This window comes from Erythrobacter aureus, assembly GCF_003355455.1.
Lineage (GTDB): Bacteria > Pseudomonadota > Alphaproteobacteria > Sphingomonadales > Sphingomonadaceae > Qipengyuania > Qipengyuania aurea.
Window position 1 is genome coordinate 388,581 of the sequence record NZ_CP031357.1, and the last position, 55,717, is coordinate 444,297.

Below are 55,717 nucleotides of genomic sequence, written 5' to 3' on the forward strand. Positions count from 1 at the left end.
GCTCGACCTGTTCCTCGACAAGGCGCTGATGAACGACGACCGGGTGACGACGCCCAATCCCAATCCCGAAGCGGGCTATTATTACCGTTCGGATCACTTCGCCTTCGCCAAACGCGGCGTACCGATGCTCTATCTCGATGGCGGCGAGGACCTCGTCGAAGGCGGCGCGGAAGCGGGCGCCGCAGTGGCGGCCGACTATCGCGAAAACCGCTATCACGGACCCAAGGACGAATACGATCCGAACTGGGATTGGTCGGGTGTGATGAGCGATCTTGCGCTGTTCTATCGCATTGGCCGCATGCTGGCGGATTCGACCAGCTGGCCGAACTGGAACGAGGGCGACGAGTTCAAGGGTACGCGCGACGAGGACTGCGCCACCGAGGGCGCTGGCTGCGCACCTGCCTGATCCGCGAGCCGGAGAGCCGATCCATGCCCTTCAAGATGCCGCCCGAATGGGCGCCGCAGGACTGGTTATGGATCGGCTTTCCGCACGATGCCGAGGAATGGCCGGGCGTGCTCCCGCGCGCGCAGGAGCAGATTGCGGCTTTCGCCAACGCCGTGGCCGAAAGTGGGCAGCAGGTCCGCCTGCTGGTGCGCGATGCCGCTAACGAGGCCCGCGCACGCCAGCTTGTGACCGGCAGCGTGAAGCTGGAGCGCCGCGCCTATGGCGATGTCTGGCTGCGCGATACCGGGCCGCTGGTGCGGTGTGACGACCAAGGCAATCGGGCCGCGCACCGTTTCGGCTTCAACGGCTGGGGCGGCAAATATCTGATGGAAGGCGACCAGACGATCGGCGCCGAACTCGCCGGGGATGCGGACCTGCCGCTAACGGTGGCCGACTGGATACTTGAGGGCGGAGCGATAGACGGCGACGGCACCGGTCTCGTCGTCACGACCGAGCAATGCCTGCTCAACCCCAACCGGAACCCGCAGCTTTCGCGCGAGGAGATCGAAGGGCGCCTGATACGCGATCTCGGCTTTACCCGGGTGCTCTGGCTGGGCGATGGATTGATCAACGACCATACAGACGGCCATGTCGACAATCTCGGCCGCTTCGTCGCTGCCAATACGCTGTGCCTGCCGCGCGCGACTGGCAGCGACGATCCCAATGCGGCGATTTATGCCGATGCCAGGCACCGCGCCGAGGGTGCGGGCGTGACGGTGAAGGATATCCCTTCGCCCGGCCTGATCACCAGCGGCGATCACATCGAACCCGCCAGCTACGCCAATTTCGCCATCACCAGCCATCTCGTCGTGGTCCCGACCTTCGGCAGCCCGCATGACGAGGACGGCGTAGCGGCCATCGCCGAACTCTTCCCCGATCGCGCGACCATCGGCCTGCCGGGCGATGCGGTCTTGGCAGGCGGCGGCGGCTTCCACTGCGCCAGCCAGCAAATGCCGTCCGCCCGATGGCGCCCTTAACGATTCATTAGGGCTTGGAGCGGACAATGCGTGCATGGCCAAGGCTACCGCTCTCACTCGCACTCACGTTGCTCCGCACCCGGTGGCAGACATCGCGCGAACGCTAATCGTTTGCGGCTGTGGCCTCGCACTGGCTCTTGCCGGACCGGTGCTGCCGTTCTGAGCGGTTAGCCGAAAGCCTTCCAGAGCGCTGCAACCGCAGCTCCGCCCAACACCGCACCCACGCAGATGCGCCAGGTCCGGTCCTCTATGCGTCCGGAAGCTTTGTTGCCGAGCCAATTGCCGACCAAAATCGCCGGAAACAACAGGATGGCCAGGACAGCAAGCGTCCAGTCGAGCACGCCCATGGCCGCGCCGCTCACCAATCCCGTGGTCGATGCGCAGGTGAAGATCAGCAGCATCGATGCCTTGGCGGTTTCACGCGGAATATCGCGCCCCACATAATAGGGTACGACCGGCGGGCCGGGCATTCCCGCGTAACCGGTCATCAAGCCGCTTAGCACACCGACTCCGCCAGTCGTCGCCGGATGATGATCCAAGGCGCCGCGGCGCGGGAGCAGAACGGCCGCGAAGGCCGACAGCGCGATAAAGGCGATCACCACGCGCGCAAGGGCGGGCGCGGTGATGCTGAGGATATACAACCCGACCGGGGTCGACACCGCGACCAGCGCAATAATGATCCACGCCGATTTTTCCGCACTGCGCAGCAAGCGCCGGATTTCCGACATGCCGATGAACACCGACAGGAAATTCGTCAGCAATACGGCTTCCATCGGTAACAGCGCCAGTGCGAGGATCGGCACCAGCAGGATGGCCATGCCGAAGCCGGTCAGCCCGCGCACGAAGGCCGACACGAAAGCTGCCACCAGCGCGGCGACGATGGCCGCCCCGCCATACCCTGCGAGAAGGTCCACGCGGTGGCCCTAGCTTTCGCGCAGATCGGGCGGGGTCGCGCCATCCTTGAGCATGGCGATCGCCTCGTCGAGGTTCATCACGCGCTGCTCCTTCTCGCCCAGAGTTCGCACCGCAACCGTGCCCTCCTCTGCCTCGCGTTTGCCCACCACCAACAGGTGCGGGACCTTGGCAAGACTGTGTTCGCGCACCTTGTAGTTGATCTTCTCGTTGCGCAGATCGCTTTCGACGCGGATGCCCGTTGCTTCCAGCTTGGCTACCGCTTCCCTGGCATAGTCGTCGGCGTCCGAAACGATCGTCGCGACCACCGCCTGCACCGGGGCGAGCCACACGGGAAGGCGGCCGGCGAAGTGTTCGATCAGGATGCCGATGAAACGCTCGTATGACCCGAAAATCGCACGGTGGAGCATGACCGGGCGATGCTTCTCGCCATCCTCGCCGACATAGCTCGCATCGAGCCGTTCGGGCAGCACGCGATCACCCTGGATCGTACCGACCTGCCAGGTGCGGCCGATGGCATCGGTGAGGTGCCATTCGAGCTTGGGCGCATAGAACGCGCCTTCGCCGGGCAGTTCCTCCCAGCCGTAGGTCTCATTGTCCATGCCCGCTTCGGCCACCGCATCGCGCAATTCCTGTTCGGCGCGGTCCCAATCCGCGTCCGACCCAAGCCGCTTCTCGGGACGCAGCGCCAGCTTGATTTCGTATTTGAAGCCGAAGTCCGAATAGACCTCGTCCGCCAATTTGCAGAAGGCGCGAACTTCCTCGACCACCTGGCTCTCGGTGCAGAAGATATGCGCATCGTCCTGGGTGAACTGGCGCACGCGCATCAGCCCGTGCAGCGCGCCATGCGGCTCGTTGCGATGGCAGCAGCCCATTTCGCCCAGCCTAATCGGCAGGTCGCGGTAAGAGGTGATGCCCTGCTTGAAAACCAGCACATGCGCCGGGCAATTCATCGGCTTGATCGCCATCCAGTCGGCATCGCCGGCGACCTGCGGATTGGCTCCCTTGCCGCCATTATCGTCGCCCAGCCCTTCGACCTCGGGGACGATATCGGGCACGGCAAACATGTTCTCGGCATATTTGCCCCAGTGGCCCGACTGCTCCCACTGGCGCACATCCATCAGTTGCGGCGTCTTGATCTCGCGATAGCCCCCGCCATCCATCTTGCGGCGCATATACGCCTCCAGCTCGCGCCAGATGCGATAGCCCTTGGGGTGCCAGAACACGCTGCCATGCGCCTCTTCCTGCAAATGGAACAGGTCCATCTCGCGGCCCAGCTTGCGATGGTCGCGCTTGGCCGCCTCCTCCAGCCGGTGGAGGTGGGCGTCGAGCTGCTTCTTGTTGAGCCAGCCCGTGCCGTAGATGCGCGTGAGCTGCGCATTCTTCTGGTCGCCCCGCCAATAGGCCCCGGCCACGCGCATCAGCTTGAAGGCCTGCGGGTCGAGCTTGCCGGTCGAGGCGAGGTGCGGGCCGCGGCACATGTCGAGCCAGTCCTCGCCCGACCAGTAGACCGTCAGATCCTCGTCCTCGGGCAGTTCCCTGGCCCATTCGGCCTTGAAGGTCTCGCCTTCGGCTTCCCACTTGTCGATCAGCTGCTGGCGGCTCCACACTTCGCGCCTGAGCGGCTTGTTGGCCTTGATGATCTCGCGCATCTTCTCCTCGATCGCGGGCAGATCGTCCATGCTGAACGGTTCGCGCGTATCGGGCGCCTTTACATCGTAATAAAAGCCATCGTCCGTCGCCGGACCGAACGTGATCTGCGTGCCCGGCCAGAGCGCCTGCACGGCTTCAGCGAGCACATGGGCAAAATCGTGGCGTGCGAGTTCGAGTGCGTCATCCTCGTCGCGGCTGGTGATCAGCGCCAGTTCCGCATCGCCATCGAAGGGGCGATTGATGTCGCGCAGCTCGCCATCGACGCGCGCGGCGATGGCGGCCTTGGCGAGACCGGGACCGATCGCGGCAGCGACATCGGCAGGCGTGCTGCCACGTTCCATTTCGCGCACCGATCCATCGGGCAGGCTGATCTTGAGCAGTTCCGTCATGTCACTCGTCGTCCGTTTGCTTGGCGAGCGCCATGGCACAGGCGCGCTTAGCCTTGAAGCGGCGTTTGCGAAGATTTTGCGATTTCGGGGGAAACGCCAACCGCCCGAAACCGGGCGGCGGTGGATCGCTTATGCCGCGACCGACCGCCCCCGGTGGCCCGGGGTGGTGGTAGTCGTGGCTATGATCCGCATATGCGCCATGGGCTGCGAGATAGCGGGCGCCGGTCGGTTTCTCAACCCACCTCGAGCGTGCGGCTTCCCGCGAGCGTGGTGATACGCTTGGTCGATACGACACCGGCGCCCTTTTCGCGCACGCTCGAAAGGAAGCGGTATTCGCTCGACGCGCTGCCGGGCGTGAGTTCGACTGCCATGTAGCCGCGATGCGATCCGTCCATCCATTTGAGTTGACGGTTGTGGGCGACGATCGCCCGCTCCACATCGCGCGGATCGAGATGGGTGAGATAGGTTTCGAATCCGGGCGAAGTGACCGAGTGGCCGCCGAATTCGACGCCGACCTTTTCGCCCCCATGGTCGAGATCGAACGCCCAGGCATTATGCGTGTCGCCTGCCAGGCTGACCAGGTTCGCATTGGCCCCCAGAGCCGCCTCGAACACGCGCCCGCGCGCAGCGGGGTAGCCATCCCATGCGTCCATATTGAGCGGCAGTTCGGCGCGGCTTGCCATGGCGCCCGCGAGAATACGCTGGCGGACGAAATCGGGGAGGTCTGCGGGAAGGTTGTCGGTCAGGCTGGTCGCGCTGGCGAGCCGCCCCATCAGAACCTGCTGGACGAGCACCTGCCACGGCTTGCCCGCCGACGCGGACCGCTTGAGACCGTCGGCCAGCCAGCCCTGTTGTCGCATGCCGAGGAGTTCACGGTCGGCACCGCGATAGTCTCCGTCGCGGAAGGCGACGAGCGCGGCCATCGCATCTTCGGGGGAGGTTTTTCCCGCAAGGATCTTGCCGATCGAGAATTGTTCGGCACGCGCGGTCAGGCGGGTTTCGAGCCGGAAGAGAGTGGCGAGATCGCCGACCTCGTAGGCCGCCCATGGCTCGTCCGACACCGGCATCCATTCGCGATAGGCCCTGGCGGCGGCAGCCTTGCGAACAGACCATTCGCCTTCGGTATCGGGCTGGTGGTTCTGCGCGCCCCCTTCCCAGGAATCATTGCTGCTCTCGTGGTCGTCCCAGCCCGAAATCATCGGATACAGTTGATGCAATCTCCGCAGATCGGCATCCGCACGATAGGTCGCATAGCGCAGGCGGTAATCGGAGAGAGCGACGGTTTCGCTCGCCGGAAACAGCATGCGGCCCGGTTGGGCCTCCGCGTTCGAAGGATAGGTGCCGGGGCCGTATTCGTAGAAATAATCGCCCAGATGCAGGGCGCAATCGAACCCGCCATCGGCCGCGGCATGAGCATAGGCGTTGAACCAGCCGAAGCCGATGTTGGAGCAGGAGAAGACCGCCATGCGGAATTTCTCCGTCGCGCCGACAGGGAGCGTTTTCGTCCGCCCGACATCGGAATGCGACCCATCGGGCGCGGTAAAGCGATAATAATACCAGCGACCGGGCTCGAGCCCCTCGGCCCAGGCCTTGCAGCACCAGTCATTGTCCGCGCTGGCGGTAACCGAACCGCCCGACGCCGCAGTGGCAAAATCTATCGAATCGCTGACCTGGAAGTCGAGCCGCGTGTCTTGCGTAGCGGCGTAGCGCGTCCACAGCAGGACGCGGCCCGGCCCGGGCTCGCCACTGGCAATGCCGTGCGTGAATCCCGATGCGCCGGAGTTCAACCCAGCCGATAGCGGTGCGCCCACCAGCCCTGCGCCAAGCATGCCCCCCTTCAGCAAGCTGCGGCGATCAAGCGCGGGGATACCGGCGGCGGCAGGCGGTTCGGTAGCGATCATGGGCGTCTCCTCTCTCTCCCGCCTGCCTGCTCCCGATGACGCTACAGAGACAAGGGAAATCGAGCACACGGAAGACGATATCGGCATTTTGGAAAGTATGCTTGACAAATCCTAGAAGAGCATGTAAATGCTCCTTGACACCAAGGAAAGGATCATTGCCATGACCAGGACCGAGCAAGCTCTCATCTGGGCCGCCGGGATCATCGCCTTCGCGGTGTTCGGCGCATTCGGGCTCGTGCCGCAGGATGTCGCCAGATACGGCGTAATCGCCCTGCCTGCCCTCGCCGCCGTCTCGATCTTCACGCAGCGCCCCTGCGCGCCCTGCGGAAAGATACGAGCATGAGCGGAGGTGAACCGATCGCCTCGACCCGTTCGCAAGGGTTCTGGGTCGGCATCTATCTGGCCAGCGTGGGAGTGATCGGCGCCCTCAAGCTGACCGACGCCATCGACGGGCCGACAGGCTTCATCCTGCTGGCCATTGCCACAGGCGCGCTCATGATCCCGATGCGGCGCGCCGGTGCCTGCACCAGCGCGGCCATGGCGACCTACAACCGGCGGGTCTTACTAAGCAGCTTCGGCTACGTGCTCGGCCTCGGCATCGCGGTGACGCTATGGAACGGTTACGAGCTGTCGAGACCGCTCGTCTTCGCGATTTCGCTGCTGCCGACCCTCCCGACCTTCGGGATCATCTGGGCGATGGCCCGCTATATCGCGGAGGAACGCGACGAGTACTTGCGCCATCGCACGATCATGGCGGCACTCGTCGCCCTAGGCTTCGTGCTTGCCATCGGCATCTTCTGGGGGTTCCTCGAGATGTTCGAACTGGTGCCGCACATCTGGGCTTGGTGGGTCCTGCCCGTCTGGGCGCTGGGTCTCGGCATGGCGCAGCTCTGGCAGAAGGTGCGCGGGTCATGAAAAACCGCCTCAAGGTCCTGCGCGCCGAGCGCGACTGGAGCCAGCAGGACCTCGCCACGCGGCTCGACGTCTCGCGCCAGAGCGTCAACGCGATCGAGACCGGGCGCTACGACCCGTCCCTCCCGCTTGCCTTTCGCATCGCCGACGTATTCGGCCTGGCCATCGAAGAAATCTTCCTGCGCGAAGAAAAACCCACCGCCGATTGACACCGCCCCTTCGATCCACGACCAGAGCGACACAGGGATCGAAGGGTTTTTCTATCATGCATGGGGCGCAGGACATGGAGGGCACGAATAGCGCCTTCGTTTTCGAGGGGAAGTGGCGCGATTTCGCGAAGATCGCCTTCCCCAACTTGCTGCTGACGATCGTCACTCTGGGCATCTACCGGTTTTGGGCGACCGCGCGCGAGCGCCGCTATCTGTGGTCGCGCACACGGTTCGTCGACGAGCATCTCGAATGGGCGGGCACGGGAATGGAGCTGTTTCTCGGCTTCCTCATGGTCTTCGTGCTATTCGGTATCCCCTATGTCTTCCTCACCTTCATTGCTCAGGCGCTGGTCGCCCGCGGCTATGAAGCGCTGGGCGTCGGCCTGACTTTCGTGGCGCTGACGGCAATCTTCTACCTCTTGGGCGTCGCGCGGTTTCGGGGCCTGCGTTACCGCCTTTCGCGCACGCGCTGGCGCGGCATTCGCGGCGGGAGCGACGATGGCGGATTTCTTTTCGGCCTGTCCTACATGTGGAAGACGATGGTCGGCTGGATCCCGCTCGGCCTGCTCATCCCCTGGTCGATGACCAGCCTGTGGAACGAGCGCTGGAACAAAATGAGCTTCGGCCCCTTTCGCTTCGAATCGAATGCCGAGGCCGGAGGAGTTTTCGTCCGTTTCCTGCTGTTCTACCTCGCGCCCTTCGTGCTGTTCGTGGGCGGGATGATCATGGCCGGAATGGGCATGCTGGCGGGTTATGGTATCGGCGGCGAAGACGGGATGAGGGTCGGCGGCGTGGTCGGCATTCTCGGCCTGCTCCTCTTCTTTTATCTCGGGCTCGGCCTGATCGCCGTGGCCTTCTACGCCAAGTTCTATCGCGAGGTCGTGGGCGCGACGCGCTGGCGCGATCTCCAATTCAGCTTCGAAGCCTCGACGCTCGACTGGGTCAAGCTGCTGGTGATCGATGCCGTGCTGGTGGTGTTCACGTTCGGGATCGGCCTGATCTTCCTGTCCTACCGCCACTGGAAGTTCTTCATGACGCATCTCGAAGCGGGCGGTGAAATCCTGCTCGACGAACTCACCCAATCGGAGACCAGGACCGCCAGGCATGGCGAGGGCCTGCTCGATGCCTTCGACATGGGCGCGATCTGACCCGATGGGAGAGGCGTTCCTGATTGCCGCCGAATGGTACGATGGGATCAATGCGGTGCGCCATTCGGGCGAGCTGACTTGGGATGGGCGCGGGGCCTTCACGCTCGATGGCCCCACGGATCGTCAGAGCTTCGCGGCGACTGATCTGCGCTTTGGCGAAACGCGCCCCGGCAAGATCGTCTATCGGCGCGACAGCGTACCCGACTTCCGGCTGATCCTGCCCGAAGACATTCCCCCCGGTCTGGCCGCGCGGCTCCCCGCGAAGAGCGAATACGGCGCCTGGGTCGACCGGCTGGGACTAGGCAAGGCCGTAGCGATCTTCGGTGTCGTCAGCGCGGCTGCGGTGGCGCTTTTCATGACGGCACCCGACTGGCTCGGCCCGCGCATCCCGGCAAGCTGGGAACGCAATATCGGGGAGGCCATGGTCGGCGATTTCGGCGGGCGTATCTGTCACACGCCCGAAGGCGACGCCGCGCTCGCCAAGCTGCTCGCGAAAGTGGACCCGGCAGAAGAAAAGGTCCGCGCGGGCATCGCGAATATGGGAATGGTCAATGCCGTTGCGCTGCCCGGCGGCCAGGTGCTACTGTTCGACGGGCTGGTCCAGCAGGCCGAAAGTCCCGAGGAACTGGCGGGCGTACTCGCCCACGAGGTCGGGCATGTGCGCGAACGGCATGTGATGACCGCGCTGCTCAGACAGTTCGGTCTGTCGATCTTGCTGGCCGGGGCGGACTCGAGCGTTACCAACGGCGTATTCGGGCTCGCCTCGATGGGCTATTCGCGCGACGCCGAACGCGAAGCCGACGATTACGCCCGCGCGCGCATGGCGGAGAGCAGCATCTCACCGCTGGGCGCGGCAGGTTTCTTCGAGAGAATGTCGGAGGAGTATGGCGACAGCGCCGACGCACCGGCCCTGGCAGGCTGGCTTGCAAGCCATCCCTCCTCGGGCGAGCGCGCCGAAGCCTATCGCGACGCGGCGGATGGTGATGCGCGCTATACGCCCGTCCTGGCTCCCGAGGAGTTCGCCGCCCTGAAATCCATGTGTGAAGAGGATCCGGACGTGGAGGAGTTCGACCTCTTCTAGGCCTTGCATTCGCGAGGCCGGGGGGCGACATCGGGCGCCATGTTCGACACCAAGCATTTCGAGCTGCCCGATGGGCGGCGCCTCGCTTTCCGCCATATCCGTGGCAATGGCCCCGCGCTGGTGTTTCTGCCCGGTTATATGTCCGACATGGCGGGCGGCAAGGCGACTGCGCTGTTCGACTGGGCGCGCGAGCAGGGGCGCGCCTGCCTGCTGCTCGACTATTCGGGTTGCGGCGAAAGCGAGGGCGATTTTGCGGACGGCACGCTCTCGAAATGGCGCGACGAGGCGCTCGCTCTGATTGAGGCGAAACTCGACGACCAAGTCATCCTAGTCGGGTCCTCGATGGGCGGTTGGCTGATGCTGCTTCTGGGAATGGCATTGGGCGATCGGCTGGCCGGGCTTGTCGGCATCGCCTCGGCGCCAGATTTCACCGAATGGGGCCGTTCCGAAACCGACAAGGCGAAACTGGCCGGGGGCGCGATCGTGTATGACGAGAACCCCTACGGTCCCGACCCCACCCCCATGCACCCCCGGTTCTTTACCGACGCGCAGGCGCAAGTGCTGCTTGGCGGCGAGATCACCATCGATGCCCCCGTCCGTCTGATCCACGGCCAGCGCGATGCCGATGTGCCCTGGGAAATAAGCCTGCGCCTTGCCGGAACGTTGCGTTCGGACGACGTACAGGTCACGCTGGTAAAGGATGGCGACCACCGTCTGTCGCGCGAGCAGGACATCGCTTTGCTGCTGCGCACCGTCGACGCGCTCTCGAAAGGTCCTGAATGATCGCCTCCGCCCTTGCCCTGCTGATGATGCAGGTCGGCCCGAACCCGTCCATCGATGCCTTCCCCGGCCTGCCCGACGAGCTGCGCGATCGACCCGAACGGCCGCAGGCGCGGGACCGGGCGGATACCGCATCACCGGCCCAGGGAAAGCTTGCCGATTGCGTAAATCTGGCGCGCGGCGATGCCGAAGCCGCCAGGGATTACGCACAGAAGTGGCGCGAAGCGGCGGCTACCCAGCTCGAACTGGCCCAATCGGCTCATTGCCTGGGCATCGCCTTCGTTCGCGAGGGCGAATTCGCCGAGGCACAAAGAGCGTTCGATCTGGCGACCGACGAAGTTCCCCTGGGCGCCCCGGCCTACCAGTCGCGCCTCGCGGCCATGTCCGGCAACGCGGCGATGGCCCAGGACCAGCCAGCGATCGCCGACATTGCTTTCGGCCGCGCCGTCACCCTTGCCACCCAAGCGGACGATGCGCCGCTTCTCGCCAGCGTCCTGATCGACCGCGCCCGCGCCCTGGTAGCCCTCGAGCGCAATGACGAAGCCGTTGCAACGCTGGAAAAGGCGCGTGGGAACGACCCTGCCAATGCCCGCGCATGGCTGCTTTCGGCCACATTGTCCCGGCGGCTGGAACGGCTGGGCGAAGCGCGTGAGCAGATCGCGCAAGCAGCGCTGCTGGCGCCGCGGGATCCCGCCGTGGGCCTCGAAGCAGGCGTGATTGCCGCGCTGTCGGGGCGCGAGCAGGAGGCCCGACGCAGCTTCGAATCGGTACTGCTCGTCGCGCCTGACAGCGACGAGGCCAAGCGTGCGCGCGGCTATCTGGAACAGCTCCAATCGTGACCGATTTTTCCGTCCTCGATCTGGTTCCGGTGCGCGAAGGAGGGAACGTCGGCGAAGCGCTCGAGGCGGCGACCGAGCTTGCCCGAAATGCGGAAGACAATGGCTGCAAGCGCTTCTGGGTGGCCGAACATCACGCGATGGCGGGTATTGCCGGTGGGGCGACCTCGGTCGTGCTTGCGCATATCGGCAATGCGACATCCACCATCCGCATCGGGTCGGGCGGAATCATGCTGCCCAATCACACGCCTTTCCAGATCGCCGAACAGTTCGGCACGCTCGACGCGCTGTTTCCGGGCCGCGTGGATCTCGGCCTGGGACGGGCGCCCGGAGCGGGGCCGGAACTTCAGCGCGCCTTGCGCAAGGATCTTCATCGCGCCGCCGAAATGTTCCCGCAGGACGTGGCCGAACTCATGGCGCTGATGGCAGGCGATACGGCCATTCACCCCACTCCGGGGCTTGGCGCGAAGCCCGAGTTCTGGATGCTGGGCTCCAGCCTCTTCGGTGCCCGGCTCGCCGCGCAGCTGGGCATGCCCTATGCCTTCGCCAGCCATTTCGCGCCCGACCACCTGGACGCCGCGCTCGAGCTCTATCGGCGCGATTTTCAGCCGTCCGAGGATTGGGAAAAACCGCATGTGATGGTCGCGATGAACCTGTTCGTCGCCGACACCGAGGAAGAGGCCGAATATCTGGCTTCCTCCCAGCTCCAGGCTTTCGTGGCCCTGCGCACGGGCACGCCGGGCAAGCTGCCCCCGCCAGTGCGCGGATATCGCGACCAATTGCCCGCACCGGCGCAGGCGATGCTGGCGCATATCGGGCAAGCCAGCGCGATCGGCACGCCGCAACAGGCTGCGCAGGCGGTAGAAGCCTTCGTTGGACGCACGGGAGCGGACGAGGTCATCTTCGGCGGCAGCATGTTCGATCCGGAGGCGCGATGCCGCTCGCTCGCGCTGGCCATGAACCGGCTCCGCGCATGAGCATGCCGTAACGGCACCGCGTTTCGCCGCATCATAGGCTTGCAATTGCAAATTCTCGGCGGCACCACCTTGCGAGCCGTCTCCAACAGGCCTAGGCGCGGCGCGCAGGTCGTGGCGCACACGACTCGGATATTTCGCGGCGCGGAAACGATCATGCGCCGCAAGGAGAGAGGCCCCTTATGGGTTCGAAGACTGCCGCGCTTCCCAAGAAGCTCCAAAACGCCATCACCGAAAGAATGCGCCAGTCGCTGCTGAAAGGCGATACGCCCTTCGACAAGGCAAGGCTTGCCGATGCTGCGTCCTTCGTAGGCGCGCTGGCGGCGGATCGCACCTTCGGTCGCTCGTCCATGGCGATCGAGAGCATCAGCGACGAACGCCGCCTTACGCGCATTGCGATCGTCAATGACGACATGCCCTTTATCGTCGATTCGGTGGCCGCGACCATCGCCGCGCTGGGCCTGTCGATCGACCGGCTCGTGCATCCGGTCATTCCCGTCGAACGCGACGACAAGGGGAAGCTGATCGGGATTCCCGATAACGATCCCTATTGGGAATCGATGATATATATCGAGGCGGCCCGCGTCGATGCGAAGACGCGCCGCCAGTTGCAGGAAGGCCTCAAGGAAACCCTCGCCGACGTGCGGGCGGCGGTCAGCGACTGGCCCAAGCTCCAGCAGGCGATGACGCAGGATGCCGATCGCATCCGCAATACGGACGAAGAAGGCGCGGACCTGCTCGACTGGCTCAATTCGGGCATGCTCACCCAGCTCGGCCACGTGACGCGCCATCGCGATGGCACGCAGCGCGACCAGCTCGGCATCTGTCGCAAAAGCGCTCGGGAACTCCTCGCGGAAGCTTCCTACGAGCGTGCGTTCACGTGGTTCGCGAAGAAGGACAACAGGCGCCGCCCCCTGATAATCAAGGCGAACCACCTCAGCAATGTGCACCGCCGCGTGCCGCTCGATCTGCTCATCGTGCCGATCCAGGAGGGCAGCGAGACCATCGCGCTTTCGGTCCATGCGGGTGTGTGGACCAGTGCCGCGCTGGCCGCGCCGCCGCGCAATGTGCCGCGCTTGCGCCGCGAACTCGAGGCTCTGCGCGAGCGCCACGGCTTCGACGATACCGGCCATGCGGGTAAGGCTCTGGTCCATGCCTTGACGACGCTGCCGCACGATCTGCTGATCGGCTTTTCCGAAAGCGACGTCGAACGCGTTGCCACCACGATGATGAGCCTGGTCGACCGCCCTCGCCCCCGGCTTGCCCTGGTCGAGGCTCCGCTTGCCCGACACCTTTTCGCCTTTGTCTGGCTGCCGCGCGACATGGTGGCAACGCAGGTCCGGCTGGAGATCCAGGCCCTGCTGGAAGAGGCCGCAGCGGCGCGCCTGCTCGACTGGAGCCTGGAGGTCGAGGGGGGCAATCTAGCCACGATCCGGTTCGTTTTCGACATTCGCGATGGCGACACGATACCGGACGAGGACCGGCTGGAACAGCAGATGCAGACGCTGCTGCGCGGCTGGAGCGAAGCGGTCGAGGCGGAGCTCGGCACACGGGAAGAACCCTCGCGCGCGGCCGGCCTGGCCATGCGCTTCGCCGAGCATTTCCCGACCGGCTTTCGCGGCCGGTTCGGCCCTCGCGAGGCCGCACTCGATATATCTCGGCTGCACGATCTCGGCGCCAGCCTCGAAAGCGAGGAAGTCGTACGGGGCGCGCGGATGTATTTCTGCGAGCGCGAGATCGATGGCTGCCTGCGGCTGAAACTGTACCAGTCCGAAGGCAGCCTGCCGCTTTCCGAAGGCGTGCCTGCGCTCGAGGATTTCGGTTTCTACGTGCGGTCCGAAATGCCCACCGTGCTCGACGAGGGGCGGCTGGGGACGATCCACGACTTTCTGCTCGATCTGAAGCCGGGGGCCGATCCCAAAGCGCTGATCGATCGATCCGATGCGATCGAGGAAGCAATCGCATCCGTGCTCAACAGCGAAGCGGAAAACGATCCCTTCAACCGCCTGGTGCCCGAAGCGGGACTGTCCGCGCGCGAAGCCAATTGGCTGCGCGCCTTCTACCGCTACCTGCGGCAAGTCGGCATGGGCTTCACGATTTATACGGTGGTCGATGCTCTCGCGGCCGCGCCCGATGTCACCCGGGCGTTGATCGCCCTCTTCACCGCGCGTCACGATCCCGATTTCGGCAGCGGACGCGACAAGGCGGTCGGGGACGCGCGCAACGCGATCAAGCGGGGCCTCGCCAAGGTCAAGGCGATCAACGACGACCGCCTGCTGCGCCTGTACAACTCGCTGATCGACGCGATTCTGCGCACCAATGCTTTCGCGCCCGCCGCAAGCGAAGCGCTTGCGATCAAGATCGATTCCGCCAAGGTTCCGGGCCTGCCCAAGCCGATTCCCTATCGCGAAATCTTCGTCTATTCGCGGCGCGTCGAAGGTATCCATCTGCGCAGCGGCCCGGTTGCGCGCGGTGGCTTGCGCTGGTCCGACCGACGCGACGACTTCCGCACGGAAATCCTGGGCCTTATGAAGGCCCAGCGCGTCAAGAACGCGGTGATCGTGCCGACCGGGGCGAAAGGCGGGTTTTATCCCAAGCAACTCCCCAATCCCGCCATCGATCGCGAGGGCTGGGCGGCCGAAGGACGCGCAAGTTACGAGACGTTCATCCGCACGCTCCTTTCGGTCACCGACAACATCGTCGACGATAAGGTCGTGCATCCGGAAAACGTCGTCATCACCGATGGCGAGGACCCTTATTTCGTGGTCGCCGCCGACAAGGGTACGGCAACCTTTTCCGACATCGCCAATGCAATCGCGAAATCGAGGGACTTCTGGCTCGACGACGCCTTCGCCTCGGGCGGCTCGAAAGGGTACGATCACAAGGCCATGGGCATCACCGCCAAGGGTGCCTGGGTCAGCGTCCAGCGCCAATTCCTCGAAATGGGCGTGGACGTGCAGAGCGACAGCGTCGAAGTCGTCGGCTGCGGTGACATGTCGGGCGACGTTTTCGGCAACGGTATGTTGCTGTCGAAGGCGATCAAACTGGTCGCCGCCTTCGATCACCGTCACATCTTTCTCGACCCCGATCCCGACCCGGCGGCAAGCTGGAAAGAACGCAAGCGTTTGTTCGACTTGCCGCGGTCGAGCTGGGAGGATTACGACAGCAAGCTGATTTCCAAGGGCGGCGGCGTGTTCCCGCGCGATGCGAAGAGCATCAAGCTGACCAAGGCGGTGCAGGCGAAGCTTGGCATCGATCAATCGGAAATCGAACCCGAGGCGCTGATTTCGGCCATTCTGAAGGCGCCGGTCGACCTGATCTGGTTCGGCGGCATCGGCACCTACATCAAGGCGAGCCACGAAAACAACGTGCAGGTCGGCGATCCCGCCAATGACGCGTTGCGCGTGGATGGTAGGGACGTGCGCGCGAAAGTCATCGGCGAAGGGGCCAATCTCGGCATTACGCAGGCCGGACGCATCGAATTCGCCCAAGTCGGCGGTCGATCGAACACCGACTTCATCGACAATTCCGCCGGCGTCGACTGCTCGGACAACGAGGTCAATATCAAGATTGCGCTGGCGGCGGCGCAACGCGCAGGCAAGCTGTCCGAACCCAAACGCGTCGCCCTGCTCGAATCGATGACCGACGAAGTCGGCCGGATTGTCCTCGAAGACAACCGGCTGCAGGCCCTGGCTCTCTCGATCGCCGAGATTGGCGGAGCAAGCGCTATGGCGTCGCAGCGCCATCTCGTCGAAACGCTCGAGGCGGGCGGGAATCTCGACCGGCGAACCGAAGGCCTGGCCGACGACCAGACGCTGCAACGGCGAGCTGCCGATGGGCAGGGCCTGACCCGCCCGGAACTGGCCGTGTTGCTGTCCTCGTCGAAGCTGGTGTTGCAGGATGCCGTCGAACGGGGCGGCCTTGCTGCGGACACACTGCTCGAGGATACGCTGTTCGAAGCTTTCCCCGAACCGATGCGCAAGAAGTTCAAGGCGCAGATTGCAGGGCACCAGCTGCGCCGCGAGATCATCGCGACCAAATTGGCCAACCGCATCGTCAACCGTCTCGGCATGATCCATCCTTTCGAACTTTCCGAAGAGGAAGGCGCGGAACTGTGCGAGGTCGCAGCCGCTTTCGTCGCGGTCGAGGAACTGTTCGGCCTGCCCGACCTGTGGGACACGGTCGATGTCGCGGACATGCCCGAAAAGGCGCGCCTGATGATATTCGACCGGATCGCCGCGGCCACGGGCAATCTGATGTCGGATGTGCTTCGGACGTCGGGAGGCAAGGTCGATCCCAGCGCGCTTGTTGCCGAAATCGGCAAGGGAGTCGCGAAGCTGTCCGATGCGACGGGCGAGCTCTTGTCCGCCGAATCGCGGCAGCAGTCGGACCGCTTGCGTGAACAGCTCGTAGCGGCAGGTGCGCCGGAGCCGCTGGCCGCGCGGGTCGCGCATCTCTACGATCTCGACGGGGCGGTTGGCCTTGCCAAACTGGCCAGCGAAACCGGCATCCCGCCGATCGGGCTGACCGAAGCCTTTACCGAAGTCGGTCACCGGCTCGGGCTCGACTGGGCGCAGTCGACGGCAGCGCTCATGAGCCCCTCCGATGTGTGGGAACGCCTGCTCGTGTCCGGCCTTGCACGCGATTTTCAACAGATGCGGCTGGAGTTGTTGCGCCGTCTCGCGCGGCGCAAGGATGCCAAGAAGGACATGCCGGGAATCGTTGCAAAATGGGCCGAGGAACAGTCTGCCGCCGTGCATGGCTTCCGCGCCATGGTTGCACGGGCACAGGGCCAGTCTCCGGTGGCGCCGGCCATGCTGGCACAGATCGCCAGCATGGCTCGCAATCTGCTCGGTCGATAACCGGTACGCTTGACCGGATGGCGATTTCACGCCAGCCAGCGTGACCATGGAAAAGTTCGACGTTGTTATCGTGGGCTCCGGGCATGGGGGTGCCCAGGCCGCCATTGCACTGAGACAAAATGGTCATGAGGGGTCGATCCTCATGGTCAGCCGGGACCGCAATCCACCCTATGAGCGCCCGCCGCTCTCGAAGGAATATCTCGCCGGCGAAAAGCCCTTCGAGCGCATCCAGATACGCCCCGAACAGTTCTGGGCCGACAAGGGTATCGAGCTGCGCCTCGGCCGCAATGTCAACGAAGTCGATCCCGTCGCGCACGAACTCGCCCTGTCCGACGATACGCGCATTGCCTATCGCAAGCTCATCTGGGCCGGAGGCGGCGATGCCCGGCGCCTGTCGTGCCCGGGAAGCGATTACGCGGGCATCCACTATATCCGCACACGGCGGGACGTGGACCTGCTCAAGGAAGAGCTTGCCGCGGGGGCGAAACGCGCGGTCATTGTCGGGGCGGGCTATATCGGGCTCGAAGCGGCGGCGGTCCTGCGCAAGCTTGGCTGCGAGGTCACGGTGGTCGAAATGCTCGACCGCGTGCTGGCGCGCGTGGCCGGTCCGGAACTGTCCGATTACTATGCCGCCTACCATCGCCAGCAGGGCGTCGATCTACGTCTGTCCACCGGTGTCGAGACGATCGAGGGCGAGAATGGCCGCGTCAGCGGGGTATTGACCGACAGCGGCGAAAAGATCGCCTGCGACGTGATCATCGCCGGTATCGGCATCGTCCCCTCGGTCGGCCCGCTGATCGCCGCCGGAGCGGCAGGCTCGAACGGGGTCGACGTCGACACTTACGGGCGCACCACGCTGGACGATATCTATGCCATCGGCGACTGCGCCAGCCACGCCAATCCCTATGCGGAAAACAAGGTCATCCGCCTCGAATCGGTGCAGAATGCCAACGACATGGCAAGCTGCGCGGTCAAGGCGATCATGGGCGACAAGCAGGATTACGATGCGGTGCCGTGGTTCTGGTCGAACCAGTACGATCTGAAGCTGCAGACGGTGGGTATCGCAACCGGATATGATGCGACTGTGTTGCGCGGCGATCCGGAAGCGAAGAAATTCAGCGTAATCTATTTGAAGGAAGGCCAGGTAATCGCGCTCGACTGTGTGAACAGCGTCAAGGACTACGTTCAGGGTCGCAAGCTCGTGGTGGACCGCGCCGAGATCGATCCCGGTTTGCTGGCCGACAGCGACATCCCGCTCAAGGAGATGCGCTAAGCCGGGCCAGCGCCCAAGCAGCCGCTTCGGCGACCGTGGGATCATCGTCGGAACGCAGGCGGGCTACAAATGGTTTTAGCGCGGCGGAACCGCTGTTCCCGGCCGCATAGAGGCAGTTGCGGACGAAACGGTCACGCCCGATCCGCTTGATCGGCGAACCGGAAAAGAACTGGCGAAAACCCGCATCGTCGAATTGCAGGAATGTGGCGAGGTCGGGTGCGAGCAATTCGTCGCGCGGGGCAAGCTTGGCGTGCCGGTGGGCCGTTTCGGAAAATTTGTTCCACGGACAAACCGCCAGGCAATCGTCGCAGCCATAGATCCGATTCCCCAGGGCAGCGCGGAATTCTTCCGGGATGGGTCCCTTGTGCTCGATCGTGAGGTAGGAAATGCAGCGCCGCGCATCGAGCCGGTAGGGCGACGGAAAAGCATCGGTGGGACAGGCGTCCTGGCAGGCGCGGCACGATCCGCACCGGTCCGTGCCCGGCGCATCGGGCGAAAATTCGAGCGTCGAATAGATGGCTCCCAGGAAAAGCCAGCTCCCATGTTCGCGGCTCACCAGATTGGTATGCTTTCCCTGCCAGCCGATCCCGGCCGCTTCGCCCAGCGGTTTTTCCATCACCGGCGCGGTATCGACGAACACTTTCAGCTCGCTGTTCGGCGCGCGTTCGATCAGCCATCGGGCAAGGGCCTTGAGCGCCTTCTTGACCACATCGTGATAATCCCGCCCATGCGCATAGACCGAAATGCGCGCTTTCTCGCTATCGCGTGCCAACGCCAGCGGATCGACATCGGGCGCATAGCTCATGCCGAGCGCAAGTACGCTCTTCGCATCGGGCCATAGACCCTGCGGCGAGGCCCGCTGCTGCTTCCGGTCCTCCATCCATTGCATCGAGCCGTGGCGGCCATGGCCGAGAAATTCCTCCAGCCGCGCGGCACGGCGCGGATCGGGCGCGGCGGACGCAAAGCCACAGGCGGCGAAACCCAGCCTTCGGGCCTCCCCGCGCAAATCGGCCTGCAACTCGGCATTAACCACGCTTGCGTGTGCTCCCGTTCACTGCCAGCCATTAGTCATGCGCCCATGCTTACCGAAACAGGCACGATGACGCGACTCTCCCCTGCCGGATCTCGCCCGCTCGCTATCGAGGCACAGGGCCTGGTCAAGCGGTTCGACGGCATTCTGGCGGTGGACGGGGTGGATATCGCCGTGCCCGAAGGCGCGATCTACGGCATTCTCGGCCCCAATGGCGCGGGCAAGACCACCACATTGCGCATGTTGCTGGGCATTATCGATCCCGACGAAGGGGTGCGCCGCATCTTCGGCAAGGACCGCCCGCACGAGGTCGCGAAACTGATCGGCTATCTGCCCGAGGAGCGCGGGCTGTATCCGGCGATGAAATGCGACGAGGCAATCGCCTTCATGGGCGCGTTGCGGGGGCTGCCGCTCGACGAAGGCAGGGCGCGCGGGCGCGAACTGCTCGAACGCCACGGGCTGGGCCACGCGATCGACCGGCAGATCCGTCAGCTTTCGAAGGGAATGGCGCAGACCGTGCAATTGCTCGGCACGCTCGTCCATCGCCCCCGCCTGGTGGTGTTCGACGAACCCTTCAGCGGTCTCGACGCGATCAACCAGGGCAAGCTGGAAGTCACGATCCGCGAATTGGCGCGAGATGGCGTGACCGTGATCTTTTCGACCCATGTCATCCATCATGCCGAACGGCTGTGCGATGAAGTGGCGATCATTGCCGCGGGCAAGGTGCCCTATGCCGGATCGGTCGACGCCGCGCGCGATCGCATTCCCGCGCAGGTCAGGCTGGAAACCCGCGCCAGCGAAGGGGCCTGGCGAGCGGCGCTTCCCGATGACGCACGTCACGACCGCAGAGGCGACGAAAGCCATTTCTGGCATTTCCCCGTACCCGAGACCGGGATCGAGGCCATGCTCAAGCAATTGATCGACGGCCATGCAGGTATTCTGTTGCTGTCGATCGAGCGCGCCGGGTTGCACGACGCCTTCGTCGAGATCGCCGGAGAAGCCGCGGCGCGCGCGCTGAAACAGGACGCTGCGGCGGGAGAAAGCCGTTGAACGACACGACCCGCCTGTCACGCTTAGAAGCCGCCCGCGTCGTCGCGCGGCGCGATTTCCGCGCCATCCTGTTTAGCCGTGCCTTCCTGTTCTTCCTGCTCGGCCCGCTGTTCCCTATCGGGATCGGTGTGCTTGCCGGAGGGATTGGCGGACAGGTGCAACGGGATGCGAATACGCGGCTGGTGGCCGTGGCGATGGCGGAGGCGGATGCCACCGCAATGGTCGAGGCGCGCGCCCGGCTGTCTCCAAGGGTCGGCACCGCTCTGCCCGATCTGGAGGCGACGACCAGCACGGCCCGCCCGAGCGAGATTCTGCGCGAGCCCGGCAAGAATTACAGCGCGGTGGTAAGCGGTACGCTAAATGCGCCGGAGATCACCGCCCCGCCACAAGCGATCGCCTATTGGAGCGGGCCGATATCGATGATCGCCGCCCAAGCGGGCGCTCGAGACATCCCCGCCTATCCCGAAGTAACCGCACGTCCGGTCGCGACCAGCACCGCTGCCGTCAGGACCGACCGCATTCGCACCGCCCAGGCGGGACAACTGCTGTTGTTCCTGCTGATGATGCTGCTCGCGGGCATGGTGCTGTCCAATCTGGTCGAGGAAAAGGCCAACAAGGTCATCGAGGTGCTCGCTGCGGCGATTCCCATGGATGCGGTGTTCCTCGGCAAGCTGGTGGCCATGCTCGGCGTGAGTTTCGTAGGCATTGCCGTATGGGCCATGTTCGGCGGAGCGATCGCGTTGCTCGCGGGCGAAGCCTTGCCACGATTGCCCGAACCGGCGCTGGGCTGGCCCCTCTTTGTCACCCTCGGCATCGCCTATTTCGCGATGGGATACCTCCTGCTGGGCTCACTCTTTCTCACGATCGGCGGAATGGCGGCAACCGTGCGCGAGGTGCAGACACTATCGATGCCGGTGACGATGGCGCAATTGCTGGTGTTCTTCCTCGCGGCATCCTCGATCACGCGACCCGGATCGCCAATGGAGCTGTTTTCGGCGGTGTTCCCGCTGTCCTCGCCCTTCGCCATGCTCGCCCGCGCGGCCCAGTCGGACGCGCTCTGGCCGCATGCGCTCGCGCTGGCATGGCAGGCGCTCTGCGTCCTTCTTTTCGTTCGCTTCGGCGCGCTGATCTTCCGCCGCCGGGTGATGAAATCCGGCAAGGGCGGGCGAGCGGTCAAAGGGCATGTCGACGGGACCACGCCCGCCCGACCGGTCGGGCCACAGCGCACAGGATGAGCGATTCGCCCCGTTTTGAGTGGCGATTTGCAACGCACTATTGACTCGCCTGTAAGTTAGGGCAGGATGGATGTCGAGGAGAGAGCGACCGAATGGAGTCGCTCCCACGAGGAGAGAGACATATGGCCACCGCCGCAATCGAACGCCCCCAATGCCGGACTTCGCCGACTGCATACGAGGCGCTGAAGAAGCATTTCGAAGAGCACCCCGAGCATAAGCTCGACCATCCGCACAAATGGGATGTCAGCCGCAGCGATATCTACGCCGATAACACCTGGCAGCCCATTTTCCGGGAAATGCGCGAAGCGGGGCCGCTGCACTATATCCCCGAAAGTCCGTTCGGCCCTTATTGGGCGGTGGTCAGCCACAAGGCGATCCAGCATATCGAGGCGCTGCCCGATGTCTTCTCCTCGAGCTGGGAATATGGCGGCATAACCATCCTCAACCGCCTGACCGACGAAGAGCTGGCCGAAGCAGGCATCGAGGAACGCCGCGAATTGCCCATGTTCATCGCCATGGACCGCCCGCAGCACACCGGCCAGCGGCGCACCGTCGCCCCCAAGTTCACGCCCAGCGGCATGGCCGAAATGGAAGGCGAGATTCGCCAGCGCACCGGCGAATTGCTCGATTCGCTGCCGCGCGGCGAGGTGTTCGACTGGGTCGACAAGGTGTCGATCGAACTCACCACCGGCATGCTCGCGATCCTGTTCGGCTTCCCCTGGGAAGACCGCCGCCTGCTGACCTTCTGGTCCGATTGGTCGGGCGATACCGAGCTTGCCACGGTCCGCGATCTGGATGAAATGCGCTGGGGCTTCCTCAACGAGATGGCGGCCTATTTCCAGTCGCTTTGGATCGAGCGCACGCAGGACAAGGAACCCGGCGACGATCTCATCTCGATGATGATCCACTCCGAAGCGATGAACCAGATGAGCCCGGAAGAATTCATGGGCAATCTGATCCTGCTGATCGTGGGCGGCAACGACACCACGCGCAATTCCATGAGCGGCATTATCTATCAGCTCGACAAGAATCCGGACCAGCGCGATCTGTTCGAGCAAAAGCCCGACCTCATTCCCAATGCGGTGCAGGAAATCCTGCGCATGCAGACCCCGCTGGCGCATATGCGCCGGACCTGCACCGAAGACACCGAGGTGTTCGGGCAGACCATCAAAAAAGGCGACAAGGTCGTTCTCTGGTATATCTCCGCCAACCGCGACGAGGAAGTGTTCGACAATCCCGACAAGCTGGACATCACGCGCGAGAACGCACGGCGCCATATCGCCTTCGGCTACGGCATTCATCGCTGTGTCGGTGCGCGTCTGGCCGAACTCCAGCTCCGGGTTCTGCTCGAGGAAATCCACAAACGCCGCATGCGCGTGAAAGTGGTGGGCGATGTCGAGCGGGTGCGGGCGAATTTCGTTCATGGCTTCCGCAAGCTCGAAGTGAAAATCGAAGAGTTCTGATACCGGCCCCGTAACCAACGGGCTGGTTCAAGCGTAGGTTCAGACGTGGGGCGCCAAGGTCCCACGTCATGAACCGGCGCATTATGACCGATACCTCTATCGACCGCCGCCGCCTGCTCGGCTGGATCGGCGCATCTGCCAGCTTCGTGGCGCTGACCGCCTGCGGCTCGAGCCATGCCGAGGCGAAGGATTTTCCGGTGACACTGTCGGAAGCACAGTGGCGAAAGCGGCTCAGCAAGCAGGAATTCTACATTCTGCGTCAGGCCGGGACCGAGCGACCCTATTCCTCACCGCTCAATGACGAGAAACGCGCCGGCACCTTCGTCTGCGCCGGCTGCGGCAATGCCCTCTACAGTTCGAAAACAAAATATGATTCGCGCACCGGCTGGCCGAGCTTCTGGCGGGCGATCGACAAGAGCGCGGTCGGCACCAGCACCGATTACAAGATCGGCTATCCGCGTACCGAAGTGCACTGCGCGGATTGTGGCGGTCATCTTGGCCATATCTTCAGCGATGGCCCCAAGCCGACCGGCAAGCGTCATTGCATAAACGGCGTGGCGCTCGATTTCAGACCGGCCTGACATGCGGGTCGAGAGCGAGAATCCGGGCAGCCGCTTGCCGGGCTAAACCTGCGGGCAGCCTTCATCCGGCCGTGTCATCCCGGGGGCCGAGCCTAGGACGGATCGTTCTGGAACAGGACGGGGCACTGCACCTGGGCGGCAAATATGGCGAATTCGCGCAAGGAGAAGGTGTCCTCGAAGACGAGGCCATAATTGCTGTCCTTGCGCCAGCGGACCTTGCAGCGAATGTCGGGCAGCTGTTCGCAACTGATCGTCACGCGTTGATCGATGGCGAACACGGCGTCGCATTCGATCCGCGCGCCCTGCTGCGAGATGTTGAGCGTAACGGCCTCCGCGCTGCCGGTGAGCGCGCTTACCTTGAGCGGGAGCGTGATGTTGAGGCGAAGTTGTCGCTTGGGATAGTGCCAGTCTTCATGGATCAACCGCTCGACGACAATGGGCCGGTCGAATTTATAGCTGGCTTCGCACCCTTCGCCGCGGACGAGCTGCAGTTCGTAGCTCTCGCCATTTTGCAGTTCGAGCGCGACGGTCTTGTCCGTCGGTAGCGGATGAAACGTGCGCACGGACACGCCGGTGGCCGAGACATCGCGGATTACGCAGACGAATTCGCCTTGGCCGCAGACCAGCTTCGCCGCCCGGATGAGCGAGGTAAAGCGCGGCGCTCCACGCTGGTCGCCAGGGGGCGCAGAATTCTCTTCGTTCATGGCGAGCCCGCTAGTATACTCCATCGCCCTGCGCATTCCTCACAATAACTGGCTTCGCATTTGCCGCCAAGTGTATCCTGCCCAAGTTCTCTTCGAGCCTGGCTAATAGACCAATAGGGGTTAATGCCTAGAAAACCGGTTGAGACTACATGCTGATAACAGGGAATGCTTGGTGCGGGTGGTGGGACTCGAACCCACACGATCACAAGATCAGGGGATTTTAAGTCCCCGGCGTCTACCATTCCGCCACACCCGCCGGCGCCGAGCCGCCCTAATCGCTGCCCGGCGCGGGAGCAACGTCCTATCGCATTCTCGTTGTCTTGGGGCGCTTAGCCTTCGTTGAGGCGCTTGCGAATGTCCTTGCCCGGCTTGAAATAAGGCACGCGCTTGGCCGGTACATCGACCGTTTCGCCGGTACGCGGATTGCGGCCCTTGCGCGCTTCGCGCTCGCGGGTGGAAAACGCTCCGAACCCGCGCAATTCGACCCGGCCGCCTTCGGTCAGGCGCTGGGCTATTTCCTCGAAGAAAATATCGACGACCTGTTCAACCTCTTCGGCGCGCAGCTCGGGATTGTCCTGTGCGAGGGCGGAAAGAAGTTCGGATCGGATCATCTGGCGTCTCCCGGCCGATACGGCCGCAACAATTCGTTCACACGATGCGCCCCTGAAGGAATTGTGCTTTTGCACTCGATTCCAGCGAGATGCCTTGTGACAGAAGCCACCGGCGCCCGCAAGTTCATGATTGTATATTTTCGCCATCGCCGTCAGGCTTCGGCGAGCAGTTCCCTCGCCGAAACGCCAAGGCGATCCATCCGTGCCCGGATTTCGGGCCATTCCTCCGACAAAAAAGCCTCGCGTTCGGACTGGCGCAGACGATCGGCGGCGCCGCTCACGACATACATGCCTACGCCGCGCTGGACTTCGACGAGGCCATCGTTCTGGAATTGTTGGTAGGCCTTGGCCACCGTCAGCGGGTTGGCGCCCTGTTCCGCCGCCAGTGCGCGTACGGAAGGAAGCATTTCGCCCTCGGCATAGCGGCCATCGATAATCGCAGCCGCGATCATGTCTCGCAGCTTGAGATAGACCGGCTTGGACTGGTTGGACATAACAATTCCCCGACGACAGACTGCTACAGTGACATAATACAGCGCGGCGCACAAGGTTCCCTTCCGAGAGCGTTCCCGCCCGCTGTCGGCCCGTGCAGACAGTCACGAGTGTAACTAATGCTTCACATGAGGCGCGAAAACGTTACGGTACGTGCTTCTTTTGGGGAGGGTCGGCGTGGTCGCGCGACTCCGGATAGAAATAAGGGACACCGGAATCATATGGTCGAGGGCATGTTCTTCACATTCGGCTCTGCATTCGAAATGTGGGCATTCAGGATAGCCGTAATCGCGCTTGCAGCCTTTCTCATCGGCGGCGTCGTGCTCGTTACCCGCCCGCAGGAAGAGGTGATCGGACACCCCAAGGGTCTGTTCCTTCTCTTCATGGCCGAAATGTGGGAACGCTTTTCCTACTACGGCATGCGCGCGCTGCTGATCTTCTACCTGGTGCAGCACTGGCTGTTCAGCGACAGCGAAGCTTCGATCATCTACGGCGCCTACACCGCGCTGGTTTACATTACCCCCGTCGTCGGCGGTTACCTTGCCGACCAGTATCTCGGGCAGCGCAAAGCCGTGCTGTTCGGGGCAGTGCTGCTGACGTTCGGGCACTTCTTCATGGCGTTCGAAGGATCGGGTGGCCAGGCCGACCCGATGATCAATGTCTTCTGGCTTGCCCTGGCGCTCATCATCGTCGGCTCGGGCTTCCTCAAGGCCAATATCTCGGTGATTGTCGGCCAGCTCTATTCGCGCACCGATGTTCGCCGCGACCCGGCCTATACGATCTTCTACATGGGCATTAACGTCGGCGCGGCGACCGCGTCGATCATCTGCGGCTATCTCGGCCAGACCTATGGCTGGCAGTACGGCTTCGGCCTTGCCGGCTTCGGCATGCTTCTGGGCCTCGTATTCTTCGTGATCGGCAAGCCGCTCCTTCTGGGCAAGGGCGAACCCAAGGATCCCGCGAAGATCAAGGGCGCCAGGGAATGGGGCATCTACGGTGCCGGCCTCGCCATGGTCCTGCTGTGCTGGGCGGCGATCCAGTATCAGGAACTCGTCGGATACGTACTGGGTGCCTTCGGCGGGGGTCTGGTACTCTACGTCCTGTTCACCGCGGTGACCAAACTGCCCAGCCAGGAACGAGACCGCATTTTCGCGGCGATGTTCCTGATCCTGACCTCGATCGTGTTCTGGGCACTGTTCGAACAGGCCGGGTCGAGCCTCAACCTGTTCACCGATCGCCATGTCGACACGCAGGGCGTCAACGCCTCGATGTTCCAGTCGATCAACGCGATCTACATCGTCCTGCTCGCCCCGCTTTTCGCGATGCTGTGGCAGGGGCTGGCGCGCAAGGGAGCGGAGCCAAGCACGCCGATGAAGTTCGGCCTCGCCGTCATCCAGGTGGGCCTTGGCTTCCTCGTTCTCGTCTGGGGCGCGGAAAGCGTCGGCGTGAATGTGCCGACGCCGGTGATCTTCATCTTCCTGATCTACCTGCTCCACACCACCGGTGAACTCTGCCTCTCGCCAGTGGGCCTCTCGGCGATGAACCGGCTCAGCCCGGCGCATATGGCTTCGCTCATCATGGGCACCTGGTTCTTCGCTTCGGCCACCGGCAACTTCGCCGCCGGTCTCATCGCGGCAGCGACCGGCGCGGAAGGCGTCGGCGAGGAAGCGGGCAAGCAGGTCGTGCTTGGCGTTTACTCGACCGTCGGCTGGTACGCCGTCGCGATCGGTGTCGGCGTTATGGTCATCAGCCCGCTGATCAAGAAGCTGATGCATCTCGACACGCTCAAGGACGATGCCCTCGAAGGCCACGCCGAAGCCGGGCTCGAGGCGCAGGAAGCGGGCATCCACCCGACCAGCCGCGCCTGATCGCGCCCGAGGGATCGTCGGAGCGCCGATTCCCCTCGACCAAAACCAATTGACCGGGCGGGCCGGGGCAGCAATGCTCCGGCCCGACTGCATTGGGGGTTCCATGAAAAAACACGTCCTGCTCGCCTGCGCGGCTGCCTTTGCGGTGGCCGGATGCTCGACCATCGGCGGGGGCGATGGCGTCGCTTCCGCTTCGACCCAGGATTGGGATGCGCCCGTCGGCGCGGACGGCAACACGCCTTTCCCCTCGACTTACACGCCCTATCCCGGTCGTCCGACGGCACTCGTTGGGGCGACGGTCTACGACGGCACAGGCGGACGGATCGACAATGGCACCGTGCTCTTTCGCGATGGCAAAGTGGTCGCGGTGGGCGACGCTGCGCTGTCAACCGAAGGCTATGATCGGGTGGACGGCAGCGGCAAGTTCGTCACTCCCGGCATTATCGACATCCATTCCCACCTCGGCGACTATCCGACACCGAGCGTGGAAGCCCATTCCGACGGCAATGAGGCCACCAGCCCGATGACCCCCGAGGTGTGGGCCGAACATTCGGTCTGGCCGCAGGACCCCGGTTTCACCCGCGCGCTGGCCAATGGCGGCATCACGGCGCTGCAGATCCTTCCCGGATCGGCCAATCTGACCGGCGGGCGCTCGGTCACGCTCAAGAACGTCGCGGCACGCACGGTTCAGGGGATGAAATTCCCGGGCGCTCCCTACGGCATGAAAATGGCCTGCGGCGAGAACCCCAAGCGGGTTTACGGTGGCAAGGGCCGCATGCCCTCCACCCGGATGGGCAATTTCGCGGTCAACCGGCAAATGTGGCTCGATGCACAGGCCTATGACGGGAAGAAGCGCGATCTGGGCAAGGAAACGCTCAAGGGTGTGCTCGACGGCGAAATCCTGATCCACAACCACTGCTATCGCGCCGACGAAATGGCGCTGGTCATGGATATGGCCAAGGAGATGGGCTACAAGGTCACCGCCTTCCACCACGCGGTCGAAGCCTATAAGATCGGCGACCTTCTGCGCGAAAACGAGGTGTGCAGCGCGATCTGGGCGGATTGGTACGGCTTCAAGATGGAAGCCTATGACGGTATTCTCGAAAACGCCGCCTTCCTGCGCCAGGCCGGGGCCTGCGTGGTCATCCATTCGGACGATGCCAATGGCATCCAGCGGCTCAATCAGGAAGCCGCCAAGGCCCAAGCCGCCGGACGCCGGGTGGGGATCGACATTCCCGATGCCGAAGTGATCGGCTGGATCACGCTCAACGCTGCCAAGGCGATGGGTATCGATGAAATGACCGGCAGCCTCGAGCCGGGGAAGATGGCCGATGTGGTTCTGTGGAACGACAATCCGCTATCGGTCTATGCCCGGCCCGAAAAGGTCTGGATCGACGGGGCGCTGATGTATGATGCGATGGACCGCAAGCGGCGGCCGGTAAGCGATTTCGAGCTCGGCCAGCCGGGCGAAGGAGATGTGAAATGAAGCGCGCCCTGACCATGGCGGCCAGCCTCCTCGCACTCGCCGCCGCACCCGCCGCCGCGCAGGACATCGCCATCACCGATGTTACGGTCGTCACCGGCGACGGCTCCGAACCGATCGAGAATGGTTCGGTCGTCGTCCGCGGCGGCAAGGTGGTCTATGCCGGGCATGCCGAGAACATGCCCGCCGTGCCTGCCGGGATCTCGGTGGACGGCGGTGGGCGCTGGGTCACGCCCGGCCTCTTCGCCACGATGACAAATCTCGGCCTGTGGGACGTTGGCGCAGTCCGGGAATCGAACGATATCCGCGCGGGCGGCTCGCCGTTCAGCGCCGCTCTGGATGTTGCCCCCGTCGTCAATCCTGCCTCGCAGCATATCCTCATTCACCGGGCAGCCGGGATAACCCGTGCGGCGGTGGCGGGGGCGGCCAGCGGGTCGATCTTTGCCGGGCAGGGGGCGATCATCGATCTGGGCTCCGATGCCCAGGCGGTAACCCGCCCTCGCGCATTCCAGGTGGTCGAATTGGGAGAAGGCGGTGCACGCCTTGCGGGCGGCAGCCGCGCGTCGGCCCAGGCGCTTTTCCGCAACGCCCTGCTCGAAGCGGGCGAGTTTGAGCGCAATGGCACGATCACAAGCCCGGGCGGCGGGCGAGGGATCACCCGGCAAGGCGACGATATCGGCATCGACAGCCGCATGGCCCGCACCGCTCGCGATCGCGCTTCGGACGTTCTGCTCACGCGCTTCGACGCAGCGGCGCTGGTGCCCGTGGCGCGGGGCGAGCAGCCGCTCTATGTCATGGTCGAGCGTGCGGCCGACATCCGCAGCGCCCTGGCCCTCAAGCAGGAATTCCCGCGGCTGGACATGGTCCTTGTCGGCGCGAGCGAGGGTTGGCTCGTGGCGAGCGAGATCGCCGCGGCAGGCGTGCCGGTCATCGCCGATGGGCTGGACGATTTACCGCAAGGTTTCGACCAGCTCGCAAGCACCCAGTCGAATATCGGCCGCATGGTGAAGGCGGGCGTGAAGGTGGCGATCAATGCCGCCGCCATGGAGAACCCGCGCAACCTCAATCAGTATGCCGGCAACCTCGTCGCGCTGACCCGGATACCGGGCGCCGACGGGCTGAGCTGGGGCCAGGCCTTCGCGGCGATCAGCTCGGTTCCCGCCGCGATCAGCGGCATGGGCGGCAAGGCCGGGGTGCTCGCGCCGGGCGCGATGGGCGATCTCGTGATCTGGGACGGCGATCCGCTCGAAGTCGGCTCGATGCCGGTGAAAGTGTTCATCGATGGCGTCGAACAGCCGCTCGACAATCATCAGAGCCGCCTCAAGGAGCGCTATCGCGATCTCGACGAAAGCGACCTGCCGAAAGCCTATGATTGGTAAGGACATGAAGGAAATGCGCACCACCCTGCTCGCGCTGGGCGCGGCAGCCGCTGCGGTCGGCTTTCATGCGCTCTCGGCGCAGGATAAACCCGACCGCTCGCAGGACATCGCCTGGATGAGCGCTCAGCAGGCCTATCTTGCGGGCCTCTCGCATGAAGACGGCTGGCGCACCATGCCGGGCGGGCTCAAGTGGCGCTATGTCGACTATGCCGCGAGCGAGGCGAAGCCGCGCGTCGAGGATACCGTGACCGTGCATTATGCGGGCACCTTCATCGATGGCGAAACCTTCGATTCCAGCTTCGAGCGCGGCGAGCCCGCCACCTTTCCGCTGGGCCGGCTGATCAAGGCCTGGCAGATGGCGATCCCCGAAATGGGCGTGGGCGACACGATCGAAATCGCCGCGCCTGCGGACCTCGCTTATGGCGCGAGCGGCAAGGGGCCGATCCCCGGAGGTGCGACGCTGCTGTTCACGGTCAAGCTGATCGGTATCGAAGGGCGCTAGGTCGGGGTGACACCTGGATGACGAAGTTTACACCCCGTCACCCAGGATCGGCGGCGCCAAGCAACAGATATAAAAGGGTTTAATTGCCTGAAACGGAGGCGGACGATGTGCGCCCCCCCCCCCGCCTGCCGCATCGCGGCGGGTTTGCGGACCTCGCCATTCTAGACACACTGCACATCTGTAGGACAGCGCCATTTTCCGCTTGGCCGCCCTGTGATAACCTGGCCCATGGAAGGGGAATGAGGATATGGATCCTTTGCTGTCTCTGGTTGCCGGTTCGGTCGCATTCGTCGGCACACATTTCGCGCTCTCGCACCCGCTGAGGGCACCGCTCGTCGGGACGATCGGCGAGAACGGGTTTCGCGGGCTCTATTCGCTGGTTGCGCTGGCGACCTTCGTCTGGGCAGTGCTCGCGTTTCGCGCGGTCGGGCCGGGCGGCGTACCGTTATGGAATGGGATGGGCGACGGTATCTGGATCGCCGCGACGGCGATCATGCTGTTCGCCTCGGTGCTGTTCGCGGGCAGTTTCGCGCGCAATCCCGCATTGCCCGATCCGAAAGCCGCGACCAATGCCGCTCTGCCGGTCCACGGGGTGTTTCACATTACCCGCCATCCGATGATGTGGAGCTTCGCGCTGTGGGCGGCCATGCATATTCTGACGAGCCCGACACCGCGCCAGATCGTTCTGGCGGGTGCGCTCGGGTTCCTCGCGCTGGTCGGCGCGCATCTGCAGGACCGCAAGAAGGAAGCGCTGATGGGCGAGGCCTGGGCGGACTGGGAAAGCCGCACGCGTTTCTGGCCGCGCCTTTCGGGTTTCGCCAAGGCGGGGCCTATCGCATGGATCGGGGGAATCGTGATCTGGCTGGCGGCAACCTATGGCCATATCCACGCCAATGGGATTCCCGCAGGCATCTGGCGCTGGGTGGGGTAAGCCCTCAAGCAACGCAGCGATAGGGCGAACATGGCCCTCAAGCAGCACAGCGATAGGGCGAACATAGGACCCTCAAGCAGCGCAGCGGCGGGACGACAAGCAAACTACCCCCCGGTGAAGCGCGGCGCGCGTTTTTCCAGCAGCGCGTCGATGCCTTCCATATGATCCTCGGTCAGGTGCATCAGTGCCTGCGTATTGGCCGCCATTTCCAGCGCGCTGTCGTAGGAGATCGAGCGCCCCTGCCGCATCAGGTTCTTGGCCTGCCGCAGCGCATGCGGGGGCATGGCGGCGACCTTGGCCGCCAGCGCACGGGCCTCGTCCATAAGGCGGTCTCCTTCGACGACGCGGCTGACGAGGCCCCACTCCTGCGCGGTGGCTGCGTCGATCACATCGCCGGTGTAGAACAGCTCCGCCGCGCGCGCCTCGCCGATGATGCGCGGCAGGATCCATGTTCCACCATCTCCCGGAATGATGCCGAGCTTGAGGAAGGTGACGCCGAACTTCGCGCGCGCGCTGGCAATGCGCATGTCGGCGAGACAGGCCAGATCGCAGCCCAGACCGATCGCCGGACCGTTCACCGCCGCGATCAGCGGGACTCGCAGACCGTAGAGCGCGCGCAGGACCTTGTGGATGTTGTTCCGATATCCGTCCGAGATTTCCGGCGCGGTGCCGCCGAAAGTGCCGGTCCGCTCCTTCATCGCCTTGATGTCGCCGCCCGCGCTGAAGGCCCGTCCCGCCCCGGTCAGGATCGCGCAGCGCACGTCCATATCGGTATTGATCGCATCGCAGGCCGCGGCAAAGGCGTCGCCATCGCCCTTAGCCCCGAGCGGATTCATCGTATCGGGGCGGTTGAGTGTGAGGGTGGTGACGTGGTCGGCGGTTTCGATCGTGAGCAAGCCCATTCGCGGCGGTCCTTCGAAGCGGAGAAACAAAGAGCCGCCTTGTGTCACATCCCGTCGGGCAGATTAAGCTCCAAGGTGGGCAAATTCGGCTCGCTTTCGCGCGGTCTGCGCCCTTGCGGCATGCCGCCGTGCCAGGGCTGGTGACAAAAGCCTGCTCGCCTGCCGCGATATCGGGTTCGAACGAACACCCGGGGTGGACATCAGAAACCGGGTGCTTGCCATACAGACGCCGCTTCGATCAGCGCAGCTCGCCTATTTCGCGGCGCACGGGTGCCGAAGCGATTCCGGGACGCGACAAGGTCACGGCGGTAACGGCGCCGTCTTCTCCGAATTCGAATTGCAACAGATTGGGATAATCCTCGATCCGGAATAGTCCGTCACCCAGATGATGGATCGGGCTGGCTTCCCGACCAATGAACTGGGTGAAGAACTCCGACAGTATTACGAGCTCGCCGTCCTGCTCGACAATCCGGTAATCCAGGCCAAGATTATACAGCAGCCCCTTGTAGCTGCCGAGGATCGCGGCTTTCAAGGCAGGATCGAGCGGGGCGCTGCGGATCGGATGCCTTGCGGCCCAGCCTTCGGCATCGATGATGCGTCGGCGCAGTTCGGCAAACACCGGATCGGTACTGGGATCATCGCCATTGCCCATCAGCACCAGGCCATAGCCGCCGTCCATCGCAGCAAGCAGATCGGCATTGACCCCGGTGTTGGAGCCATCGTGGCGAAGCCAGTCGGTATTGCCGAGGCCGAACCCGCGAAAGAAGGGCATTCCCATTCCGCCGACATGCTCGAGCGAGAATACATCGGTCATGGCGCGGGCGATCTCTGGCGTGAGTGGCCCCACGGTCTCGCCGCGCAGCGCGCGCTGGATAGCTGTCGCGAATATCGCGAGATCCGACGGGGTGGACCACATTCCCGATGCGGAAATCTGCGGTGTGATCGGCAGCCCGTCCCGGATCTGCATCCCCTTGGCATCATGCACCCGTGCTACATCGGTCGGGAAGCCGGGCTGGCCCGGCTGGACCATCGTCGTGTGCCGCATGCCAAGCGGAGTGAATATCCGGTCCTGCGCCAGCGCATGCAACGGCGTGCCGAGGCGATCCTCGATCGCCATCTGTAAGATGACATAACCGCCGCCGCTGTATTTCCAGCCTTTCCCGGGGGAAAATAGGAAAGCGATCGGCTTGTCGTATCGCGGCAGCCTGCCTTCGACGCTGTCGACCAGAGTGGGCAGGGAATCCCCCTGATAGAAATCGGCAAAACCGTGCTGCGACGTACCGCCTGTATGCGTCAGCAAGTGGCGCCATGTAACTCCGGCGCTGCCGGGCACCGTGCTGTCAGGCAACTTCCAGCGCGTGACGTAATCCGCAATCGGCGCATCGAGATCGATCGCACCTTCCGACGCCAGAACGAGGCACAGCAGCGCCGTGACCGGCTTCGAGAGCGACGCGGTGGAGAATGCCGTGGTGTCTTCCATCGCCGGACCGCCGCGAGCCTTCGATCCGAATGTGCGTGTCGTGACCTTCCCATAGTCGTCGAACACGGCAAGACTTAACCCGACCAGCCGATGTTCCTCCATCAAGGCTTCGACCCCGGAGAATTCGTCGGCTGTATCAACCGTAAGGGTCGGTTCGGGCACGACTGTACGCGCTGGTTCGGTGGAGAGGGAGGCACACGATGCCAGAGCACATGCAGCTGTCAGAATGGGGAGTGTCTTGATCAGATTGTCCTCTCGGCAGGGCGCTACTGTATTATATTAACAATACAGTAGCGCCCTGCCGATGCGGTTGCAACCCTAAGAAGCTTACGCCCGCGCCTCTTCCACACGCTCGGCGCGCCAAGCGGGCTCATCGTGTCGGTGAGGGTGAGGGTGAGGGCCGTGCCGTGATTGACGGTGCCGATCGTGAGCAAGCCCATTCGCGGCGGTCCTTCGAAGCGGAGAAACAAAGAGCCGCCTTGTGTCACATCCCGTCGGGCAGATTAAGCTCCAAGGCGCGCAAATTCGGCTCGCTTTCGCGCGGTCTGCGCCTCGGCGGCGAGGCGCCGCGCCAGGGCAGCCGTTCTCGCGCGGGCTTGATCGATCGATGCGCGATGCCGGTCGTCCTTGAATTCCTGATATTCGATCGCGATGGATTCGATCGCCGTTTCGTCCACACCGAAATAATGGGCGCACGCGGCAATGGCGGGGTCGAGCGCATTCTTGTGCGCGCGAATGCCGCCCGGGGCGAAGCCGAACTCGCCGCGGGACGACAGAACCGCCAGCCGCTTTCCGGACAGCATCGGTTCGATGGGAAAATCCCCGCGCTCCAGATCGAAGGAAAACGTCCTGCCAATGCGGGCAACCTGATCGATCCAGGCTTTCAGCGCGGCCGGCATGCCGTAATTATACATCGGTACGCCCATGACGATGATGTCCGCCGCCACGACTTCGTCGACCAGACGGTCGGATGGGGCCAGCACATCGGCCATCCAGTCCTCGCGCTGGTCCGGCGCAGTGAATGCCGCATGTATGAACCGGCCATCGACGAAGGGCGGCGGGGAATGTCCGACATCGCGCGACACCAGGGTTGTATCCGGCGCTACCTCCAGAAACGTCTGCGTGAAAAGGCTGGTGAGTTGCCTGGTCAGCGAACGATCTTCCGATTGAGCGCTGGCATCGATCCGTAGCAGATTGGTCATCGAGGTTTCCTTCAGAGAGCGGTTGGTCGCCCGCAACTGGGCGATCGAACCGCACTTGGCCATTGGCGCCCGTTCAGGCATGAGATGAATGCAATTCATCCTCGCAGGAAACCCGCCATGCGCCGCCTCCCGCCCTTTCACGCCCTGCGCGCTTTCGAAGCCGCCGCGCGTCACCTGCATTTCGGCCGCGCGGCGGAAGAACTCGATCTCGACCCGACGGCCATCAGCCACCAGGTCCGCAAGCTGGAAGCGTGGCTCGACGCGCCCCTGTTCCATCGCCATCCCCGCCCGCTGCATCTTTCGGAAAAGGGGGCGCTGCTCTATCCGGCGATCCGCGATGCGCTGGACAATATGGAGGCGGCGATCATGCGCGCTTCCGACGCCGGGCAGGGGCCGCTCGCCATCTCGATGACGATGGGCTTTGCAGCCGAGTGGTTCACCCCCCGCCTGCCCCGGCTGCGCGCCGATACCGGCCTCGACATGATCGTGGAGGCGGACAATCGCCCGGCAAGCCTCGATAGTGGCGATGTCGATCTGGCCATTCGCACGCAGGAACAGCCCGGTTCGGACCATGTCTGGCACCGGCTGTTCGGCGATCGGTTGATCGCGGTCGCCGCCCCCGCTCTGGTGAAGCGGTTTGCGCCGACGCCGGAGGATGTCGAGTTGCGCGAATTGCCGCTGATCCGCTATCGCTGGGCCTTGCGCGAACGGCCTGCCCCTGCATGGCATCAATGGTTCGGCGCGACCATCTCCGCAGACGATCTCGCCATTGCGGGCGATTTCAGCGAGGAGAGCCATGCCATCGGCGCTGCGGTGTCGGGCCTCGGGGCCGCCTTGCTGTCCGAACGGCTGATCACGGACCGGTTGGCGCGGGGCGAACTCGTGCGGCTTGGCAAGCGCTACCTCCCCATGCCGCCATTCTGGGCCGTCCACCGCGCCGGGCACCCGCGCAGCGGCGATCTTGAACGCATCGTTACACGGCTATCCGAGATTTCGGCCGGTGGCTCAGGGCGTCCGGATTAGCGACGCCGGTTCAGGCCCGCGCCTCCTCCACACCGGCGCTGTTGTGGCGCAATGCATCAAGCACTGTATCGACAATATGCGGGGCGTTGAGACCCGCCTCGTCATACTGCTTGGCCGGATCGTCATGGTCCTGGAACAGGTCGGGCAGTCGCATGGTACGGACCTTGAGACCGCCATCGGTCAGCCCGCTATCGCTCGCGAAAGTCAGCACATGCGCGCCGAGGCCGCCCACGGCACCTTCTTCCACCGTCACGACGACCTCGTGGCTGCGCATCAGCTTTTCGATCAGCGCCGTGTCGAGCGGCTTGGCGAAGCGCATGTCGGCAACGGTGGTCGACAGGCCCTTGGCCTCGAGCTGGTCGGCAGCCTTCTTCGCCTCCTCCAAACGCGCGCCGAGCGACAGGATCGCGACCTTGGTGCCTTCACGGACCACGCGGCCCTTGCCGATCGCGAGCTTTTCGAGCGTCTCGGGAATCTCGACGCCGGTCCCGGCCCCGCGCGGATAGCGAAAGGCGATGGGGCCATCGTCATATTCGGCCGCCGTGTAGGTCATATGCGCCAGCTCGGCCTCGTCGGCGGCGGCCATGACGACCATGTTGGGCAGCGTGGCGAGGTAGGTGATGTCGAACGAACCCGCATGCGTGCAGCCATCGGCCCCCACCAGACCGGCGCGGTCGATCGCGAAGCGCACCGGCAGGTTCTGGATCGCCACATCGTGCACCACCTGATCGTAAGCACGTTGCAGGAAGGTCGAATAGATGGCCGCGAAGGGCCGCATACCCTCGGCGGCGAGACCGGCGGCAAAGGTCACGCCATGCTGTTCGGCGATGCCCACATCGAACGCCTTGTCGGGATGCGCCTTGGCGAATTTGTCGACGCCCGTCCCGCTCGGCATGGCTGCGGTGATGGCGCAGATTCGCGGATCGTCGTTTGCCAGCTTTGCCAGCGTTTCACCGAAGACGTTCTGATAGGCGGGCGGACCGCCCTTCGACTTCTTCTGTTCGCCGGTGACGACATCGAACTTGGCGACACCGTGATATTTGTCGGCGCTGTTTTCGGCCGGGGCATAGCCCTTACCCTTCTGCGTCACGACATGGATCAGCACCGGCCCCTGTTCGCTGTCGCGCACATTCTCCAGCACCGGGATGAGATGATCGAGATTGTGGCCGTCGATCGGGCCGACATAATAAAAGCCGAGTTCCTCGAACAGCGTGCCGCCAGTGGCCATGCCGCGGGCATATTCCTCGGCCTTTTCCAGCCCGCCCCACACGCGGCGGCCGAGCTTCTTGGCGATCTTGGAAGCCATCGAGCGCAGGCCGAGATATTCGCTGCTCGACACCATCCGCGCGAGATAGGCGGACAGGCCGCCCACTGGGGGGGCGATCGACATATCGTTGTCGTTGAGGATCACGACCAGGCGATTGCCCGCCTGTTCGGCATTGTTCATCGCCTCATAGGCCATGCCGGCGCTCATCGCGCCATCGCCGATAACCGCAATGCCGCGGCCGGGGCGGTTCTGCATCTTGTTGGCCATGGCAAAGCCGAGCGCCGCCGAGATCGAGGTCGAGCTGTGCGCCGCGCCGAAGGGATCGTATTCGCTTTCCGTGCGCTTGGTGAAACCCGACAAGCCCCCGCCCTGGCGCAGCGTGCGAATACGGTCGCGCCGCCCGGTCAGTATCTTGTGCGGATAGCACTGGTGGCCGACGTCCCACACCAGCTTGTCGGTCGGCGTGTCGAACACATAATGGATGGCGGTGGTCAATTCGACCACGCCCAGTCCCGAGCCCAGATGGCCGCCAGTCGTTCCGACCGCGTCGATCATCTCGGCGCGCAATTCGTCGGACAATTGGCGAAGCTGGCTCTTTTTCAGCTTGCGAAGATCGTCGGGAGTATCGACCGTATCGAGCAACGGCGTCTTGGGGCGGCTTGTCATGCCCACTGCTCTACACTCGGAAATCGAAACTGTCGATGAACGGTTCGTCGGCGAAAATGAACGGTTTGCCGTCGTGAATTACTCAGCGCATTCATCGCACAGGCCGCGCAGTTCGACCACCGGGCGCACGTCGGTAAAGCCTGCATCCTTGCCGGCCTCCCTCAGCGCGCCCGTCACGCGATCATCGTCGATATGCGTCGCCTTGCCGCAATCGTCGCAGATCAGGAAGATGCAGTCGTGCCGACAGCCGGGATGCGTATTGACCAGATAGGCATTGGCGCTCTCGATCCGCTTGGCAAGGTTGGTGCGCACGAACAGGTCGAGAATCCGATAGACGCTGTTGGGGGCCACGCGTTTCCCGCGCGAACGCGAAAGATTGTCGGCAATATCGTAGGCGCTGGCGGGCTTGTCGTGCCGGGCGAGCTCTTCATACACCGACTGGCGCATGCCCGTCCATTGCTCGCCGCTGTCGAGAAGCGCGAGGCGAGCGGCCTCGATCAGGTCATCGCCTGCATGTTCGTGGTGAGCGTGCGCGTGAATAGCCATAGAGCGCCCAAATAGGGGTGCCGCCCGTTCGCCGCAAGTTAGTCAGGCTGGAAGCGCGCCGAATAGACACCGGGATACATCGCCTTCAGAGCCTTCACCTTGGGCGCATCCCAGCGCACGATATAGCCGTGTCGGGGGTTCTTGAGCATGAAATCCTGATGGTAGCTCTCGGCTGGGTAGAAGGTTTGGGCGCGCTCCATCTTGGTCACTATCGGCTTCGACCACAGCCTGGCCGCGCGCAATTGCCGGAGATAGGCAGCTGCCACCGCAGCCTGTTCGCGCGATTGGGGCACCAGCGCGCTGCGGTAATGCGCCCCAACGTCGGGACCCTGCCGGTTGATCTGGGTGGGATCGGCAACCACCGAAAAGAAGATGCGAAGCAACTGATCGTAGCGGATCACCTTGGGATCGTAAGTGACCCTCACCGCCTCGGCATGGTCGGTAATGCCCGATGAAACGAGCTTGTACGCCGCTTGTCGCTTGGTGCCGCCGTGATAGCCGGAAACCGCGCTCTTCACGCCCTTAACGTGGCTGAAGACCCCTTCGACACCCCAGAAGCATCCACCTGCGAAGACTGCGGTTTTCAGCCCTTCGCCTTCCTCGGCGACGCGCTTTGCGGCAGGCGCCGCGACCGTTTTCTCAGCCGCACTGACAGGCTCCTGGCAGGCCGACACGGCAAGCCCGAGCGCAGCCGCAACCAGAGCGGCGCGCCAGTGCATCAGAAAATCGCGGCGATCAGTTGCGGCACGGCCGCGAAGATTTCGCCACCGCTGGCAAGCAACACGGCGATGGCACCGGCACCGAAGCCGATGCCGAAATTGCGATAGAGGTCGGGAGTGAAGAGGGTCATGCAATATCTTTCGTCGGGATTGCCGACGTGGTTACACGCGCCGTTATTGCAACGCGCTTAATCGGATCGTTGTGATCGGTTCAGGCGATGAGCCGCCTGCTCCCGGCTCAGTGGCGGAAGTGGCGCATCCCGGTAAAGACCATGGCCAGCCCCTTTTCGTCCGCCGCCGCAATCACTTCCTCGTCGCGGATCGAGCCGCCCGGCTGAATGATCGCGGTCGCGCCCGCTTCCGCCGCAGCCAGCAGGCCGTCGGCGAAGGGGAAGAAGGCATCGGAGGCCACCGCACTTCCCACGGTGCGGGACTTGTCCCAGCCGTATTTCTCCGCCGCTTCGGCGGCCTTCATCGCGGCAATGCGCGAGGAATCGCGGCGGTTCATCTGGCCCGCGCCGATCCCGGCCGTGGCACCGTCTTTGGCATAGACGATAGCGTTGGACTTTACATGGCGCGCCACGGTCCAGGCAAAAAGGCAGTCTTTCAGCTCCTGCTCCGTCGGCTCGCGCTGGGTGACGACCTCGAGGTCGGCTTCGCTGATGGCGCCATTGTCGCGCGTCTGCACCAGCAGGCCGCCGGTTATCGGCTTGATGGACAGGCCGCCACGGCGCGGATCGGGCAGATCGCCGGTAACCAGCAGACGCAGGTTCTTCTTCTTCGCAAAGGCCTCGCGCGCTTCGTCGCTGACCGAAGGGGCGATGACGACTTCGGTGAAGATTTCGCAGATCGCGCGCGCGGTTTCTCCGTCGAGTTCGGTATTGACCGCGACGATCCCGCCGAAAGCCGAGACGCTGTCGCAGGCGAGCGCCTCGTTCCATGCATCGAGCAAGGTCGAGGCCCGCGCCACGCCGCAGGGATTGGCATGTTTGACGATCACCACCGCCGGATCGCCGCCCTTGAATTCGGCGCACAGTTCGAGCGCGGCATCGGCATCGTTGTAATTGTTGTAGCTGAGGTCCTTGCCCTGGAGCTGTTCGGCCTGCGCGATGCCGTGCCCATGCGGCCCGGAGGGGGTGTAAAGCGCGGCCTTCTGATGCGGATTTTCGCCATAGCGCAGCTCGACCGGCGTCTGGCCGTTGACGGCGAGGAAATCGGGGAAGAGCTGCTGCTGGTCGGCAAAGGCGAACCATTGGCTGATCATCGAATCATAGGCCGCGGTGGCGGCGAAAGCCTTGGCGGCGCATTTGCGGCGGAAATCGAGCGAGGTCGCGCCACTCGCCTCCAGTTCGCCGATCAGCGTATCGTAATCGGCCGGATCGGTGACGATGGTGACGAACTGGTGGTTCTTCGCCGCGCTGCGCACCATGGACGGCCCGCCGATATCGATATTCTCGATAATCTCGTCGCGCTCCGCCCCGCGCATCACGGTCGCTTCGAAGGGGTAGAGATTGACCACGACCAGATCGATCGCGCCGATCGCGTGTTCTTCCATCGCCGCCGCATGTTCGGGATTGTCGCGCACCGCCAGAAGGCCGCCATGGACCATCGGATGCAGCGTCTTCACGCGCCCGTCCATCATCTCGGGAAAACCGGTGAGGTCGGAGACGTCCTTTACCTCGAGGCCCGCTTCGCGCAGCGCCTTGGCCGTGCCGCCGGTCGAGACCAGCTCCACGCCCTTAGCCGCGAGCGCCTTGCCCAAATCCACCAAGCCGGTCTTGTCGGACACCGAAAGCAGTGCCCGCTTGATCGTTACATCCGTCACGTGTCGGTTATCCCATGCGTTTGAGCAGCCAGGGGAAGCGCCCCCCGCTGCGCGATGTCAGTCCTTCGACGACAAGCTGTTTGGTCGCTCGCGGGCGTCCCTGCCCGTCGACCCAGAGGCTGTCCTCGATCGCGATTTGCGCCTCGCCGCTATCGCCTCCGAGCCGGAATTGCCAGTAGCTTCCGTCGGGCAGGGCGAGCCCAGCCCCGCGCCTGTCGTCCGCCAGACCGGCCTCGATCCCATAGCCGAGGTGAAAGCGGATCGCGAAAGCAATCTTGCCGCGCTTGCCCTGGCGGCCCGAAGGTTCGAGCATGTCCTCGCCCGACAAGCCGCTGCCATCGGCGCCGAGCAACAGCGTCCGGCGATGGATCAGGCCATAACGCGCGGCATAGCCATTATGCGAAGCTTCGAGCCGCACCGCATCGCGGCCCTTTTGCTTGACCGCTGTGCGCGCGATATCGACTTCCTCGACGCCCTTGCCGATCTGCCCCTTGATCAACACAGCGGTCGAATTGGCATCGTCGAGCACCAGCGTCGAATGGGCTGCCGTGCCCCGCAGGCCCTGTTCGATACGCACGGGCACCTGCCCCCCGGCCAGCTCTCCACCACCGCAATTGACAATGATGCGCTGTTCGCCATGCGACAGTTCGAAGGCAAGTGTGGAAGCGCAGCCATGGCGCGCATGGCGCGCACGCGGCGGCGGGGCCGCGTCGAGCACGAGCACGGACTTGCCTGCATCGACGCGTTGGTAGCCCCAATGCCTGCACTCCTTGCCCGGTCGCGCACGAACACCGCTGGCGACAACCAGCGCATCGAGCCGAGCGGCCGACGTCGCCCCCGCACCCTGCCAGCTACCGACGCCGCGATCCCCCATCCGCAGGGCCAGAAGCGGGGGAACGAGCATGGCGAGCATGGTCTCGAGCGCCGGCGGCGGAGCGCGATCGACCGCTTCATAGCAGGCGCGCAGATCGACCAGCAGCGCGATGGCCTCCATCTGCGCGAGCGGGCTGCGCGAGAGCACACCGCCATCATCGCCGACCAGCTCGCCAAGGGCGCGCAGCAATCCTGCTTCCCCGAACAGGCGGCGCGGGCGGCCATCGGGCATAAGCAGGCCCGCCGCCACGATTGCGCACCAGCCCGCGACCTGTCCGAGCCGGTCATCTGCACTGGCCACCTGGCGGTCGAGAAAACGTGCCGTCGCCTCCATCGCTTCCAGGGCTTGTCCGCGCAATTTGGCATCACCGCCCAGCAGCAGGGGCGCATGAACCAGCCAGGCCAGCAATCGCAGCCCGGCGTGCTCGACGCTCCATGCAGGCCCCTTGGCGGGCACCGGATTGGCCTTGAGCCAGCGGGCCAGCAGCTTCTCGCCTATCGCAGCGCATTCCTCGCGCGGGGCGCAGGCATCGAGATCGCGCAGCCAGGTGAAGCCCTGCACCACGCGCTGCACCGGAGGAGTCAGCGATGCATTGCTGGCGAAATCGACCTTGTCGATCGGCACTTTGAGTCCATGGACGAGGAATTGCCCCGCCCGCAACGCCATCCCCGCAGCCCGCTCCCCTTCCAGCGGGCTGGCAACGGTTGCCAGCATACGCAGGGCGGAGGGCTTGCGCAGCGGCGCCGCGAGCACCGAGCCGGGCACACCGATCCGGTAGGCCCAGCGAACCACGCTGTCGACGGGGCCTGCGCGCGGCGGGCGAAAGTCGGACAGGACCAGCGCACGCGCCGGTTCCACGGCTATCGCTTCGAGTTCGGCGGGCGCCGCATTATCCACCAGCGGTTCCGCCATGCCGGTGAGCGGCAGGGCCGGCGCAGCTTCGCTTTCGGCGGCGCTGCCATCCGCGCGCAGGAGAGTGCGCGCGTCGTGGCTCACTGCTGCCCTTTCAGCGCGGCGATATTCGCCGCATAGTGCGACGGCCCACCCTTGAAGGTCGCCGATCCGGCAACCAGCACGTCGGCCCCGGCATCGACGCAAAGCCGCGCGGTTTCGGCATTCACACCGCCATCCACCTCCAGATGGATGGGCTTGCCCAGCGCATCGATACGCTTGCGGATCGCCTCGATCTTGCGAAGCTGCGAATGGATGAAGCTCTGCCCGCCAAATCCGGGATTCACGCTCATCACGAGGACCAGGTCGGCATCTTCCAGAACATAGTCGAGCGATTCGACCGGCGTGCCCGGATTGAGCACGACACCCGCTTTCTTGCCGAGATTGGAAATCGCCTGCAGCGTGCGGTGAATATGCGGCCCCGCTTCGGGATGCACGGTGATGATGTCCGCCCCGGCCTCGGCGAACGCCTCCAGATAGGGATCGATCGGCGCAATCATTAAATGAACGTCGAACGGCTTGTCGGTGTGGGGGCGCAACGCCTTCACCACGGCCGGACCAATGGTGATGTTGGGCACATAATGGCCGTCCATCACATCGACATGGATCCAGTCCGCGCCAGCCGCGTCGATCGCCTGCACCTCCGCGCCCAGCGCGGCGAAATCGGCAGACAGAATGGATGGGGAAATCAACGGGGTGGTCATGCGGGGCACGGGCCTTGGGTCGCGTGTGAGCTTTGGCCAGCCCTACGCGCGCGAAAGGAGGGTTAACAAGCGAGCGGGGAGCCCTTTTCCACATGGGCTGCATCTGCTCTACGGTCGATGGCGTCATTCCGATCCATACGGACCAGATCGTGCGCGGCGAAGTAATTCAGCCGCAATTCAGCGCAATATAGGTAAACAGCAGCCATATCTCGGGGCAGCGCGCCTCGCTTCACCGGCGCCCATATGCCGGTTTTCTACGGATTTGATTCGGACAATGCTGATGAAACGCACGACAATCGCCGCTTCGGGCATCGCAGCGCTCTCGCTCGCGGGACTGGCCGCGCCGGCTCCCGCCGAAGCGCAATATCGCGAAAAAATCACCCATGATCCCAGCAAATGCGTATCTGCCGCAGGCCCCGCCGTGTCGGTGACGATCAATGGTATCAAGGCCAGCACCGGTACAATCCGTGTGCAAAGCTATCGCGGGACCAAGCAGGATTGGCTCGAAAAGGGCCGCTGGATCTACCGCATGGAAGCGCCGGCCAAAGCGGGGTCGATGACTTTTTGCATGCCGCTGCCCGCTCCCGGCAAATATGGCATTGCGGTACGCCACGATGTCAATGGCAATGGCAAGACAGATATCTTCACCGATGGCGGCGCGATGTCGAACAATCCCAGCATCAACATCTTCAATCTCGGCAAGCCGAGCTACAAGAAGACCGCTTTCGATGTCGGCAACGGCGTGAAAACGATGTCGATCCAGATGCGCTACCGCTGAGCGCGGCGCTTGCGCCATAGCTCGACCAGCGCCCCCGGCGCGGCGAGCAGCGGGTATTTCGCGCGGAACGGTGTCACTTCGAGAGCGATGCCGGTGTGCCGCTGCAGCTTCCACGCGGCATAGTCGGCAGCGCCATCGAAGGTGGTGGTTGCCTTGGCCAGCCGCAGCAGGTTGAGCGGCTTGCCAAGGCGGGCGCGGCGGCGCCACCAGCCGAGAATGCGGCGGCGCTGCGAAGCGGGCAGGCTGGGCCGCAGCACCCCGTTCTCACGCGTAAAACCGATCCCGGCAGCCTCCCAGGCGAGCGGCAGCAGGCCATCGAAATGCGCCGCATTCACATCGAGTATCGAATCTTCCCGGCCCGGCTTCTCAACCCGGAATTCCGCCCGATAGGTAGCGCGAAACAGCGCCCGCCAATACTCTTCGGCAGGTCCGCTTTCGGGGCCGACCGCCGCGGCCAGCCGCCCTGCGGTGACGGCCGCCGATGCCAGCGCCGCAAGCACTGCGGTGCGGGCGGCATCGTCCGCTACCCAGACCAGGGCCGATGGCTGGACGAAGCGCGCCCAGATCGTCGTATCGCGCGATTGCCCTTCCGCGGCCCTGGCGAATTGCGCGAGCGACATGGTCGCGATCTTGGCGCGCAGGCACTCTCCCGCATGATCCCATTCGCGATAGCCGACGCGCGGCCAGACGCGCTCGCGTTGGGGGCCGGGCAGCAGGACATAGAAATCGAGCACACCCTCGAGCGAGCCGGTCCTCAGATTCGACCCGTAGAACAACACGGCAAGCGCGCCCGCCTCTTCCCCAAGCTGCCGGGCATAGGCCGCGACCTCGTCGCGCACCGGGCGATCGAGTGCGCTCGCGATCCGCTGCGAAAGAGCGGGCTTCACGCGCTGATGAAAGTGAGTTCCGGCCCTTGTCCGACCCGGTAACGACCCGGAGGAAAGGCCTCGCCATCCAGAATGACCGGTTCATCGACGTCGACCGCCAGCGCCTCGGCATCGAGCTGGTGGAGCCCGGCCTTGGCGAGCCAGCCCGGACGCCACCCCATCAGGATAGCGGGCAGCGCCGCGAGCACGCGGCGACGCGGGTGATCGAGCACGGCGAGTTTGAGACCCGGACGCGGCTGGCCGAAAAGCTCGATGCCCATCGGCATGCGCTCCAGCGTCGAGGCCAGCATGACGCTGCGGCGTGCGGGATTGCCATGGGCCGACCGCGGAACGGGCGTGCCCGAGGGAAGGAAGCGCAGCTCCATCTGCGTGCCCCGCCGCCATTTGTTGCGATCGCTCCCGAACAGGCCCTGGAGCACGCCCCAGGCGCTGGTTGCGCCAACCGCCAGGCTGTTGAAGAAACCCAGCGAATGCGCGTCCTGCCCGGCCTCGATGCCCAGCGTGAACGCCCCGGCACCGAAAATGAAACCGAGCATTGCGGGAGATTGTTCGCCATCGCGGCTCACCGTGAGCGGGCGGCGAACCAGCCGCCGGCCCGAGGCATAGGCGGCGATCGCCCCTTCGAGCGACCAGTCGGCGGGGGCGCCGAGATCGACGTTGAGCGCATTGGTCTTGCCCTTGGGAAGCACCGCTATTGCAGGCCAGCGATCGGCGAATACCGCCTGGCCCATGGTCAGCACGTCGCGAACCGTGCCGTCACCGCCGTTGATGACGAGAAAATCGATCCCGTCGCGGGCGAAACCGGCCAGGGCATGCGCGATCTCGTCACGCGTGCGCGGTTGCGCGACCATGACGCTGTCGGCGCCCGCACAGGCGAGATCCTGCCCCTGATTGCGGTGGCTTCGCGGATTGTAGATGATTCCGATACGGGGCTCGGGCACGCGCCGCGCACGGTAGATCGAACGGCGCTTGGGTGCCGTCGTCGCGCTATGCCGTAGCGGCAGGCTGTCGAAATTGTAGATTACCCGTTCCATGGCCCTTGTGCCTTAATAGCCCCCGCTGGCGCCTACCTAGGATATTTTCGTCAAATTGTAATGGTGCCGCCTCGCATTCTTCGGATCGGGTGTGCCGATAAGGATACGATCGGTGCGGTATCAGCGGATCCCAACGAGGCGCCGCCCCATCCCGCCCGTGCCCGGAATGCCGTATTGTGCTGAGCATAGCTGCGCCTCCATCGTATCTGTTGATCGCCAGCATCGCGCCAGGCTCATCACATCGATCCGGCACACACCCGCAGGCGTTGGTGTGGAGCTTAGCGTTTGAGGGCCTGCACACAGGCGGCCCGGTCGACATCGAGGCCGTCGCTGGCACGCCGCGCGTCGACATAGGTCGCGCTCGGCTCGCCGCGCGGCTCCAGCGGATAAAGATAGATGTCGAGCACGCAGGCCTCGCCCACGAACTGGAGCTTCTTGGCATCGCCTTCCGTCACGTTCAGGCGCGGCGGACCGAACATATTGGCGAGCGCCGTCTCGTTTCTGCCGATCACACCTTCCAGGCCGGGCACGTTCATCACTCTCGGCGCGCGGAACGATGGGGTAGTCGGAGCCACGCGCACTTCCTGCGGCGGCGGCGAAGCGGCTGGCCGCGATGCGGCGGGCGCGGATGGCACGCTTGCGGGAACGGTGGTGCACGCACCGAGCAAGGGAAGCAGGAACAGGGCGGACTTACGCATCGATGCCTTTCTCGCGGGCGCGGTGGACCAGATGGGTCGCACTGGCCGCACCTATTATCGGGGCGAGGAGGTTGACGAAAGGTATCGCGAGCAAGGCGACCACCACGCCGCCGAGCAAAAACCGCTTGGCACTGCCCATCGGCGCGATCTCGGCTGCATCGACGCGGTGGCGCAGCCAGACCATGTCGCGCAGCTCTCGCCCGATCAGATAGGCATTGACGGCCCAGAACACGGCCGCCGCACCGACACCCGTGACCAGCAGCAGGCCCGCGACTGGCAGAGCGGCTGCATTGGCAAGGACCGTGCGCGCGAGCGATCGAAACGCATTGCCGACTTCCTCGCTCAGGGGAATGTCGCGAACCGTATGCGCAGCTTGAGGATAGTGCTTCGCTTCGACCGCCCGCACGACGTCCTCGGCGAAAAACTGGAGCACGAACAGCGCCACGACACGGAACAGGAACCAGCCTGCCAGGATCATACCCGCTGCTGCGACCAGCGCACCCATGCCGAAGGTATCGGCGCTCGTCACGCTGTCGATCGCGCGCTCGACCAGCACATAGAGCCCCGCCCCCCCTGCGGCGAAGATGGCCAGGGTCGCCAGCGCGGTCTTGAACAGAACCTTCAGGATCGCCGGGTCGCCCAACTGGCGGATCGACAGGGCGAGAGCGGCAGGCAGCGACATCATGCGGTGCCGGGATGCGCGCGGCCTGGGCCTAAGTCAACGCTGCCCTTGGCCTATGCGCGACGAAGCGCTAACGGCGCCCGACAATTCGAATCCCCCCGCCGGAGTACCCATGACCGAACCCCGCTACGACGTTATTGCGATCGGCAATGCCATTGTCGACGTGATGGCCCCCTGCACCGACGAGCTGATCGACGAACTCGAACTGAACAAGGGCGGCATGACCCTGGTCGACGAGGAGGGTGCGCGGCGGCTCTACGAGGCAATGGGACCGGCGAGGGAAATTTCGGGCGGCTCCGCTGCCAACACGCTGGCGGGCATGTCGGCACTCGGCGCGCAATGCGCTTTCGTCGGACAGGTTGCAGCCGACCAGCTGGGCGACGTCTTCAGCCACGACATCCGCGCGGTCGGCATCGATTTCGACACGCCTGCCCGCGAAGGCCAGCCCTCGACCGCGCGTTGCCTCATCTTCGTGACGCCCGATGGCGAGCGTACGATGAACACCTTCCTCGGCGCGAGCCAGTTCCTGCCGCCCGCCGCGCTCGACGACGAGCTGATCGCCAGCGCGGGCATCCTCTATCTGGAAGGCTATCTGTGGGACCCCGAAGAGCCGCGCAGCGCCATGCGCCGGGCGATCGAGGTGGCGCGCAAGGCGGGGCGCAAGGTCGCCTTTACCGCTTCGGAAAGCTTCGTGATCGACCGCCACGGCGACGATTTCCGCGCGCTGATCGAAGAGGGACAGATCGACATCCTCTTCGTCAATGAGCACGAACTCGCCACGCTGACCGGGACCGACGATTTCGAAGCGGGCCTCGCCATGGTGAAGGACCAGATCCCCGTCCTCGTCGCCACCCGCAGCGCCAAGGGCGCGGTCGGCATCGCCAATGGCCAGCGCGCCGAAGTCGCTGCCGAGCCGATCGAGAAGGTGGTCGACACCACAGGCGCGGGCGACCTTTTCGCCGCCGGTTTTCTCACGGGCCACGCCCGCGGAGAAAGCCTCGAGACCTGCCTGCGCATGGGCGCCATCTGCGCCGCCGAAATCATCTCGCACTACGGCGCGCGGAGCGAAGCGGATTTGAAGGCGCTGGTGGCTGAGAAGTTGGGGTGATTGCACGGAATGCAAACCAATTGGGTCAGTTAGTCCTTCCTTGACCGGGATGGACGCCGCTTCTGACCCGGCATGTGAAGGTCGGATCGAACAGGAAACGAAGCGTTGTTGTAGGAAAAAGAATACGGGTGGACTTTGCGTACGCCAAACCGGCGACCAAGGCCCGCAGGTGTGGTCACTACCACCGCAATTCCAGTGTGGTTCAATCGATCACGATGCTGCTGGTATAATCGACATAAGCTTCGGTCCATTGTTAGGAAAAACTGACACCCATACGCATGAGCCGTTCGAAGGTGCCATGCGTCTTGACTGTGCTTTTCCGAGCCAAATATTTCGACGATTGCCTGGTGCAAGGTGTCGCCGCGGCCAGCAATGCGTTCGCGTTGCATCTTTGCCAGATGCTTTTGGGCGTCGTCGATCGCAAAACTCACTGTTGCATAGTCAAAGTTCCGGCCATCGACGGAATCGATTGTCACCATGTCCAGTATACTGAAATCATAATAGCCGGTAGTGCGAAATCGGCTGGGCGGCTGTCTTTCCTGTTCTGCGATCAATTCTGAGGACGTCAGAAAACGCATACATCCAGCTTTCACTAAGCCGGTGAGAGCCGACAAATAACAGATATCTTCGTAGTCTTCACTTTCATTTCTAAATGAATGGACAGGAAGGCGGGCCATGTAGCCTGTCTGGATGGGGTGTACACCACCCCAGAGTTTAGTACCGGTATCTATCCATGCTGTTTCATGAGTAACCGCGTGGGCACGAATTGGGCTATCAATTAGAACGCGAATAGCGTCACTACCTGCCAATTTCTGGCGGGCCTCTAACGTGCTTGCCCACACAAGAATTTCAGCCATTCTTGGGCCAAACTTGAAAGCTAACGCCTGGCGCTTTTGCTCAAGCCAATTTCTCACAAATTCTAACACTGGGCTACAATAAACCGGGGGAAAGGGTGATCAATACAGTCCGGAAAGAATCATCCTCTTTCCCTTCTCACCTCTCTTTGCCCAATGTCCCTGCGGCAAAAACCGTCGGCGAAGTCGATGGCGTCGACGGCGGCATAGGCATTGGCCTGCGCCTCGGTGGCGCTCGCTCCGCGCGCGGTGACATTGAGGACACGGCCGCCGCTGCTTGTCAGCGTGTCGCCCTCCAGTTTCGTGCCGGCGTGGAAGACCTTCGCCCCACCCGCTTCCGCCTCGCCCAGGTCGATCGGGCCGCCCTTTTTCGGCGTGCCGGGATAGCCCTCGGCTGCCATCACCACGGTCAGCGCGAAATCGTCCGACAAGACCGGCGCAGCCACCTCGCCCAGCGTGCCGCGCGCGCAGGCCTGCATCAGGTCGACGAGATCGCTTTCGAGCCGCATCATCAGCACCTGGCACTCGGGGTCGCCGAAGCGGGCATTGTATTCGATGAGCTGCGGGCCGTCCTTCGTCAGCATCAGCCCGGCATAAAGAACGCCCGAATAGGGCATGCCTTCCTCGCGCAGCGTCTGCACAGTCGGCTCGACGATCTCGCGCATCACCTGTGCCTGCAGCGCCTCGCTCAGCACCGGGGCGGGGGAATAGGCGCCCATCCCGCCGGTATTGGGGCCGGTATCGCCCTCGCCCACGCGCTTGTGATCCTGCGCGGTGCCGATGGGGAGAATCGCAGTGCCGTCGGTGAGCGCGAAGAAGCTCGCCTCCTCGCCGGTCAGGAACTGTTCGATCACCACCTCGCTGCCCGCGCTGCCGAACTTGCCGTCGAACATCTCGTTCAGCGCATTCTGCGCTTCCTCGCGTGTGTCGGCGATGACCACGCCCTTGCCCGCAGCCAGCCCGTCGGCCTTGAGCACGAAAGGCGGATCGAATTTCTTGAGCGCCCCCCAGGCCGCCTCCAGCGAGGTGCAGCGTTCGTAGCGCGCGGTGGGTATGTTCGCGCGCTTGCACAGCTCCTTGGTGAAACCCTTGCTGCCTTCGAGCTGTGCAGCCTGTTTCGAAGGGCCGAACGCGTCGATGCCTGCCGCGCGCAGCGAATCGGCCAATCCGTCGACCAGCGGCGCCTCTGGCCCGATCACGACGAGGCCGATCTCCTTCTCGCGCGCGAATGCGATCACGGCGTCATGATCGGTCGCGTCGAGCGCGACGCATTCCGCGTCCTGGGCGATGCCGGGATTACCCGGTGCCGCCCACAGCTTGTCGCACAGCGGCGATTGCGCCAGTTTCCACGCCAATGCATGCTCGCGACCGCCCGAGCCAAGCAAAAGGATATTCATGCCCACCGATTTCCCGTCAGATGCAGAAGATGCAAGCTTGGTAGCGAAGGCGCGCGCGGGCGACAACGCCGAGCCGCTTACAGTCAGCGAAATATCGCAAGCGCTGAAGCGCACGGTGGAGGATCGCTTCGGCTTCGTGCGGCTGCGTGGTGAACTGTCGGGCGTGAAGCGCGCGGCGAGCGGGCATATGTATTGCGCGCTCAAGGATGAGAAGGCGGTGCTCGACGGGGTGATGTGGCGGGGCAATACCGGTCGCCTGCCGTTCAATCCCGAAGACGGGCTGGAGGTGGTCGCCAGTGGCAAGCTGACCACCTATCCGGGCCGTTCGAAATACCAGATCGTCATCGAACGGATGGAGCTGGCAGGCGAAGGCGCGTTGCTGGCGCTGCTCGAGAAGACCCGCGCCCGGTTGCAGGCCGAAGGATTGTTCGCGCAGGAGCGCAAACAGCCGCTGCCCTTCCTGCCGCGCACCATCGGCGTGGTCACGTCGCCCACCGGGGCGGTCATTCGCGACATTCTCCACCGGCTGGCGGATCGCTTCCCCAGCCGGGTGATCGTGTGGCCGGTGCTGGTGCAGGGGCAGGGCGCGGCGGAGCAGGTTGCCGGTGCGGTGCGCGGCTTCTCGGCCATTCCCGAAGGCCACCCCGATCGGCCGGATCTCGTCATCGTTGCGCGCGGCGGTGGCTCGATCGAGGATCTGTGGAGCTTCAACGAGGAAGTGGTCGTCCGCGCGATTGCCGACTGCCCGATACCCACGATCAGCGCGGTCGGGCACGAGACCGACACCACTCTCGCCGACTATGCCGCCGACCGCCGTGCGCCGACCCCCACCGCCGCCGCCGAAATCGCCGTTCCCGTGCGCGCCGAACTTGCCGCGACTCTGGCCGATTTCGCAGCGCGCAAGAAACGCGCAATCCTGCGCCCTGTGCAATTGGGCCGCGAGCGGTTGCAGGCGCGCACCGACCGGCTGCCGAAGCGGGAAGCGTTGCTCGAACCGCATGCGCAGCGGCTGGACGACCTTGCCGAACGCCTGCGCCGGGGCCTGCGCGATCGGGCGGCGCAGGGGCGCGAGCAGCTCTCCAACCTGCGCCTTGCTCCGGCCGCGCTCCACCGCAATCTGCGCGAGGCGCAGCGCGCGCTGGCGGGGCAAAAGCTTGCGCCCGCGCTGGTCGAACGGCCCCTTGCCGAGCGGCGCCAACGGTTGGCCGCTCTGGCGCGGCTCGCCGAACAGCTCCACCCCGACCGCCCGCTTCAGCGTGGCTATGTCCGGGTCACCGGACCCGACGGACGCACCATCACCGACAAGGCCGCTGCGGCCAAGGAAACCGCCCTCACCCTCAAGTTCCGCGACGGCGAGCTCGATGTCGCGACCGCAGACGCTGCATCTCCTGCAACCCCCCGCCGCAAACCGCGCCAGACCCGAACCGCACCGAAACAAGACGATTTGTTCGGTTAAGGTCGACCTGCTAGGATTCACACCATGTTGATGAACAAGAATTCCGGCCCGTCCAATGGCGAAGCCAAGCTGCAATATGGCCCTTCCGGCTTCCGCGTCCTGCGCGCGGGCAATCACGTCTTCTGTGCGATGAGCGGTGTGCCGATTCCGCTCGACGAGCTGCGTTACTGGTCGGTCGAACACCAGGAAGCCTATGCCAGCGCGCAGCTCGCCACCGAGCGAATGGCGCCGTGAGTTTCACCCGGGTCGCACCGCTTCTCTTCCTGACTACAGCCTGCATTCCCGCCCCCGAGGCGGAGCAGGCACCCCCGCCGCCGCGCACGGAAGTGGTACAGCCGGTTCGCGCGTCCCCCGCACCTACTCCCACGTCGACTCCGGTGCCGTCCCCGCCGCGCCCCGCAGTGTTCACTTTCGCGGGCGAGCTGGAACAGGGCGGCTGGATACGCGGAACAGTGCCGAACGGGACGGCCAAGGCGATGCTGGGCGAGGAAGAGCTCGCTTTCGATGGCGAGGGGCGGTTCTTCGCCGCCTTCGACCGCGATTCGCCGAAAACGATGCGGCTGATCGCGCGGCTGACCGATGGGCGGACGATAGACAGCCCGCTGACCGTGGCTCCGCGCGCCTGGGATATCGAGCACGTCAACGTCGCGCGCAGGCCGCGGGGGTCGAACGCGGCTTTCATGCGCCGTCGCCAGCCCGAACTCGATGCCATCTGGAATGCGCGGCTGGCGGAAACCGGCGCGCGGGGCTGGCAGCAGGATTTCATCTGGCCGGTATCGGGACGTATCTCGGGCCGCTTCGGTGCGCAGCGCATCTATCGCGGCGAGCCGGGCAGCTACCATTCGGGAATCGACATCAGCACCGGCACCAGCGGAACGCCCTATGTCGCGCCCGCCGACGGTGTGGTCGTGCTGGCGGAAGACGATTTCAGCTTGGAGGGCAAGTTGCTGATTATCGATCACGGGCAGGGGCTCAACAGCGCCTTCCTGCACTCTTCGCGGCTCTATGTGGGCAAGGGCGACAGGGTGACGCAGGGCCAGCACATCGGCGATATCGGCTCATCCGGCCGGGCGACGGGTCCGCATCTGCACTGGAGCCTCAAATGGCGCAATGCCCGGCTCGACCCGCTGCTGTTCACCGGTCCGATGCGCTGAGCGCCTAAAGCGCCCGCCCGCCCAGCGAAGGAACCGTACCGCCCATGCGCCGCACGCGTTTGCTCTCCATCATCCTGCTCACGGCGGCGCTTGCGCCGGGCCTCTGGTGGCGCGCGCCCGAACCCCCGCGCGATTTCCAACGGTCGGTGACGATCCGGCCATTGGCGATAACGCCGGAGCGGCGCGGCCCCTTTACGCTCTCCGCCGCATGGGAATTGACCGGCGACCGGCTGGAATTCGGCGGATTTTCCGCGCTGGTCGCACGGGACGATAGGCGTTTTCTGGCCGGGTCGGATACGGGGCGAAGATTGCAATTCGAGCGGCCCGACCGCAGCGCGCAGCCAGGCGTGCTCGCCCGATTCGCCGATGAGGAAGCGAGCGCCAAAGTGGGGCGCGATCTGGAATCCCTGGCGGTCGACCCGGCCAGCGGCACGGTGTGGGGCGGTTACGAATATCGCAAATCGATTGTCCGCTTCGACGCGCGCTTCAATCCCGACGCCGAGGTTCGACCGGCCGGGATGCGCGATTGGGAAGACAATGCCGGAGCCGAAACGCTGGTCCGTTTGGCGGACGGCCGTTTTCTCGTGGTGGAGGAACGCGCGCGCCGCGGGCGGGGGCGGCATCATGCCCTTGTCTTCGCCACCGACCCCGTGAAGGATCGGGACCCCGCAAGAGCGATCGTGGGCATTCCGGCGGGCTACCGTCCTGTCGACGGCACGCCGATCGACGGCGGGCAGGCGCTCGTGCTTCTGCGCCGCGTCGTCTGGGGCATCCCGCCCGGCTTCGAATCGGCGATCGCTCACGTGAATATCGATCGGCGGAACCCCGATGGCAGTATCGCCGCGCGTCTGGTGACCGAATTCGGCGATGCAATCCCGCAGGAAAATTACGAGGGGCTGGCGCTGACCCGTGACCACGACGGGACGCATCTGTGGTTGATCTCGGACGACAATTTCATGTCGACCCAGCGCACCCTGCTGCTCAAACTACGCTGGGACCAACGCGAAAAGGCGCGCGAGTAACCCTCGCGCGCCCTTCGAATTTCCGCTGTTGCCAGGGCGCCCGGCGCCCCGCAGACCTCAAGCGGAAGCGGCGTTCGCCTTCTTCAGCTCGCGCTTCACCTTGAGCGCATTGGCCGACAGCTTGTCGTCGCCGGTCTTGAGCAGCCAGTTGTCGAGACCGCCATTGTGCTCGACGCTGCGCAGGCCCTGCGTCGATACGCGAAACTTGAAGCTGCGATCGAGCTTTTCGCTCATCAGCGTGACGTTCTGGAGGTTCGGCAGGAAGACCCGCTTGGTCTTGTTGTTGGCGTGGCTCACATTGTTGCCGACCTGGCGGCCCTTGCCGGTGAGTTCGCAAATGCGCGACATGATACGTCTCTCGTTCGAATGGGCGGGCGAGCTTTCCCGTCCTGCGCAAAAGCAGTGTGGGTCCGTTCTTGTCCCGGAAAGCGGCGCGCATAGCGGCGAGGGTGCGAATCGTCAAGCACGTTGCACGCTTGCGCGTCGAGGGCTAGCGCCTGGCGGATATGGCCGCCTGGACACTTCCGCAACCCATGAAGCGCGCTCTTGCGCTTGCAGAAAAGGCCTCCGCGCTGGGCGAGGTGCCGGTGGGCGCGGTGGTGACTCGCGGCGGCGAGGTGATAGCGGAGGCGCACAACGCCCCGCGCGAAACGCACGATCCAACCGCCCACGCCGAAATCCTCGCGATTCGCCGCGCGGCGCGCGCGCTGGGCGAGGAACGCCTCACAGATTGCGACTTGTGGGTCACGCTCGAGCCCTGCGCCATGTGCGCGGGAGCGATCGTCCATGCGCGCATCGGCAAGCTCT

The 55,717-nt window shown here is 64.3% G+C and carries 53 protein-coding genes and 1 tRNA gene (2 of these 54 only partly in view); 29 read left to right on the top strand and 25 right to left on the bottom strand.

What is annotated here, in order from left to right:
• A protein-coding gene (locus tag DVR09_RS01855; protein WP_115415424.1) for a M28 family metallopeptidase crosses the window boundary here: on the top strand, positions 1 to 406 show its end. 1,298 nt of this gene lie to the left of the window's left edge; 406 of the gene's 1,704 nt are visible here — the last part of the coding sequence; the start codon falls outside the window, past its left edge; the stop codon is at positions 404 to 406.
• A gap of 23 nt (positions 407 to 429) precedes the next feature.
• The gene (locus DVR09_RS01860) at positions 430 to 1,422 is read left to right on the top strand and encodes an agmatine deiminase family protein (RefSeq protein ID WP_115415425.1); all 993 of its coding nucleotides are present in this window, start codon (positions 430 to 432) and stop codon (positions 1,420 to 1,422) included.
• Positions 1,423 to 1,589: 167 nt separating this feature from the next.
• Here the strand turns inward: DVR09_RS01860 and DVR09_RS01865 are convergent, their stop codons facing one another.
• The 3 genes from DVR09_RS01865 to DVR09_RS01875 all read right to left on the bottom strand — a co-directional run bounded on the left by DVR09_RS01865 (position 1,590) and on the right by DVR09_RS01875 (position 6,277).
• Positions 1,590 to 2,336, bottom strand: coding sequence for a sulfite exporter TauE/SafE family protein (locus DVR09_RS01865; protein ID WP_115415426.1), 747 nt, complete (start codon positions 2,334 to 2,336; stop codon positions 1,590 to 1,592).
• Positions 2,337 to 2,345: 9 nt separating this feature from the next.
• The gene (gene thrS / locus DVR09_RS01870) at positions 2,346 to 4,376 is read right to left on the bottom strand and encodes a threonine--tRNA ligase (protein ID WP_115415427.1); all 2,031 of its coding nucleotides are present in this window, start codon (positions 4,374 to 4,376) and stop codon (positions 2,346 to 2,348) included.
• Between the two features lie 233 nt (positions 4,377 to 4,609).
• Complete coding sequence (locus tag DVR09_RS01875; protein WP_115415428.1) at positions 4,610 to 6,277, bottom strand: alkaline phosphatase D family protein; 1,668 nt, start codon at positions 6,275 to 6,277, stop codon at positions 4,610 to 4,612.
• A 160-nt stretch (positions 6,278 to 6,437) separates the two neighbouring features.
• Here DVR09_RS01875 and DVR09_RS01880 point away from each other — a divergent pair, with 160 nt between their 5' ends.
• The 10 genes from DVR09_RS01880 (at position 6,438) to DVR09_RS01925 (ending at position 18,352) form a co-directional block, all read left to right on the top strand.
• Positions 6,438 to 6,620, top strand: coding sequence for a hypothetical protein (locus DVR09_RS01880; RefSeq protein WP_162814813.1), 183 nt, complete (start codon positions 6,438 to 6,440; stop codon positions 6,618 to 6,620).
• Positions 6,617 to 7,192: a hypothetical protein gene (locus DVR09_RS01885; RefSeq protein WP_115415430.1), complete on the top strand. Its 576-nt coding sequence runs from the start codon at positions 6,617 to 6,619 to the stop codon at positions 7,190 to 7,192. The genes DVR09_RS01880 and DVR09_RS01885 overlap by 4 nt, the downstream gene beginning before the upstream one ends.
• Complete coding sequence (locus DVR09_RS01890) at positions 7,189 to 7,398, top strand: helix-turn-helix transcriptional regulator (protein ID WP_115415431.1); 210 nt, start codon at positions 7,189 to 7,191, stop codon at positions 7,396 to 7,398. Before DVR09_RS01885 ends, DVR09_RS01890 begins: the two co-directional genes overlap by 4 nt.
• Positions 7,399 to 7,472: 74 nt before the next feature.
• Positions 7,473 to 8,546: a YjgN family protein gene (locus DVR09_RS01895; protein ID WP_234041515.1), complete on the top strand. Its 1,074-nt coding sequence runs from the start codon at positions 7,473 to 7,475 to the stop codon at positions 8,544 to 8,546.
• The gene (locus tag DVR09_RS01900; RefSeq protein WP_162814814.1) at positions 8,521 to 9,627 is read left to right on the top strand and encodes a M48 family metallopeptidase; all 1,107 of its coding nucleotides are present in this window, start codon (positions 8,521 to 8,523) and stop codon (positions 9,625 to 9,627) included. Before DVR09_RS01895 ends, DVR09_RS01900 begins: the two co-directional genes overlap by 26 nt.
• 39 nt (positions 9,628 to 9,666) lie before the next feature.
• Positions 9,667 to 10,410 carry an alpha/beta hydrolase gene (locus DVR09_RS01905; RefSeq protein ID WP_115415434.1) on the top strand — a complete coding sequence of 248 codons (744 nt, stop codon included), beginning with the start codon at positions 9,667 to 9,669 and terminating at the stop codon, positions 10,408 to 10,410.
• Positions 10,407 to 11,246, top strand: coding sequence for a tetratricopeptide repeat protein (locus tag DVR09_RS01910; protein ID WP_115415435.1), 840 nt, complete (start codon positions 10,407 to 10,409; stop codon positions 11,244 to 11,246). The genes DVR09_RS01905 and DVR09_RS01910 overlap by 4 nt, the downstream gene beginning before the upstream one ends.
• Positions 11,243 to 12,220: an LLM class flavin-dependent oxidoreductase gene (locus tag DVR09_RS01915; RefSeq protein WP_115415436.1), complete on the top strand. Its 978-nt coding sequence runs from the start codon at positions 11,243 to 11,245 to the stop codon at positions 12,218 to 12,220. Before DVR09_RS01910 ends, DVR09_RS01915 begins: the two co-directional genes overlap by 4 nt.
• Before the next feature lie 179 nt (positions 12,221 to 12,399).
• Positions 12,400 to 17,079 (top strand): NAD-glutamate dehydrogenase, encoded by a 4,680-nt coding sequence (locus DVR09_RS01920; protein WP_115415437.1) that lies wholly within the window; start codon positions 12,400 to 12,402, stop codon positions 17,077 to 17,079.
• Positions 17,080 to 17,125: 46 nt separating this feature from the next.
• Complete coding sequence (locus DVR09_RS01925) at positions 17,126 to 18,352, top strand: NAD(P)/FAD-dependent oxidoreductase (protein ID WP_115415438.1); 1,227 nt, start codon at positions 17,126 to 17,128, stop codon at positions 18,350 to 18,352.
• Here the strand turns inward: DVR09_RS01925 and queG are convergent.
• Positions 18,336 to 19,385 (bottom strand): tRNA epoxyqueuosine(34) reductase QueG, encoded by a 1,050-nt coding sequence (gene queG, locus DVR09_RS01930; RefSeq protein WP_115415439.1) that lies wholly within the window; start codon positions 19,383 to 19,385, stop codon positions 18,336 to 18,338. The genes DVR09_RS01925 and queG overlap by 17 nt on opposite strands.
• Before the next feature lie 66 nt (positions 19,386 to 19,451).
• On the opposite strand from queG, the gene DVR09_RS01935 reads away from it, so the two are divergent.
• The 4 genes from DVR09_RS01935 (at position 19,452) to msrB (ending at position 23,711) form a co-directional block, all read left to right on the top strand.
• On the top strand, positions 19,452 to 20,432 hold the full coding sequence (locus DVR09_RS01935) for an ABC transporter ATP-binding protein (RefSeq protein WP_115417729.1): 981 nt from the start codon (positions 19,452 to 19,454) through the stop codon (positions 20,430 to 20,432).
• A complete protein-coding gene (locus tag DVR09_RS01940) occupies positions 20,429 to 21,667 on the top strand; it encodes an ABC transporter permease (RefSeq protein WP_115415440.1) in 1,239 nt (412 codons plus the stop codon). The genes DVR09_RS01935 and DVR09_RS01940 overlap by 4 nt, the downstream gene beginning before the upstream one ends.
• A gap of 122 nt (positions 21,668 to 21,789) precedes the next feature.
• Positions 21,790 to 23,130, top strand: a complete 1,341-nt coding sequence (locus DVR09_RS01945) for a cytochrome P450 (protein ID WP_115415441.1) — start codon at positions 21,790 to 21,792, stop codon at positions 23,128 to 23,130.
• A 68-nt stretch (positions 23,131 to 23,198) separates the two neighbouring features.
• Complete coding sequence (gene msrB, locus DVR09_RS01950) at positions 23,199 to 23,711, top strand: peptide-methionine (R)-S-oxide reductase MsrB (RefSeq protein WP_234041516.1); 513 nt, start codon at positions 23,199 to 23,201, stop codon at positions 23,709 to 23,711.
• A 92-nt stretch (positions 23,712 to 23,803) separates the two neighbouring features.
• On the opposite strand, the gene DVR09_RS01955 is transcribed toward msrB, so the two are convergent.
• The 4 genes from DVR09_RS01955 to DVR09_RS01970 all read right to left on the bottom strand — a co-directional run bounded on the left by DVR09_RS01955 (position 23,804) and on the right by DVR09_RS01970 (position 25,520).
• A complete protein-coding gene (locus DVR09_RS01955) occupies positions 23,804 to 24,439 on the bottom strand; it encodes a PilZ domain-containing protein (protein ID WP_115415442.1) in 636 nt (211 codons plus the stop codon).
• 146 nt (positions 24,440 to 24,585) lie between these two features.
• Positions 24,586 to 24,671 (bottom strand) — tRNA-Leu (locus tag DVR09_RS01960).
• A gap of 73 nt (positions 24,672 to 24,744) precedes the next feature.
• The gene (locus DVR09_RS01965) at positions 24,745 to 25,026 is read right to left on the bottom strand and encodes an integration host factor subunit beta (protein WP_115415443.1); all 282 of its coding nucleotides are present in this window, start codon (positions 25,024 to 25,026) and stop codon (positions 24,745 to 24,747) included.
• Positions 25,027 to 25,178: 152 nt separating this feature from the next.
• Positions 25,179 to 25,520 (bottom strand): GntR family transcriptional regulator, encoded by a 342-nt coding sequence (locus DVR09_RS01970; protein ID WP_115415444.1) that lies wholly within the window; start codon positions 25,518 to 25,520, stop codon positions 25,179 to 25,181.
• 219 nt (positions 25,521 to 25,739) lie between these two features.
• On the opposite strand from DVR09_RS01970, the gene DVR09_RS01975 reads away from it, so the two are divergent.
• The 5 genes from DVR09_RS01975 (at position 25,740) to DVR09_RS01995 (ending at position 31,681) form a co-directional block, all read left to right on the top strand.
• Positions 25,740 to 27,386: a peptide MFS transporter gene (locus DVR09_RS01975; protein ID WP_115415445.1), complete on the top strand. Its 1,647-nt coding sequence runs from the start codon at positions 25,740 to 25,742 to the stop codon at positions 27,384 to 27,386.
• A 103-nt stretch (positions 27,387 to 27,489) separates the two neighbouring features.
• Positions 27,490 to 28,872 carry an amidohydrolase gene (locus DVR09_RS01980; RefSeq protein ID WP_115415446.1) on the top strand — a complete coding sequence of 461 codons (1,383 nt, stop codon included), beginning with the start codon at positions 27,490 to 27,492 and terminating at the stop codon, positions 28,870 to 28,872.
• Complete coding sequence (locus DVR09_RS01985; protein WP_115415447.1) at positions 28,869 to 30,248, top strand: amidohydrolase family protein; 1,380 nt, start codon at positions 28,869 to 28,871, stop codon at positions 30,246 to 30,248. The genes DVR09_RS01980 and DVR09_RS01985 overlap by 4 nt, the downstream gene beginning before the upstream one ends.
• Positions 30,249 to 30,261: 13 nt before the next feature.
• Positions 30,262 to 30,750, top strand: coding sequence for an FKBP-type peptidyl-prolyl cis-trans isomerase (locus DVR09_RS01990; RefSeq protein ID WP_234041517.1), 489 nt, complete (start codon positions 30,262 to 30,264; stop codon positions 30,748 to 30,750).
• A gap of 247 nt (positions 30,751 to 30,997) precedes the next feature.
• Positions 30,998 to 31,681 (top strand): NnrU family protein, encoded by a 684-nt coding sequence (locus DVR09_RS01995; RefSeq protein WP_115415449.1) that lies wholly within the window; start codon positions 30,998 to 31,000, stop codon positions 31,679 to 31,681.
• 104 nt (positions 31,682 to 31,785) lie between these two features.
• Here DVR09_RS01995 and DVR09_RS02000 read toward each other — a convergent pair whose 3' ends face one another.
• The 3 genes from DVR09_RS02000 to DVR09_RS02010 form a co-directional block, all read right to left on the bottom strand.
• Positions 31,786 to 32,583 (bottom strand): crotonase/enoyl-CoA hydratase family protein, encoded by a 798-nt coding sequence (locus tag DVR09_RS02000; protein ID WP_115415450.1) that lies wholly within the window; start codon positions 32,581 to 32,583, stop codon positions 31,786 to 31,788.
• 238 nt (positions 32,584 to 32,821) lie between these two features.
• Entirely contained in the window at positions 32,822 to 34,225 is a 1,404-nt protein-coding gene (locus tag DVR09_RS02005) for a serine hydrolase domain-containing protein (RefSeq protein WP_115415451.1), read from the bottom strand.
• A gap of 341 nt (positions 34,226 to 34,566) precedes the next feature.
• Positions 34,567 to 35,265, bottom strand: a complete 699-nt coding sequence (locus DVR09_RS02010) for an FMN-dependent NADH-azoreductase (RefSeq protein ID WP_115417731.1) — start codon at positions 35,263 to 35,265, stop codon at positions 34,567 to 34,569.
• A 117-nt stretch (positions 35,266 to 35,382) separates the two neighbouring features.
• Here DVR09_RS02010 and DVR09_RS02015 point away from each other — a divergent pair, with 117 nt between their 5' ends.
• Entirely contained in the window at positions 35,383 to 36,288 is a 906-nt protein-coding gene (locus DVR09_RS02015; protein WP_115415452.1) for a LysR substrate-binding domain-containing protein, read from the top strand.
• A gap of 10 nt (positions 36,289 to 36,298) precedes the next feature.
• Here DVR09_RS02015 and dxs read toward each other — a convergent pair whose 3' ends face one another.
• The 7 genes from dxs to rpe all read right to left on the bottom strand — a co-directional run bounded on the left by dxs (position 36,299) and on the right by rpe (position 43,840).
• Positions 36,299 to 38,221 carry a 1-deoxy-D-xylulose-5-phosphate synthase gene (gene dxs / locus DVR09_RS02020; RefSeq protein WP_115415453.1) on the bottom strand — a complete coding sequence of 641 codons (1,923 nt, stop codon included), beginning with the start codon at positions 38,219 to 38,221 and terminating at the stop codon, positions 36,299 to 36,301.
• Between the two features lie 78 nt (positions 38,222 to 38,299).
• Positions 38,300 to 38,767, bottom strand: coding sequence for a Fur family transcriptional regulator (locus tag DVR09_RS02025; protein WP_174223710.1), 468 nt, complete (start codon positions 38,765 to 38,767; stop codon positions 38,300 to 38,302).
• A 38-nt stretch (positions 38,768 to 38,805) separates the two neighbouring features.
• Positions 38,806 to 39,486, bottom strand: a complete 681-nt coding sequence (gene msrA, locus DVR09_RS02030; RefSeq protein WP_115415454.1) for a peptide-methionine (S)-S-oxide reductase MsrA — start codon at positions 39,484 to 39,486, stop codon at positions 38,806 to 38,808.
• Positions 39,486 to 39,617 carry a hypothetical protein gene (locus DVR09_RS17745; RefSeq protein ID WP_255704225.1) on the bottom strand — a complete coding sequence of 44 codons (132 nt, stop codon included), beginning with the start codon at positions 39,615 to 39,617 and terminating at the stop codon, positions 39,486 to 39,488. Before DVR09_RS17745 ends, msrA begins: the two co-directional genes overlap by 1 nt.
• 107 nt (positions 39,618 to 39,724) lie before the next feature.
• Entirely contained in the window at positions 39,725 to 41,311 is a 1,587-nt protein-coding gene (gene purH, locus DVR09_RS02035) for a bifunctional phosphoribosylaminoimidazolecarboxamide formyltransferase/IMP cyclohydrolase (protein WP_115415455.1), read from the bottom strand.
• Positions 41,312 to 41,318: 7 nt separating this feature from the next.
• The gene (locus tag DVR09_RS02040; RefSeq protein WP_234041518.1) at positions 41,319 to 43,181 is read right to left on the bottom strand and encodes a heparinase II/III family protein; all 1,863 of its coding nucleotides are present in this window, start codon (positions 43,179 to 43,181) and stop codon (positions 41,319 to 41,321) included.
• On the bottom strand, positions 43,178 to 43,840 hold the full coding sequence (gene rpe / locus DVR09_RS02045; protein WP_115415456.1) for a ribulose-phosphate 3-epimerase: 663 nt from the start codon (positions 43,838 to 43,840) through the stop codon (positions 43,178 to 43,180). The genes DVR09_RS02040 and rpe overlap by 4 nt, the downstream gene beginning before the upstream one ends.
• 280 nt (positions 43,841 to 44,120) lie before the next feature.
• Between rpe and DVR09_RS02050 the strand changes: the two genes are divergently transcribed.
• Positions 44,121 to 44,618, top strand: a complete 498-nt coding sequence (locus DVR09_RS02050; RefSeq protein ID WP_115415457.1) for a DUF2141 domain-containing protein — start codon at positions 44,121 to 44,123, stop codon at positions 44,616 to 44,618.
• Here DVR09_RS02050 and DVR09_RS02055 read toward each other — a convergent pair.
• The 4 genes from DVR09_RS02055 to DVR09_RS02070 all read right to left on the bottom strand — a co-directional run bounded on the left by DVR09_RS02055 (position 44,609) and on the right by DVR09_RS02070 (position 47,922).
• Positions 44,609 to 45,505, bottom strand: coding sequence for a hypothetical protein (locus DVR09_RS02055; protein ID WP_115415458.1), 897 nt, complete (start codon positions 45,503 to 45,505; stop codon positions 44,609 to 44,611). The two genes, DVR09_RS02050 and DVR09_RS02055, sit on opposite strands and share 10 nt — an antisense overlap.
• Entirely contained in the window at positions 45,502 to 46,539 is a 1,038-nt protein-coding gene (locus DVR09_RS02060) for a diacylglycerol/lipid kinase family protein (protein ID WP_115415459.1), read from the bottom strand. The genes DVR09_RS02055 and DVR09_RS02060 overlap by 4 nt, the downstream gene beginning before the upstream one ends.
• Before the next feature lie 278 nt (positions 46,540 to 46,817).
• On the bottom strand, positions 46,818 to 47,237 hold the full coding sequence (locus DVR09_RS02065) for a hypothetical protein (RefSeq protein WP_115415460.1): 420 nt from the start codon (positions 47,235 to 47,237) through the stop codon (positions 46,818 to 46,820).
• Entirely contained in the window at positions 47,230 to 47,922 is a 693-nt protein-coding gene (locus DVR09_RS02070) for an EI24 domain-containing protein (protein ID WP_115415461.1), read from the bottom strand. Before DVR09_RS02070 ends, DVR09_RS02065 begins: the two co-directional genes overlap by 8 nt.
• Positions 47,923 to 48,031: 109 nt before the next feature.
• On the opposite strand from DVR09_RS02070, the gene DVR09_RS02075 reads away from it, so the two are divergent.
• Entirely contained in the window at positions 48,032 to 49,027 is a 996-nt protein-coding gene (locus DVR09_RS02075; protein WP_115417734.1) for an adenosine kinase, read from the top strand.
• 29 nt (positions 49,028 to 49,056) lie between these two features.
• Here the strand turns inward: DVR09_RS02075 and DVR09_RS17050 are convergent, their stop codons facing one another.
• Together DVR09_RS17050 and purD are read right to left on the bottom strand one after the other, a co-directional pair.
• On the bottom strand, positions 49,057 to 49,884 hold the full coding sequence (locus tag DVR09_RS17050) for a PIN domain-containing protein (protein WP_162814815.1): 828 nt from the start codon (positions 49,882 to 49,884) through the stop codon (positions 49,057 to 49,059).
• Positions 49,885 to 50,003: 119 nt separating this feature from the next.
• Positions 50,004 to 51,278, bottom strand: coding sequence for a phosphoribosylamine--glycine ligase (gene purD / locus DVR09_RS02085; protein ID WP_115415463.1), 1,275 nt, complete (start codon positions 51,276 to 51,278; stop codon positions 50,004 to 50,006).
• Between purD and xseA the strand changes: the two genes are divergently transcribed.
• From xseA to DVR09_RS02105, 4 genes are read left to right on the top strand one after another with little or no spacing between them, the layout of a single operon-like run.
• Positions 51,277 to 52,734, top strand: a complete 1,458-nt coding sequence (gene xseA, locus DVR09_RS02090) for an exodeoxyribonuclease VII large subunit (RefSeq protein ID WP_115415464.1) — start codon at positions 51,277 to 51,279, stop codon at positions 52,732 to 52,734. The two genes, purD and xseA, sit on opposite strands and share 2 nt — an antisense overlap.
• A 24-nt stretch (positions 52,735 to 52,758) precedes the next feature.
• Positions 52,759 to 52,968: a DUF2093 domain-containing protein gene (locus tag DVR09_RS02095; RefSeq protein WP_115415465.1), complete on the top strand. Its 210-nt coding sequence runs from the start codon at positions 52,759 to 52,761 to the stop codon at positions 52,966 to 52,968.
• Positions 52,965 to 53,888, top strand: a complete 924-nt coding sequence (locus tag DVR09_RS02100) for a M23 family metallopeptidase (protein ID WP_435867800.1) — start codon at positions 52,965 to 52,967, stop codon at positions 53,886 to 53,888. The genes DVR09_RS02095 and DVR09_RS02100 overlap by 4 nt, the downstream gene beginning before the upstream one ends.
• A 44-nt stretch (positions 53,889 to 53,932) precedes the next feature.
• Positions 53,933 to 54,910: an esterase-like activity of phytase family protein gene (locus DVR09_RS02105; RefSeq protein WP_115415466.1), complete on the top strand. Its 978-nt coding sequence runs from the start codon at positions 53,933 to 53,935 to the stop codon at positions 54,908 to 54,910.
• Positions 54,911 to 54,967: 57 nt separating this feature from the next.
• Here the strand turns inward: DVR09_RS02105 and rpmB are convergent, their stop codons facing one another.
• On the bottom strand, positions 54,968 to 55,258 hold the full coding sequence (gene rpmB, locus DVR09_RS02110) for a 50S ribosomal protein L28 (RefSeq protein ID WP_115415467.1): 291 nt from the start codon (positions 55,256 to 55,258) through the stop codon (positions 54,968 to 54,970).
• Positions 55,259 to 55,416: 158 nt separating this feature from the next.
• Here rpmB and DVR09_RS02115 point away from each other — a divergent pair, with 158 nt between their 5' ends.
• Positions 55,417 to 55,717, top strand: partial view of a nucleoside deaminase gene (locus DVR09_RS02115; RefSeq protein WP_115415468.1) — the 5' portion only. It continues 155 nt past the right edge of the window; 301 of the gene's 456 nt are visible here — the first part of the coding sequence; the start codon lies at positions 55,417 to 55,419; its stop codon lies off the right edge, out of view.

Bases quoted from the DNA above. Each gene is read 5' to 3' on its own strand.
- DVR09_RS02065 (WP_115415460.1), bottom strand. From the start codon at position 47,237: ATGCGTAAGTCCGCCCTGTTCCTGCTTCCCTTGCTCGGTGCGTGCACC.
- DVR09_RS02000 (WP_115415450.1), bottom strand. From the start codon at position 32,583: ATGGGCTTGCTCACGATCGAAACCGCCGACCACGTCACCACCCTCACA.
- thrS (WP_115415427.1), bottom strand. From the start codon at position 4,376: ATGACGGAACTGCTCAAGATCAGCCTGCCCGATGGATCGGTGCGCGAA.
- DVR09_RS01975 (WP_115415445.1), top strand. From the start codon at position 25,740: ATGGTCGAGGGCATGTTCTTCACATTCGGCTCTGCATTCGAAATGTGG.
- DVR09_RS01935 (WP_115417729.1), top strand. From the start codon at position 19,452: ATGACGCGACTCTCCCCTGCCGGATCTCGCCCGCTCGCTATCGAGGCA.
- rpmB (WP_115415467.1), bottom strand. From the start codon at position 55,258: ATGTCGCGCATTTGCGAACTCACCGGCAAGGGCCGCCAGGTCGGCAAC.
- DVR09_RS01875 (WP_115415428.1), bottom strand. From the start codon at position 6,277: ATGATCGCTACCGAACCGCCTGCCGCCGCCGGTATCCCCGCGCTTGAT.
- DVR09_RS02025 (WP_174223710.1), bottom strand. From the start codon at position 38,767: ATGGCTATTCACGCGCACGCTCACCACGAACATGCAGGCGATGACCTG.
- DVR09_RS01965 (WP_115415443.1), bottom strand. From the start codon at position 25,026: ATGATCCGATCCGAACTTCTTTCCGCCCTCGCACAGGACAATCCCGAG.
- msrB (WP_234041516.1), top strand. From the start codon at position 23,199: ATGAACCGGCGCATTATGACCGATACCTCTATCGACCGCCGCCGCCTG.
- purD (WP_115415463.1), bottom strand. From the start codon at position 51,278: ATGAATATCCTTTTGCTTGGCTCGGGCGGTCGCGAGCATGCATTGGCG.
- DVR09_RS01905 (WP_115415434.1), top strand. From the start codon at position 9,667: ATGTTCGACACCAAGCATTTCGAGCTGCCCGATGGGCGGCGCCTCGCT.
- DVR09_RS02015 (WP_115415452.1), top strand. From the start codon at position 35,383: ATGCGCCGCCTCCCGCCCTTTCACGCCCTGCGCGCTTTCGAAGCCGCC.
- DVR09_RS01985 (WP_115415447.1), top strand. From the start codon at position 28,869: ATGAAGCGCGCCCTGACCATGGCGGCCAGCCTCCTCGCACTCGCCGCC.
- DVR09_RS01895 (WP_234041515.1), top strand. From the start codon at position 7,473: ATGGAGGGCACGAATAGCGCCTTCGTTTTCGAGGGGAAGTGGCGCGAT.
- rpe (WP_115415456.1), bottom strand. From the start codon at position 43,840: ATGACCACCCCGTTGATTTCCCCATCCATTCTGTCTGCCGATTTCGCC.
- DVR09_RS01910 (WP_115415435.1), top strand. From the start codon at position 10,407: ATGATCGCCTCCGCCCTTGCCCTGCTGATGATGCAGGTCGGCCCGAAC.
- DVR09_RS02105 (WP_115415466.1), top strand. From the start codon at position 53,933: ATGCGCCGCACGCGTTTGCTCTCCATCATCCTGCTCACGGCGGCGCTT.
- DVR09_RS01970 (WP_115415444.1), bottom strand. From the start codon at position 25,520: ATGTCCAACCAGTCCAAGCCGGTCTATCTCAAGCTGCGAGACATGATC.
- DVR09_RS01880 (WP_162814813.1), top strand. From the start codon at position 6,438: ATGACCAGGACCGAGCAAGCTCTCATCTGGGCCGCCGGGATCATCGCC.
- DVR09_RS02075 (WP_115417734.1), top strand. From the start codon at position 48,032: ATGACCGAACCCCGCTACGACGTTATTGCGATCGGCAATGCCATTGTC.
- DVR09_RS02060 (WP_115415459.1), bottom strand. From the start codon at position 46,539: ATGGAACGGGTAATCTACAATTTCGACAGCCTGCCGCTACGGCATAGC.
- xseA (WP_115415464.1), top strand. From the start codon at position 51,277: ATGCCCACCGATTTCCCGTCAGATGCAGAAGATGCAAGCTTGGTAGCG.
- DVR09_RS01955 (WP_115415442.1), bottom strand. From the start codon at position 24,439: ATGGAGTATACTAGCGGGCTCGCCATGAACGAAGAGAATTCTGCGCCC.
- DVR09_RS17745 (WP_255704225.1), bottom strand. From the start codon at position 39,617: ATGACCCTCTTCACTCCCGACCTCTATCGCAATTTCGGCATCGGCTTC.
- DVR09_RS01980 (WP_115415446.1), top strand. From the start codon at position 27,490: ATGAAAAAACACGTCCTGCTCGCCTGCGCGGCTGCCTTTGCGGTGGCC.
- DVR09_RS17050 (WP_162814815.1), bottom strand. From the start codon at position 49,884: ATGGCTGAAATTCTTGTGTGGGCAAGCACGTTAGAGGCCCGCCAGAAA.
- msrA (WP_115415454.1), bottom strand. From the start codon at position 39,486: ATGCACTGGCGCGCCGCTCTGGTTGCGGCTGCGCTCGGGCTTGCCGTG.
- DVR09_RS01920 (WP_115415437.1), top strand. From the start codon at position 12,400: ATGGGTTCGAAGACTGCCGCGCTTCCCAAGAAGCTCCAAAACGCCATC.
- DVR09_RS01990 (WP_234041517.1), top strand. From the start codon at position 30,262: ATGCGCACCACCCTGCTCGCGCTGGGCGCGGCAGCCGCTGCGGTCGGC.
- DVR09_RS01995 (WP_115415449.1), top strand. From the start codon at position 30,998: ATGGATCCTTTGCTGTCTCTGGTTGCCGGTTCGGTCGCATTCGTCGGC.
- DVR09_RS01945 (WP_115415441.1), top strand. From the start codon at position 21,790: ATGGCCACCGCCGCAATCGAACGCCCCCAATGCCGGACTTCGCCGACT.
- DVR09_RS02010 (WP_115417731.1), bottom strand. From the start codon at position 35,265: ATGACCAATCTGCTACGGATCGATGCCAGCGCTCAATCGGAAGATCGT.
- DVR09_RS02070 (WP_115415461.1), bottom strand. From the start codon at position 47,922: ATGATGTCGCTGCCTGCCGCTCTCGCCCTGTCGATCCGCCAGTTGGGC.
- dxs (WP_115415453.1), bottom strand. From the start codon at position 38,221: ATGACAAGCCGCCCCAAGACGCCGTTGCTCGATACGGTCGATACTCCC.
- DVR09_RS01925 (WP_115415438.1), top strand. From the start codon at position 17,126: ATGGAAAAGTTCGACGTTGTTATCGTGGGCTCCGGGCATGGGGGTGCC.
- DVR09_RS02095 (WP_115415465.1), top strand. From the start codon at position 52,759: ATGTTGATGAACAAGAATTCCGGCCCGTCCAATGGCGAAGCCAAGCTG.
- DVR09_RS01885 (WP_115415430.1), top strand. From the start codon at position 6,617: ATGAGCGGAGGTGAACCGATCGCCTCGACCCGTTCGCAAGGGTTCTGG.
- DVR09_RS01890 (WP_115415431.1), top strand. From the start codon at position 7,189: ATGAAAAACCGCCTCAAGGTCCTGCGCGCCGAGCGCGACTGGAGCCAG.
- DVR09_RS02050 (WP_115415457.1), top strand. From the start codon at position 44,121: ATGAAACGCACGACAATCGCCGCTTCGGGCATCGCAGCGCTCTCGCTC.
- DVR09_RS01860 (WP_115415425.1), top strand. From the start codon at position 430: ATGCCCTTCAAGATGCCGCCCGAATGGGCGCCGCAGGACTGGTTATGG.
- DVR09_RS01900 (WP_162814814.1), top strand. From the start codon at position 8,521: ATGCCTTCGACATGGGCGCGATCTGACCCGATGGGAGAGGCGTTCCTG.